At 73.3% G+C, this 54891-nt stretch carries 59 protein-coding genes (1 of these 59 only partly in view); 30 read left to right on the top strand and 29 right to left on the bottom strand.

Features of this window, described 5'->3' with window-relative positions:
• The 5 genes from I003_RS0108925 to hemB all read left to right on the top strand — a co-directional run.
• Window positions 1-164: the final stretch of a redox-sensing transcriptional repressor Rex gene (locus tag I003_RS0108925; protein WP_037720403.1), read on the top strand. Its footprint begins 640 nt before the window's first position; the window shows 164 of its 804 coding nt (coding positions 641-804); its start codon lies off the left edge, out of view; its stop codon occupies window positions 162-164.
• Window positions 161-1594, top strand: coding sequence for a glutamyl-tRNA reductase (locus tag I003_RS0108920; RefSeq protein WP_027771215.1), 1434 nt, complete (start codon window positions 161-163; stop codon window positions 1592-1594). Before I003_RS0108925 ends, I003_RS0108920 begins: the two co-directional genes overlap by 4 nt.
• Window positions 1591-2637 carry a hydroxymethylbilane synthase gene (gene hemC / locus I003_RS0108915; RefSeq protein ID WP_051368147.1) on the top strand — a complete coding sequence of 349 codons (1047 nt, stop codon included), beginning with the start codon at window positions 1591-1593 and terminating at the stop codon, window positions 2635-2637. Before I003_RS0108920 ends, hemC begins: the two co-directional genes overlap by 4 nt.
• A gap of 98 nt (window positions 2638-2735) precedes the next feature.
• Window positions 2736-4367 (top strand): bifunctional uroporphyrinogen-III C-methyltransferase/uroporphyrinogen-III synthase, encoded by a 1632-nt coding sequence (locus I003_RS0108910; RefSeq protein ID WP_051368150.1) that lies wholly within the window; start codon window positions 2736-2738, stop codon window positions 4365-4367.
• A gap of 146 nt (window positions 4368-4513) precedes the next feature.
• Window positions 4514-5530, top strand: a complete 1017-nt coding sequence (gene hemB / locus I003_RS0108905; RefSeq protein WP_051368146.1) for a porphobilinogen synthase — start codon at window positions 4514-4516, stop codon at window positions 5528-5530.
• A 65-nt stretch (window positions 5531-5595) separates the two neighbouring features.
• On the opposite strand, the gene I003_RS0108900 is transcribed toward hemB, so the two are convergent.
• Both I003_RS0108900 and I003_RS0108895 read right to left on the bottom strand, forming a co-directional pair.
• A complete protein-coding gene (locus I003_RS0108900; protein ID WP_027771211.1) occupies window positions 5596-6246 on the bottom strand; it encodes a class I SAM-dependent methyltransferase in 651 nt (216 codons plus the stop codon).
• Between the two features lie 29 nt (window positions 6247-6275).
• Window positions 6276-7325, bottom strand: coding sequence for an NAD(P)/FAD-dependent oxidoreductase (locus tag I003_RS0108895; protein WP_037720400.1), 1050 nt, complete (start codon window positions 7323-7325; stop codon window positions 6276-6278).
• Between the two features lie 55 nt (window positions 7326-7380).
• On the opposite strand from I003_RS0108895, the gene I003_RS0108890 reads away from it, so the two are divergent.
• Both I003_RS0108890 and I003_RS0108885 read left to right on the top strand, forming a co-directional pair.
• Window positions 7381-7995, top strand: coding sequence for a helix-turn-helix domain-containing protein (locus tag I003_RS0108890; protein WP_027771209.1), 615 nt, complete (start codon window positions 7381-7383; stop codon window positions 7993-7995).
• Between the two features lie 84 nt (window positions 7996-8079).
• Window positions 8080-9012: a DUF6924 domain-containing protein gene (locus tag I003_RS0108885; RefSeq protein ID WP_027771208.1), complete on the top strand. Its 933-nt coding sequence runs from the start codon at window positions 8080-8082 to the stop codon at window positions 9010-9012.
• Between the two features lie 24 nt (window positions 9013-9036).
• Here the strand turns inward: I003_RS0108885 and I003_RS0108880 are convergent, their stop codons facing one another.
• The gene (locus I003_RS0108880; protein WP_027771207.1) at window positions 9037-9879 is read right to left on the bottom strand and encodes an alpha/beta fold hydrolase; all 843 of its coding nucleotides are present in this window, start codon (window positions 9877-9879) and stop codon (window positions 9037-9039) included.
• 253 nt (window positions 9880-10132) lie between these two features.
• Window positions 10133-11914, bottom strand: coding sequence for an arginine--tRNA ligase (gene argS / locus I003_RS0108875; protein ID WP_027771206.1), 1782 nt, complete (start codon window positions 11912-11914; stop codon window positions 10133-10135).
• Between the two features lie 131 nt (window positions 11915-12045).
• Here argS and lysS point away from each other — a divergent pair, with 131 nt between their 5' ends.
• Window positions 12046-13767 (top strand): lysine--tRNA ligase, encoded by a 1722-nt coding sequence (gene lysS / locus I003_RS0108870; RefSeq protein WP_027771205.1) that lies wholly within the window; start codon window positions 12046-12048, stop codon window positions 13765-13767.
• A 57-nt stretch (window positions 13768-13824) separates the two neighbouring features.
• On the opposite strand, the gene I003_RS0108865 is transcribed toward lysS, so the two are convergent.
• The 6 genes from I003_RS0108865 to I003_RS0108840 form a co-directional block, all read right to left on the bottom strand.
• Window positions 13825-15303 carry a DUF2637 domain-containing protein gene (locus I003_RS0108865; protein WP_027771204.1) on the bottom strand — a complete coding sequence of 493 codons (1479 nt, stop codon included), beginning with the start codon at window positions 15301-15303 and terminating at the stop codon, window positions 13825-13827.
• 124 nt (window positions 15304-15427) lie between these two features.
• Window positions 15428-16111, bottom strand: coding sequence for a DUF3558 domain-containing protein (locus tag I003_RS0108860; RefSeq protein WP_027771203.1), 684 nt, complete (start codon window positions 16109-16111; stop codon window positions 15428-15430).
• Window positions 16112-16245: 134 nt separating this feature from the next.
• Window positions 16246-17160, bottom strand: coding sequence for a hypothetical protein (locus I003_RS0108855; RefSeq protein ID WP_027771202.1), 915 nt, complete (start codon window positions 17158-17160; stop codon window positions 16246-16248).
• A 164-nt stretch (window positions 17161-17324) separates the two neighbouring features.
• Complete coding sequence (locus I003_RS0108850) at window positions 17325-17936, bottom strand: histidine phosphatase family protein (RefSeq protein ID WP_027771201.1); 612 nt, start codon at window positions 17934-17936, stop codon at window positions 17325-17327.
• Complete coding sequence (locus I003_RS0108845) at window positions 17929-19848, bottom strand: glycoside hydrolase family 15 protein (protein ID WP_027771200.1); 1920 nt, start codon at window positions 19846-19848, stop codon at window positions 17929-17931. Before I003_RS0108845 ends, I003_RS0108850 begins: the two co-directional genes overlap by 8 nt.
• A 108-nt stretch (window positions 19849-19956) precedes the next feature.
• On the bottom strand, window positions 19957-20706 hold the full coding sequence (locus I003_RS0108840) for an SDR family NAD(P)-dependent oxidoreductase (RefSeq protein WP_027771199.1): 750 nt from the start codon (window positions 20704-20706) through the stop codon (window positions 19957-19959).
• Between the two features lie 310 nt (window positions 20707-21016).
• Here I003_RS0108840 and I003_RS0108835 point away from each other — a divergent pair, with 310 nt between their 5' ends.
• The 3 genes from I003_RS0108835 to I003_RS0108825 all read left to right on the top strand — a co-directional run bounded on the left by I003_RS0108835 (window position 21017) and on the right by I003_RS0108825 (window position 23600).
• Complete coding sequence (locus tag I003_RS0108835) at window positions 21017-21850, top strand: NAD(P)H-binding protein (protein WP_027771198.1); 834 nt, start codon at window positions 21017-21019, stop codon at window positions 21848-21850.
• 146 nt (window positions 21851-21996) lie between these two features.
• Entirely contained in the window at window positions 21997-23007 is a 1011-nt protein-coding gene (locus tag I003_RS0108830; RefSeq protein ID WP_027771197.1) for a sigma-70 family RNA polymerase sigma factor, read from the top strand.
• A complete protein-coding gene (locus I003_RS0108825; protein ID WP_027771196.1) occupies window positions 23004-23600 on the top strand; it encodes a TIGR03086 family metal-binding protein in 597 nt (198 codons plus the stop codon). The genes I003_RS0108830 and I003_RS0108825 overlap by 4 nt, the downstream gene beginning before the upstream one ends.
• Before the next feature lie 183 nt (window positions 23601-23783).
• Here the strand turns inward: I003_RS0108825 and I003_RS0108820 are convergent, their stop codons facing one another.
• Window positions 23784-24593: a helix-turn-helix domain-containing protein gene (locus I003_RS0108820; protein WP_027771195.1), complete on the bottom strand. Its 810-nt coding sequence runs from the start codon at window positions 24591-24593 to the stop codon at window positions 23784-23786.
• A 64-nt stretch (window positions 24594-24657) separates the two neighbouring features.
• On the opposite strand from I003_RS0108820, the gene I003_RS0108815 reads away from it, so the two are divergent.
• Window positions 24658-25269, top strand: a complete 612-nt coding sequence (locus I003_RS0108815) for a TIGR03086 family metal-binding protein (RefSeq protein ID WP_027771194.1) — start codon at window positions 24658-24660, stop codon at window positions 25267-25269.
• A 21-nt stretch (window positions 25270-25290) separates the two neighbouring features.
• On the opposite strand, the gene I003_RS0108810 is transcribed toward I003_RS0108815, so the two are convergent.
• Window positions 25291-25692: a cupin domain-containing protein gene (locus I003_RS0108810; RefSeq protein ID WP_027771193.1), complete on the bottom strand. Its 402-nt coding sequence runs from the start codon at window positions 25690-25692 to the stop codon at window positions 25291-25293.
• A 94-nt stretch (window positions 25693-25786) separates the two neighbouring features.
• Between I003_RS0108810 and I003_RS0108805 the strand changes: the two genes are divergently transcribed.
• Both I003_RS0108805 and thrS read left to right on the top strand, forming a co-directional pair.
• Entirely contained in the window at window positions 25787-26857 is a 1071-nt protein-coding gene (locus I003_RS0108805) for a helix-turn-helix domain-containing protein (RefSeq protein ID WP_486584142.1), read from the top strand.
• Between the two features lie 161 nt (window positions 26858-27018).
• Window positions 27019-28278 (top strand): threonine--tRNA ligase, encoded by a 1260-nt coding sequence (gene thrS, locus I003_RS0108800; protein WP_027771191.1) that lies wholly within the window; start codon window positions 27019-27021, stop codon window positions 28276-28278.
• Here thrS and I003_RS0108795 read toward each other — a convergent pair whose 3' ends face one another.
• The 9 genes from I003_RS0108795 to hemL form a co-directional block, all read right to left on the bottom strand.
• A complete protein-coding gene (locus tag I003_RS0108795) occupies window positions 28279-29070 on the bottom strand; it encodes a phytanoyl-CoA dioxygenase family protein (RefSeq protein ID WP_027771190.1) in 792 nt (263 codons plus the stop codon). It lies immediately after the preceding gene.
• A 118-nt stretch (window positions 29071-29188) separates the two neighbouring features.
• Window positions 29189-29482: a hypothetical protein gene (locus tag I003_RS0108790; protein WP_027771189.1), complete on the bottom strand. Its 294-nt coding sequence runs from the start codon at window positions 29480-29482 to the stop codon at window positions 29189-29191.
• Window positions 29483-29487: 5 nt separating this feature from the next.
• Window positions 29488-29847 (bottom strand): cupin domain-containing protein, encoded by a 360-nt coding sequence (locus I003_RS0108785; RefSeq protein ID WP_027771188.1) that lies wholly within the window; start codon window positions 29845-29847, stop codon window positions 29488-29490.
• Window positions 29848-29930: 83 nt separating this feature from the next.
• Window positions 29931-31028 (bottom strand): c-type cytochrome biogenesis protein CcsB, encoded by a 1098-nt coding sequence (gene ccsB / locus I003_RS0108780; RefSeq protein ID WP_027771187.1) that lies wholly within the window; start codon window positions 31026-31028, stop codon window positions 29931-29933.
• The gene (gene resB / locus I003_RS0108775) at window positions 31025-32986 is read right to left on the bottom strand and encodes a cytochrome c biogenesis protein ResB (protein ID WP_027771186.1); all 1962 of its coding nucleotides are present in this window, start codon (window positions 32984-32986) and stop codon (window positions 31025-31027) included. Before resB ends, ccsB begins: the two co-directional genes overlap by 4 nt.
• Window positions 32987-32989: 3 nt before the next feature.
• Window positions 32990-33745 carry a cytochrome c biogenesis protein CcdA gene (locus I003_RS0108770; protein ID WP_027771185.1) on the bottom strand — a complete coding sequence of 252 codons (756 nt, stop codon included), beginning with the start codon at window positions 33743-33745 and terminating at the stop codon, window positions 32990-32992.
• Between the two features lie 9 nt (window positions 33746-33754).
• Window positions 33755-34354: a TlpA disulfide reductase family protein gene (locus I003_RS0108765; RefSeq protein ID WP_027771184.1), complete on the bottom strand. Its 600-nt coding sequence runs from the start codon at window positions 34352-34354 to the stop codon at window positions 33755-33757.
• 217 nt (window positions 34355-34571) lie between these two features.
• The gene (locus I003_RS0108760; protein ID WP_037720397.1) at window positions 34572-35282 is read right to left on the bottom strand and encodes a histidine phosphatase family protein; all 711 of its coding nucleotides are present in this window, start codon (window positions 35280-35282) and stop codon (window positions 34572-34574) included.
• A 20-nt stretch (window positions 35283-35302) separates the two neighbouring features.
• The gene (hemL, locus tag I003_RS0108755) at window positions 35303-36643 is read right to left on the bottom strand and encodes a glutamate-1-semialdehyde 2,1-aminomutase (protein WP_078563831.1); all 1341 of its coding nucleotides are present in this window, start codon (window positions 36641-36643) and stop codon (window positions 35303-35305) included.
• A gap of 126 nt (window positions 36644-36769) precedes the next feature.
• Between hemL and I003_RS0108750 the strand changes: the two genes are divergently transcribed.
• Window positions 36770-37330 (top strand): hypothetical protein, encoded by a 561-nt coding sequence (locus tag I003_RS0108750; protein WP_199784250.1) that lies wholly within the window; start codon window positions 36770-36772, stop codon window positions 37328-37330.
• A gap of 131 nt (window positions 37331-37461) precedes the next feature.
• Here the strand turns inward: I003_RS0108750 and I003_RS0108745 are convergent, their stop codons facing one another.
• Window positions 37462-38160, bottom strand: a complete 699-nt coding sequence (locus tag I003_RS0108745) for a hypothetical protein (protein WP_027771181.1) — start codon at window positions 38158-38160, stop codon at window positions 37462-37464.
• A 226-nt stretch (window positions 38161-38386) separates the two neighbouring features.
• On the opposite strand from I003_RS0108745, the gene I003_RS0108740 reads away from it, so the two are divergent.
• From I003_RS0108740 to amaP, 5 genes are all read left to right on the top strand, one after another.
• Window positions 38387-38869 (top strand): Asp23/Gls24 family envelope stress response protein, encoded by a 483-nt coding sequence (locus I003_RS0108740; protein WP_027771180.1) that lies wholly within the window; start codon window positions 38387-38389, stop codon window positions 38867-38869.
• 42 nt (window positions 38870-38911) lie between these two features.
• Window positions 38912-39115 carry a hypothetical protein gene (locus tag I003_RS0108735; protein ID WP_027771179.1) on the top strand — a complete coding sequence of 68 codons (204 nt, stop codon included), beginning with the start codon at window positions 38912-38914 and terminating at the stop codon, window positions 39113-39115.
• Window positions 39116-39122: 7 nt separating this feature from the next.
• A complete protein-coding gene (locus tag I003_RS34610) occupies window positions 39123-39521 on the top strand; it encodes an Asp23/Gls24 family envelope stress response protein (protein ID WP_078563827.1) in 399 nt (132 codons plus the stop codon).
• Window positions 39522-39640: 119 nt separating this feature from the next.
• On the top strand, window positions 39641-40237 hold the full coding sequence (locus I003_RS0108730; protein ID WP_051368145.1) for a DUF6286 domain-containing protein: 597 nt from the start codon (window positions 39641-39643) through the stop codon (window positions 40235-40237).
• Between the two features lie 6 nt (window positions 40238-40243).
• Complete coding sequence (gene amaP, locus I003_RS0108725; protein WP_027771177.1) at window positions 40244-40843, top strand: alkaline shock response membrane anchor protein AmaP; 600 nt, start codon at window positions 40244-40246, stop codon at window positions 40841-40843.
• A 164-nt stretch (window positions 40844-41007) separates the two neighbouring features.
• Here amaP and I003_RS0108720 read toward each other — a convergent pair whose 3' ends face one another.
• Complete coding sequence (locus tag I003_RS0108720; protein WP_027771176.1) at window positions 41008-42465, bottom strand: DEAD/DEAH box helicase; 1458 nt, start codon at window positions 42463-42465, stop codon at window positions 41008-41010.
• Between the two features lie 191 nt (window positions 42466-42656).
• Window positions 42657-42860: a cold shock domain-containing protein gene (locus tag I003_RS0108715; protein WP_027771175.1), complete on the bottom strand. Its 204-nt coding sequence runs from the start codon at window positions 42858-42860 to the stop codon at window positions 42657-42659.
• A gap of 487 nt (window positions 42861-43347) precedes the next feature.
• Between I003_RS0108715 and I003_RS35955 the strand changes: the two genes are divergently transcribed.
• Both I003_RS35955 and I003_RS0108705 read left to right on the top strand, forming a co-directional pair.
• Window positions 43348-43512 (top strand): hypothetical protein, encoded by a 165-nt coding sequence (locus tag I003_RS35955; protein ID WP_158688949.1) that lies wholly within the window; start codon window positions 43348-43350, stop codon window positions 43510-43512.
• Window positions 43513-44013: 501 nt separating this feature from the next.
• Complete coding sequence (locus I003_RS0108705) at window positions 44014-44796, top strand: DUF5995 family protein (protein ID WP_486584141.1); 783 nt, start codon at window positions 44014-44016, stop codon at window positions 44794-44796.
• A gap of 52 nt (window positions 44797-44848) precedes the next feature.
• Here I003_RS0108705 and I003_RS0108700 read toward each other — a convergent pair whose 3' ends face one another.
• The 4 genes from I003_RS0108700 to I003_RS31740 form a co-directional block, all read right to left on the bottom strand.
• The gene (locus I003_RS0108700) at window positions 44849-45262 is read right to left on the bottom strand and encodes a MerR family transcriptional regulator (RefSeq protein ID WP_027771173.1); all 414 of its coding nucleotides are present in this window, start codon (window positions 45260-45262) and stop codon (window positions 44849-44851) included.
• Between the two features lie 23 nt (window positions 45263-45285).
• Window positions 45286-45630, bottom strand: a complete 345-nt coding sequence (locus I003_RS0108695) for a hypothetical protein (protein WP_027771172.1) — start codon at window positions 45628-45630, stop codon at window positions 45286-45288.
• Window positions 45631-45768: 138 nt separating this feature from the next.
• Window positions 45769-46152 (bottom strand): PLD nuclease N-terminal domain-containing protein, encoded by a 384-nt coding sequence (locus I003_RS0108690; RefSeq protein ID WP_027771171.1) that lies wholly within the window; start codon window positions 46150-46152, stop codon window positions 45769-45771.
• A gap of 72 nt (window positions 46153-46224) precedes the next feature.
• Complete coding sequence (locus I003_RS31740; protein WP_106966263.1) at window positions 46225-46671, bottom strand: PLD nuclease N-terminal domain-containing protein; 447 nt, start codon at window positions 46669-46671, stop codon at window positions 46225-46227.
• 217 nt (window positions 46672-46888) lie between these two features.
• Between I003_RS31740 and I003_RS0108680 the strand changes: the two genes are divergently transcribed.
• Window positions 46889-48334 carry a menaquinone biosynthesis decarboxylase gene (locus I003_RS0108680; protein WP_027771170.1) on the top strand — a complete coding sequence of 482 codons (1446 nt, stop codon included), beginning with the start codon at window positions 46889-46891 and terminating at the stop codon, window positions 48332-48334.
• The gene (gene mqnP / locus I003_RS0108675; RefSeq protein WP_027771169.1) at window positions 48331-49251 is read left to right on the top strand and encodes a menaquinone biosynthesis prenyltransferase MqnP; all 921 of its coding nucleotides are present in this window, start codon (window positions 48331-48333) and stop codon (window positions 49249-49251) included. Before I003_RS0108680 ends, mqnP begins: the two co-directional genes overlap by 4 nt.
• 75 nt (window positions 49252-49326) lie before the next feature.
• On the opposite strand, the gene I003_RS0108670 is transcribed toward mqnP, so the two are convergent.
• Complete coding sequence (locus tag I003_RS0108670; protein ID WP_486584143.1) at window positions 49327-49878, bottom strand: rhomboid family intramembrane serine protease; 552 nt, start codon at window positions 49876-49878, stop codon at window positions 49327-49329.
• A gap of 198 nt (window positions 49879-50076) precedes the next feature.
• Here I003_RS0108670 and I003_RS0108665 point away from each other — a divergent pair, with 198 nt between their 5' ends.
• From I003_RS0108665 to I003_RS0108640, 6 genes are all read left to right on the top strand, one after another.
• Window positions 50077-50814, top strand: a complete 738-nt coding sequence (locus tag I003_RS0108665; RefSeq protein ID WP_027771167.1) for a UbiX family flavin prenyltransferase — start codon at window positions 50077-50079, stop codon at window positions 50812-50814.
• A gap of 57 nt (window positions 50815-50871) precedes the next feature.
• Window positions 50872-51324: an Lrp/AsnC family transcriptional regulator gene (locus I003_RS0108660; protein WP_027771166.1), complete on the top strand. Its 453-nt coding sequence runs from the start codon at window positions 50872-50874 to the stop codon at window positions 51322-51324.
• Window positions 51325-51391: 67 nt separating this feature from the next.
• Window positions 51392-52009: a hypothetical protein gene (locus I003_RS0108655; protein WP_027771165.1), complete on the top strand. Its 618-nt coding sequence runs from the start codon at window positions 51392-51394 to the stop codon at window positions 52007-52009.
• 7 nt (window positions 52010-52016) lie between these two features.
• Complete coding sequence (locus tag I003_RS0108650) at window positions 52017-52544, top strand: GNAT family N-acetyltransferase (RefSeq protein ID WP_027771164.1); 528 nt, start codon at window positions 52017-52019, stop codon at window positions 52542-52544.
• Between the two features lie 136 nt (window positions 52545-52680).
• Window positions 52681-52992, top strand: a complete 312-nt coding sequence (locus tag I003_RS0108645) for a DUF4229 domain-containing protein (RefSeq protein WP_027771163.1) — start codon at window positions 52681-52683, stop codon at window positions 52990-52992.
• A 291-nt stretch (window positions 52993-53283) separates the two neighbouring features.
• Window positions 53284-54645: a dicarboxylate/amino acid:cation symporter gene (locus tag I003_RS0108640; RefSeq protein WP_027771162.1), complete on the top strand. Its 1362-nt coding sequence runs from the start codon at window positions 53284-53286 to the stop codon at window positions 54643-54645.
• The last annotated feature ends 246 nt before the right edge of the window (window positions 54646-54891 follow it).

Here is a 54891-nt window from a genome sequence, read left to right as displayed (position 1 = left end):
ACGAGCAGCGCAAGGCCGGCGAGGAGGCCGAGCTGCGCGAGGCCGAAGCGGCGGCGCAGGGCGGTACGCCCGCGGTGGAGACGGCGGCGCGCCCCGCCCCCGCCGCGAAGAAGCGCACCGGTCAGGGGCCCGACGGGGACGTACCCGCCGTGATGCCCGCATGAGTGTCCTCGTCGTCGGCCTCAGCCACCGCAGCGCGCCGGTGAGCGTGCTGGAGCGGGCCTCGCTCGCGCCGGACGCGCGCGCGAAGCTGCTCACGGACGCGGTGGCGGCGGCTCCGGTCACGGAGGCGGTGGCGCTGGCCACGTGCAACCGGATCGAGCTGTATGCGGCGGTGGACAAGTTCCACGCGGGCGTCGCCGAGCTGTCGACGCTGCTGGCGCAGCACGCGGGCGTGAGCCTGGAGGAGCTGACGCCGCACCTGTACGTGCACTACGAGGACCGCGCCGTGCACCACCTCTTCACGGTGGGCTGCGGGCTGGACTCCATGGTCGTCGGCGAGGGGCAGATCCTCGGGCAGATCAAGGAGTCCCTGGCGCTCGGGCAGCGGACGCACACCGCGGGCCGGACCCTGAACGACCTTTTCCAGCAGGCGCTGCGGGTCGGCAAGCGGGCGCACAGCGAGACGGGGATCGACAAGGCGGGCCAGTCCCTGGTGTCGTTCGGGCTGGCACAGCTCGCGGCCGGGGCGCCGGTGGCCGAGTGGGTGGCGGGCCGCCGCGCGCTGGTGATCGGCGCCGGGTCCATGTCGTCGCTGGCGGCGACGACGCTGGTGCGGGCCGGGGCGGCGGAGCTGGTGATCGCCAACCGCACGTACGCGCGCGCGGAGCGCCTGGCGGCGGGCCTGAACGCGGGGTCGCCGGCGGCGGGCGCCGCGGGCCTGATCCCGGCGCAGGCCGGGCCCGCGGGGGTTCCTCTCGCCCGTGCCGCGCGGGTCGAGGAGATCGCGGACGAGCTGGTGACGGCGGACGTGGTCATCTCGTGCACGGGTGCGACGGGCCTGGTGCTGACGGCGGCCGAGGTACGGGCTGCGCTGCGCCGCCGCGCCGGCGGAGCCGCCTCCGCCGGAGGCCCCCCGCTCGCGCTGCTCGATCTGGCGATGCCGCGTGATATCGATCACGCGCTGCATGAGGTGCCCGGGGTGCACTTCGTCGACATCGAGACCCTGGCCGGGGCCGCCGCCGACGCCCCCATGGCCGCCGACGTGGACCAGGTACGGGCCATCGTGGCCGAGGAGGTCGAGGTCTTCGGTGCCGCGCAGCGGGCCGCGAGCATCACGCCCACCGTCGTCGCGCTGCGGACCATGGCCCAGGACGTCGTCGCGGGCGAGATCGCCCGTTTGGAGGGTAGGCTGCCCGGGCTCGACGAACGTCAGCGGGCCGAGGTGGCGCAGACCGTGCGCCGCGTCGTGGACAAGCTGCTGCACGCGCCGACCGTACGGGTCAAGGAGCTGGCCGCCACCCCCGGCGGAGCGGGGTATGCGGACGCCCTGCGGGAGCTCTTCGACCTCGACCCGGCCACCGTCGACGCCGTCAGCCGCGCGGACTCCGGCCGCGCGGCGGCCAGCGCACGCAGTGAACGGGAGCCGTCATGACCGCAGCCAAGCCGACGCAGGCGAAGGGGGCCGGGGCGCAGGGAGCCTCGCGCTTCCAGCGCCCGTTGCGCCTGGGCACGCGGCGCAGCAAGCTCGCGTTCGCGCAGTCCGAGCTGGTTGCCGAATCGGTACGCCGGCTGACCGGGCGCGCCGTCGAGCTGGTCGCGATCACCACGTACGGGGACGTGTCCCGCCGGCACCTGTCCGAGATCGGCGGCCAGGGCGTCTTCGTCGCCGCCCTGCGCGAGGCCGTGATGCACGGCGAGGTGGACCTCGCGGTGCACTCGCTGAAGGATCTGCCGACCGCGCAGTCCGAGGAGCTGGTCATCGCCGCCGTGCCGCCCCGCGAGGACCCGCGCGACGTGCTCGTCGCCCGCGACGGCCTCGGCTTCGAGCAGGTGCTCGCCGCCGGCGGCCGGCCCCGGATCGGCACCGGCTCGGCGCGCCGCGCCGGCCAGTTGCACGCCTGGGCCCGCTCCCTCGGCGGCGCCATAGAGACCGTCCCGGTCCGCGGGAACGTCGACACCCGCATCGGGTACGTACACCAGGGCGAGCTCGACGCCGTCGTGCTCGCCGCCGCGGGGCTCAGCCGCCTCGGCCGGCTGGCCGAGGCCACCGAGCTGATACCCCTCGACGCAGTCTTGCCCGCCCCCGGCCAGGGGGCCCTGGCGATCGAGTGCGCCTCGTCGAGCGCGCACCTGACCGCCCAGCTCGCGGAGCTGGACGACCCGCTGACGCGGGTCGCCGTCACCGCCGAGCGGACGCTGCTCGCCGCCCTGGAGGCCGGCTGCAGCGCGCCCGTGGGCGCGCTCGCCGACCTGCACGCGGAGGGTCCCTCCGGGGCCGACTTGGGCACAGCGTCCACTGTCACCGAGATGCGCCTGCGCGGCGTCGTCGGCACCCCCGACGGCTCCGCTCTGGTGCAGATGTCCGCCACCGGCCCCGTGCCGGCGTCGTACGGCGACGCCGTGGCGCTCGGAAGCGAGCTCGCAGAAGAGATGCTCGCCAAGGGCGCGGCCGGTCTGATGGGGGAGCGACTTTGAGCCCCACGCCTTCGACCCGTAAGTCCAGCGCGTCGGCGCGTACAGCGACCGGCGCGGCCCGACCGCCCGGTCCCGCCGCCCGCGGGCACGTCACGTTCCTGGGCGCAGGACCCGGCGATCCCGGACTGCTCACGCTGCGCGCCGTGGAAGCGCTGTCTGCCGCGGACGTCCTGATCGCCGATCCGAAGGTCCTCGCCGTCGTACGCGCCCACGCGCGTGCCGGCGCGGTCACGCCGCACACGTCGGCGACGCCTGCGCCCGCGGCGCATACGTCGGCGGCCGCGGGGGACGACGAACCGCCAACGGCCGCTGACGCAGGCCATCTTGTCATGGAGGCCGCCCGCGCCGGCAGGCGGGTCGTGCATGCCGTGGCGGGCGACCCGGGCCTCGACGGCGGCGCCGCGCACGCGATGCGCGCCTGCGCGGCCGAGGGCATCGCCTTCGAGGTGGTGCCCGGTGTCGCGACCGCCGTGGGTGTGCCCGCGTACGCCGGTGTGCCGCTGCACGACCCGGAGGGCACGGACGTACGCGTCGTGGACGCCGCGACCGCTTCCGAGCAGATCTGGGGCGAGGTGGGCACCAGCGACTGCACCCTGGTGGTGCAGACGTCCCTGGAGGCCACCGCGGCGACGGCGCGCGAGCTGGTCGCCGCCGGCCGCAAGCCGGACACCCCGATGACGGTCACGCTCGCGGGCACGACGACGCGGCAGCGGACGTTCAGCGCCACGCTCGGCAGCGTCGCGCAGGTGCTGAAGTCGGCGAAGGTGCTGCCGTCGCCGGACGCCGGGCAGGCGGTCATAGCCGTCGTCGGCGAGCAGAGCGCGCCGGCCCGCCGCGAGCAGTTGGCCTGGTTCGAGTCCAAGCCGCTCTTCGGCTGGCACGTGCTCGTGCCGCGGACGAAGGAGCAGGCGGCGTCGCTGTCCGAGCAACTGCGCTCGTACGGTGCCGTGCCGCACGAGGTGCCGACCATCGCCGTCGAGCCGCCGCGTACCCCGCAGCAGATGGAGCGGGCGGTCAAGGGCCTGGTGACCGGCCGGTACGAGTGGATCGCCTTCACGTCCGTCAACGCCGTCAAGGCGGTGCGGGAGAAGTTCGAGGAGTACGGGCTCGACGCCCGCGCCTTCGCCGGGATCAAGGTCGCCGCGGTCGGCGAGCAGACGGCGGCGGCGCTGGTGGAGTTCGGCGTCCGGCCCGACCTGCAGCCCAGCGGCGAGCAGTCCTCGCACGGGCTGCTGGAGGACTGGCCGCCGTACGACCCGGTCTTCGACCCGATCGACCGGGTCTTCCTGCCGCGCGCCGACATCGCGACCGAGACGCTGGTGGCCGGGCTGAAGGACCTCGGCTGGGAGGTCGACGACATCACCGCCTACCGCACGGTGCGCGCGTCGCCGCCGCCGGCCGAGACCCGCGAGGCGATCAAGGGCGGCGGGTTCGACGCCGTGCTGTTCACCTCCTCCTCGACGGTACGGAACCTCGTCGGCATCGCCGGCAAGCCGCACAACGTCACGGTCATCGCCTGTATCGGCCCGGCCACGGCGAAGACCGCGGAGGAGCACGGGCTGCGCGTCGACGTCATGGCGCCGGAGCCGTCCGTGCACCGGCTGGCCGAGGCGCTGGCGGAGTTCGGCGCGCGGCGCCGGGCGGCGGCGGTCGAGGCCGGGGAGCACGTCACCCGGCCCAGCGAGCGCAGGCCGCGGCGGCGGGCGCGGACGACGACGACCACGAGCTGACGGGGCCCGCGGGGAGTGTCACCGCCGGGGCGTACGGTGGAAGCCGTCCGGCTCCCCGCCGCCCGGCGGGAGGCGCGCGGGTACGTGCCCTCCCTCGCCGGCGCCGGGAGACCGGCCGCCCCGGAGCACCACGGAGGTAAGCACACGTGTCTGGCACCGACGCCCCGCAGCCCGGCCCCGTCGCCGGTCCCGTCATCCGCCCGCGGCGGTTGCGCACCACGCCCGCGCTGCGGCGGATGGTCGCCGAGACCCGGCTGCACCCGGCGGAGCTGATCCTGCCCGCGTTCATCCGCGAGGGCCTTCAGGAGCCGCAGCCGATCGCCTCCATGCCGGGCGTCGTGCAGCACACCCGCGACACCCTGAAGAAGGCCGCCGCCGAGGCGGTCGCCGCGGGCATCGGCGGAATCATGCTCTTCGGCGTCCCGGAGGAGCACAAGAAGGACGCGATCGGCTCCGCCGGCACCGACCCCGACGGCATCCTGCAGGTCGCCCTGCGCGACGTGCGGGCCGAGGTCGGGGACGACCTGGTGATCATGTCCGACGTGTGCCTGGACGAGACCACCGACCACGGTCACTGCGGGGTCCTGGACGCCGCCGGCCGCGTCGACAACGACGCGACGCTGGCGCGGTACGCGGAGATGGCCGTGGTGCAGGCGGACGCCGGGGCGCACGTGCTGGGGCCGAGCGGCATGATGGACGGCCAGATCGCGGTGATCCGCGAAGCCCTGGACCGGGCGGGACACCAGGACACCGGGGTCCTCGCGTACACCGTGAAGTACTCCTCCGCCTTCTTCGGACCGTTCCGCGAGGCGATCAACTCGTCGCTGAAGGGTGACCGGAGGACCTACCAGCAGGACCCGCCGAACGGCCGCGAGGCGCTGCGCGAGCTGGCCCTCGACCTCGCCGAGGGCGCCGACATGGTGATGGTCAAGCCGGCCGGGCCGTATCTCGACGTGCTGCGCCGGGTCGCCGACGAGGCGGACGTGCCGGTGGCGGCGTACCAGATCTCGGGGGAGCTCGCGATGGTCGAAGCGGCGGCGGAGCGCGGCTGGGTCGACCGGGACGCGGCGATGATGGAGACGCTGACGGGGATCAGGCGGGCCGGGGCGCAGATGATCCTCACGTACTGGGCGATCGAGGCGGCCCAGAAGCTGCGCGGCTGACGCTCTGCGGGGCGGCGGCTGCGCCGGGGCCGCCGAGGGCGGCCCCGGGCCCGTACGACACCGTGTCAGCGCCTGCGCGCGCGCAGGACGGCGTCGTGGTGGTCGGCGGGCTCGCCGCCGTCATGGGGCTCGTGGCCCACGGGTGCCCGCCGCGTCCGGACCTCCGCCACGACGATCTCCCAGTCCGCCGGTGCCAGGTCCGCGGCCACGTCCTCCGCGGTGAAGTGCACCCCCGGGTGGGCCTCGGCGATGTGTGCCGCGCGGGGGTCCGTCTCGTGGTGGCCGACGACGAGCAGGGTGCCGCCCGCCGCCACCGCTCCCGCGAGGCGGCCGAAGAGTGCCGCGCGGGAGGCCGTCGTGTGCACGTAGTGCGTGGTGACGAGGTCGAAGGGGGCGCCGTCCGGCGTGGAGTCGGTCAGGTCGGCCCGCACCCACGTGATGCGGCCGGCGACCTCCGCGCCGCGCGTCTCGGCGTGCGCGCGGGCCCGGTCCAGCGCGGTGGCGGAGATGTCCACCGCCGTCACCCGCCAGCCGCGTTCGGCGAGCCAGAGGGCGTCGCCGCCCTCGCCGCAGCCGGCCTCCAGGGCGGTGCCCGGCGGCAGGCCGGCGATCTCGGTCACGAGCTGGGGGTTGGGCCGGCCGCTCCAGATCGCGTCCCGGCCGCGGTACTTCTCCTCCCAGTACGCCTCGCCGAACTCTTCCGTCGCGTTCGTCATCCTCGTATTCCTCTCGGTCGGTACGTACCTCACACGCCGACCCGGCGGGCGGCTACCGCCCGGCGGGCGTCCTCGGCGGCGAGGTCGGCGTTGATCTGCGCGCCGGCCATGGCGCCGGCCGACGAGGCGGCGTGGACCTGGGCGGTCACGTCGGTGACGTTGCCGGCGACCCACACGCCGGGCACGCCGGTGCGGCCGGTGGCGTCGGCGGGGATGTGCTCACCCATGCCGGACGGGTGCGCGACGGGGCGCAGCCCCAGGCCGTCCAGGAACCCGCCGCGGGCCACCATGCGGGAGGCCACCGCGAGGGCCTGGCGGGGCACCACCGTGCCGTCCGCGAGACGGACGCCCGCGAGCCGGTCCCCGGTGACCTCCAGGCCCGCGACCTCGCCGGTGACGACGCGCACGCCGAGGGCGTCCAACTGCGCGGCGTCCTCGCCGGCCGGAGGCTCCGTGGTGTGCGCGAAGTACGTGACATCGGCGCTCAACTGCCGGAACAGCAGCGCTTGGTGCAGGGCCATGGGCCCGGTCGCCAGCACGCCGATGGCCTGGTCGCGGACCTCCCAGCCGTGGCAGTAGGGGCAGTGCAGTACGTCCCGGCCCCAGCGCTCACGCAGGCCGTCGACCGCGGGCAGCTCGTCGACGAGTCCGGTGGTGACGAGCAGCCGCCGGACCCGTACGGACCGGCCGCCGGCGAGGGCGAGGACGAACCCGGGCCCGTCCTCGGTGTCCGGGGATCCGGGGCCGTCCTCCGCCTCCCGGGCGACCCCGGTGACCTCGCCGGTCACCACGTGGCCCCCGTACCCGCGCACCTCCGCGCGCCCGCGCGCCAGCAGCTCGCCCGGCGGCATGCCCTCGCGGCCCAGCAGCACGTGCACGCCGTCGGCCGGGGCGTTGCGCGGCGCACCCGCGTCGATCACCACCACGGAGCGGCGGGAGCGGGCCAGCATCAGCGCCCCGCTCAGCCCCGCGGCACCGCCGCCGATAACCGCCACCTCGTAGCTCTCCGCCGGCCCGGCACCCGTCCCGGCTCGTTCGGCCCTGTCGGTCACGTCGCCCACCTCCCTGCCGGCGACCATGCGGCCGGCCCGGTCGGAACCGCAAATCTTGTTGCCGTTATGGCAAACTGTGCGCATGGCCGACACCGACAGCGCCCCCGACCCGGACGCGGAACTCGACACCGCTCTCAACGCCGTCGGCCCTCGCCTGCGCGAGCTGCGCCGCCGCCGTGAGTCGACGCTGGCCGAGCTCTCCGCGGCCACCGGGATCTCGGTGAGCACCCTGTCGCGGCTGGAGTCCGGCACCCGCCGCCCCACGCTGGAGCTGCTGCTGCCGCTGGCCCGTGCGCACGGCGTCACCCTCGACGAACTCGTCGACGCCCCGCCCACCGGCGACCCCCGCATCCACCTGCGGCCGGTCACCCGCAACGGCATGACGATGCTGCCGCTGTCCCGCCGGGCAGCCGGCATCCAGGCGTTCAAGCTGATCCTGCCCGCGGGCAGCGGGCGCCGGGAGCCGGACCTGCGCACCCACGAGGGCTACGAGTGGATGTACGTGATGAGCGGCCGGCTCCGCGTCGTGCTCGGCGAGCACGACCTGATCCTCGAACCCGGCGAGGCGGCCGAGTTCGACACCCGCGTGCCGCACTGGTTCGGCGCGGCCGACGACGAGGCGGTGGAGTTCCTCAGCCTCTTCGGCGGCCAGGGCGAGCGCGCGCACCTGCGCGCCCGCCCGAAGTCGGCGTCCTAGCACGCGGGTCGGCCGGGCCGGCCGCTGTCAGTCCTGCGCGATAGTTTTCGGGGCATCCCGCGGCGATCTCGCGAAAGGGGAGTCATGCCCTGCCCGGAGCTACCCCGGACCACGTCCGGTGACGTGCTGGCGGTCTGTACCTACTACGAGAACGGCGAGCCCTGCTGGGGCGGGCTGGTCGACCGGGCCGGGCGGGCAACGGTGGACGTGCCCGAGGGCGGCCCGGTGCGGCTGCGCCCCGTCGCCGACCCCGGGTGGGACCACGTGCACGGCGGGAACGTGCCCGCGCTCCTCCCCGACGGCGGATCGGCAGCCCCCGTCGTCGTCCTCGTGGACCTCGCCGCGGTGTACGGCGGTGAGCCGCTGCTGGTGGACCTGGTGGCGATACCCGGGCGCGGGGTCCGGGTCGCGCCGGAGCGGCTCGGCGAGGTCCTGGCCGCCCTGTTCGACGGGGCGCTCGTCTTCGACGACCTGATCCGCGAGACGGACCTGCGCGGCACCTACCGGGGCCCCGCCGGCCGCCGGGCCTTCCCCCTGCCGACGACACGACCCCGGCGGGACTTCCCCGCGCTGCCCGCCACCGACGGCGCCCTGCTGGTCCGCACCTCGTTCGAGGACGACGAGGGCTGGCGCGCTCTGCTCGACGAGCTGGGCGGCACCGACGAGGAGGGCTGGGTCGGTGCCGACATCGACCCGGACGACATCGATCCGGACCGCTACCCTCTGACGGCCCTGGTCGTGGACGACCCCGTCTACGAGGACCTGCCGCCCGGCAGCGTCCCCGCGCTGGTACCCCCCGAGGAGCACGCCGTGCTCGTCGCGCTCGCCGACGCCGGGACCTTCGCCGGGGCGGACCGGCCGCTGGCCGCCGTCGACCTCTACGACACCCCCGGCAACGTCGCCGTCCTGCCGTGCCACGTGGCCGGGTCGATGGTCTGCAACCTGGAGATCGCCAACATGGACTTCCACGATTTCGTCTCCGTGGCGGGCGTGCGGCCGTGGTGGGAGGAGGCGTAGACGCCCGCGGGAGCCGGGCCGGCGCTAGGACTGCTCGGTGAGGAACGTCTGCAGAACGGCCGTCAGTTCGGCCGGTGCGTCTTCCTGGACGAGGTGCCCCGCGCCCTCGAACAGCTCCAGTCGTGCGCCGGGCACGAGACCGGCCAGCTCGTGCGCCTTGGCGACGGGGATCCAGGTGTCGTCCGTGCCCCAGCAGACGAGCGTGGGCAGGTCGATCCCGCCGTAGTGGGGCTGGATCTCGTCGGTGTAGCGCTGGTCGGCCTGGGCGATCTGGCGGTAGAAAGCGGGCCGTCCGGCGTCGTCCGTCCACGGTGCGACGAGCGCGTCGAGGACGGCCGGGTGGAGTCCGGGGCCGCCGGTGGTGCCGATGTACGCGCGGACCAGCGCGGTGTGCAGCGCGGCCGGGAGCTGCTCGAAGACGGGCGCGTTGTCCCGTACGAGCCGGAAGAACGGCGATCCCCAGGGGGCGAGGGCGACGGGGTCGACCAGGGCCAGCGCCCGGTAGGCGGCGCCGTGCAGCAGGTGCGCGCGCAGCGCGACGGCCCCGCCGAAGTCGTGCGCGACGACCAGCGGCTCGTCCAGCCGCCAGTGATCGAGCAGGTGGACGAAGGTCCGCCCCTGCGCGTCGAGTGAGACGTCCTGCCCGTCGCGCTTCTCCGACTGCCCGTAGCCGGGCATGTCCCAGGCGTAGACCGCGCGCCCGCGGGCGAGCGCGCGGGCGACGGCGCGCCAGGTGTACGACGACCACGGCGTGCCGTGCAGCAGCACCACGGGCCGCGCACCGCCGCTCCCGTCCGGACCGAGCCGGTCCCAGCGGACCTCTCCGGCGGGACCGGCGAAGGTCCGCGTCAACTCCCAGGCGCTCATGACGATCAGCGTACGCGAGCGGTTCCCCGGCCACCGCAGGCCGGCTCGCCGTGTGCTCGGCTCGTTGCTTCAGCCGCCGGCCCGGCCGAGGTGGAAGACGGCGATCTCCACCACCTCGTCCTAGCTCTCGTACCAGACGCGGTAACGGCCCACGCGGAGCCGGTGCAGGTTCTCGCCGGTGTGTGTCACTGACATGCGCCTAGTCTGCACTCACCTGCTGCTTTCAGCGGGTTCGTCGCGCCTTCGGCCCCCGTCAGAGGCGTTCGGGGGTGCGGATGCCGAGGAGGGCCATGCCCGTGTGCAGGGTCCGGGCCGTCAGATCGGAGAGGAGCAGGCGGTTCTCCACCTGGGCGGGGCTGTCCGCCTTCAGGACCGGGCAGTGCTCGTAGAAGGTCGTGAAGAGGGACGCGAGCTGGTAGAGGTACGCCGCGATCTTGTGCGGTGCGTACTCCTCCGCCGCCTCCGCGACCACCGCCGCGAAGCCGTCCACGTGCAGCCCCAGCGCCCGCTCCGCCGCCTCCAGCGACAGCTCCGGGTGGGCCGCCGGGTGGGCGGTGTCGCCGGCGCGGCGGAGAATGGAGCGGATGCGGGCGTACGCGTACTGGAGGTAGACCGAGGTGTCGCCGTGCAGGGACACCATCTGGTCCAGGTCGAACTTGTAGTCGCGGGCCGCCGAGGTGGACAGGTCGGCGTACTTGACCGCGCCGATGCCCACCTGCGCCCCGCGCTCCGCGATCTCCTCCTCCGTCAGCGGCGGCACCGCCGTGTCGGCCTTCTCCCGGACGACCGACGACGCCCGGTCGATGGCCTCGTCGAGCAGGTCCTCCAGCCGTACGGTCGTGCCGGCCCGGGTCTTGAACGGCTTGCCGTCCTTGCCCAGGACCGTGCCGAAGGCGAGCTGCATCGCCGTCACGCGGCCGTCGATCCAGCCCATCCGGCGGGCCGTCTCGAAGACCATCCGGAAGTGCAGCGACTGCCGGTGGTCCACGACGTAGATCAGCGTCTGCGCCTTGAGGTTGAACACCCGGTCGCGGATCGCGGACAGGTCGGTGGCCGCGTAGCCGTAGCCGCCGTCGGACTTGCGCACGATCAGTGGGACCGGCTGGCCGTCCTGGCCCTTGATGTCGTCGAAGAAGACGCACAGCGCGCCCTCGGATTCGACCGCGACGCCGGCCTCCGCCAGCATGGCGCAGGTCTCGTCCAGCATGTCGTTGTAGCCGGACTCGCCGACGATGTCGGCGTCCCTGATCTCCATGTCGAGCTTGTCGAAGACGGAGAAGAAGTACAGCTTCGACTCGTCGACGAACCGCTGCCACAGCGCCCGCGTCTCCGGGTCGCCCGACTGCAGCGCGACGACCCGGCGCCGGGCCCGCTCCTTGAAGCCGTCGTCGGTGTCGAAGACGGCGCGGGCGGCCTTGTAGAGCCTGTTGAGGTTCGAGGCGGCCTCTTCGCCGGAGGCGGCGGCGCCGTCCGCGCCGTCGTGGTCCAGCTCGTGCGGGTGCTCGTCGAGATACTGGATGAGCATGCCGAACTGCGTGCCCCAGTCGCCGATGTGGTGGCGCCGGATCACGTTCTCGCCGGTGAATTCCAGCATGCGGACGAGGGAGTCGCCGATGACCGCCGAGCGCAGATGCCCGACGTGCATCTCCTTCGCGACGTTCGGCTGGGCGTAGTCGATGACGGTGGTGCCGGGGTCGTCCGCGTACGGCACGCCGAGGCGGTCGTCCGCGGCGCGGGCGGCGAGGTTCGAGGTGATCGCCGCGTCCGTCACGGTGATGTTGAGGAAGCCGGGGCCGGAGACCTCGATCTCCGTGAGCACGTCGCCCGTGTCGACCCGCGTGGCGACCTGGCCGGCCAGGTCCCGCGGGTTGGTCTTCAGCCGCTTGGCCAGCGCCAGCATCCCGTTGGCCTGGAAGTCCGCCCGGTCGCTGCGTCGCAGCAGGGGATCCGCGGCGGCCTCCTGCGGCAGTGCCGCCGCAAGGGCGTCCGTGACGCGCTGCCGGACCTGGGTGGCGAGGGACGGGACTGAGGCCATGGTCGTGATCGCCGCTTCCTGACGGAGGACTGGGAGGAGCCCTCAGTATCCCATGCAGGGCCAAGCGAATTTCTTTGGGAGAATGGCCGCGCAAGCGCCGCTGAGACGCGCAGAGAGAGGAAGTCTGGACTGTGGGTGCCACCGCCGAGGCCGCCGACTGGGTCTCCCGTTTCGCCGACGAGGTCATCGCCGAGGCGGAGCGTCGTGCCCCCGGCAAACCGGTGGTCTGCGCCTCCGGCCTGTCCCCCTCCGGCCCGATCCACCTGGGCAACCTGCGCGAGGTGATGACCCCGCACCTGGTGGCCGACGAGATCCGCCGCCGCGGTGTCCCCTGCGAGCACCTGATCTCCTGGGACGACTACGACCGCTTCCGCAAGGTGCCCTTCGGCGTCGAGGGCGTCGACGACTCCTGGGCGGAGCACATCGGCAAGCCGCTGACCTCCGTGCCCGCGCCCAAGGGCAGCCCGCACCCCCACTGGGCCGCGCACTTCAGGGCGGCGATGGAGGGCGCCCTCGCCGAGCTGGGCGTGACGTACCGCGGCATCAGCCAGACGGAGATGTACACCTCGGGCGCGTACCGCGAGCAGATCCTCTTCGCGATGCGGCACCGCCGCGACATCGACGCGGTCCTCGCCGAGTTCCGCACGAAGCCCAAGCCGCAGAAGAAGCAGCAGAAGCCGGTGGACGAGGCGGAGCTGGCCGCGGCCGAGGGCTCCGGTGCCGCCGACGAGGACGACGGCCTGACGGCCGGCGGCGAGTACTACCCGTACAAGCCGTACTGCGCGGTCTGCGGGCGCGACCTGACGACGGTCACCGCGTACGACGACGAGAGCACCGAGCTGACCTACACCTGCGCCTGCGGCCACTCCGAGACCGTGCGGCTCGCGGAGTTCGACCGCGGCAAGCTGGTGTGGAAGGTCGACTGGCCGATGCGCTGGGCGTACGAGGGCGTGGTCTTCGAGCCCTCCGGCGTCGACCACCACTCGCCCGGCTCGTCCTGGAACGTCGGCGGCAAGCTCGTCGGCATCTTCGGCTGGCAGCGGCCCATCGGCCCGATGTACGCGTTCGTGGGCATCAGCGGCATGGCGAAGATGTCGTCGTCCAAGGGCGGCGTGCCGACGCCCGCCGATGCGCTGGAGATCATGGAGCCGATGGTGCTGCGCTGGCTGTACGCGCGGCGGCGGCCGAACCAGTCGTTCAAGGTCGCCTTCGACCAGGAGATCCAGCGGACGTACGACGAGTGGGACGCCCTCGTCCGCAAGGTCGGGGCCGGCACGGCGCAGCCGGGGGACGTCGCGGGGTACGAGCGCGCCGCGAGCACCGCCGCCGGCCCGCTGCCGGCGACGCCGCGTCCGCTGCCGTACCGCATGCTCGCCTCCGTGACCGACGTCACCGCCGGCGACGACGAGCAGACGCTGCGGATCCTCGCCGAGGCCGACCCGGAGCGCCCGCTGACCTCGCTCGACGAGGTACGGCCGCGGCTGGACAAGGCGGAGCGGTGGATCACCACGCAGGTCCCGGCCGACCAGCGCACCCAGGTACGCAAGGACCCGGACGCGGAACTGCTGGCGTCGCTGGACGCGGACGAGCGGGAGCTGCTGCGGCTGCTGCTGGCCGGGCTCGACGAGCACTGGTCGCTGGACGGGCTGACGACGCTGCTCTACGGGGTGCCGAAGCTGCGCGCCGGGCTGCCCGCGGACGCGAAGCCGACGCCGGAGCTGAAGGCGGAGCAGCGCGCGTTCTTCGCGCTGCTGTACCGGCTGCTGGTGGGCCGGGACACGGGGCCGCGGCTGCCCACGCTGCTGCTGGCGGTGGGGCAGGAGCGGGTGCGGGAGCTGCTGGGCGGGGCCTGAGCGCCCCCCTGCGGCCGGGGACGGAACGCGCCGCGGCCGGCCCGCGGCGCGGGCCGGTCAGGCGGTGCCCATGCCCTGGTTGTAGCGCTCGCGCAGCTCGGGGAGGTACGTGCGCAGGTAGCGCTCGCTGAGCGCCCTGCCGTCGGCGTACTGCACGCCGTGGACGTCGCGCAGATAGCGGCCGAACGAGCGCGGGGCGGGGAAGCGGCCCTCGTCCAGCACGAACTGGCGGTAGAAGCCGAAGAGCGCGTCGTCGTAGGGCACGCCTTCCGGCAGCCCGACGACCTCGGAGAGGTCGTCGTCGGCGACGGGCTGGGGCGCCGGTTCGGGCTCGGGCTCCGGCTCTTGGGCCGGCGGGGCGACGAAGGACGGCGGCTGCGGCGCGGACCGCTGGTGGCCGTTGACGGCGACGGGGGCGCGCAGGTCGCGGCGGGGCGCGGGGCCCGGGATCGTCGCGGCCGGCTCGGGGGCGGGCAGCGGCCCGGCCTCCGGTACGGGGGCGGGGACGGGCGGCGCCGGCTCGGCCTGCGGGGCGGCGGCTGCCGCGGCCGGGTACGCGGCCTGGGCGTGCGGCGCGGCCTGCGGGTGCGGGGCGGCCTGCGCGGCCTGCGCGCTCTGTGCGTTCTGCCCGGCAGGTACCTCCTGCGCGGCCGGCACCGTCTGTGCGGCCGGCACCGTCTGTGCGGCCGGCACCGTCTGCGCGGCCGGCACTGTCTGTGCGGTCTGCACGGTGTGTGCCGCGCCCGCGGACTGCGCGACCGGTACGGGCCCCGTCCCGGCGCCCGCCGCCCCGTCCGCGTACTCCCGCAGCGCCGTCCGCCCCGGCGCCAGCTCGCCCTTCGCCGTCTGCGGGCGCAGCGGGGCGTCGATGCCCGCCGCCGCAAGGCCCGCGTGTGCCGTCTCGGCCAGCGGCACCCCGTACTTCGCCAGCTTCAGCGGCATGACCGCCTCCACGGGCGCCTTCCGCCGCCAGGCGCGGCCGTAGCGGGCGCGCAGCCGGGCGCGGTAGACCATGCGGTCCTGTTCGAGGCGGATGACCTCGTCGTACGACCGCAGCTCCCAGAGCTTCATCCGCCGCCAGAGCCGGAACGTGGAGGGGAAGGCCAGCAGCCAGCGCGAGACGCGCACGCCCTCCATGTACTTGTCGGCGGTGATGTCCGCGATCCGGCCGATCGCGTGCCGCGCGGCCTCCACCGCCACCACGAACAGCACCGGGATGATCGCGTGCATCCCGACACCCAGCGGGTCGGGCCACGCCGCCGCGCCGTTGAACGCGATCGTCGCCGCCGTCAGCAGCCACGCCGCCTGCCGCAGCAGCGGGAACGGGATGCGGATCCAGGTCAGCAGCAGGTCGAGGGCGAGCAGGACCACGATGCCGGCGTCGATGCCGATGGGGAAGAAGACCGCGAAGTCGCCGAAGCCCTTCTTCTCGGCGAGGTCGCGCACGGCCGCGTAGGACCCGGCGAAGCCGATCGCCGCGATCAGCACCGCGCCGAGGACGACGACGGTGATGAGTATGCGGTGCGTCCGGTTCATGCGTATCGCAGGAGCCCTGTCCACGCGCCGTTCCCTCTCCGCTGGCGATCACCGGCCGCCCCGGGCCCGGCCCGGAGCCACGCTAGCCTCGCACGGTTGTACGGGGCTGCGTATGCAGGTTCGCTCACTTGACCGCGGCGAGGGCCTCCTTGGTCGCCTTCTTCGCGTCCTTCAGCAGGTCGGCGGCCTTCGGCTGTTTCGAGCCCTGGAAGCCGGCGCCGTGGTAGTTGACGGTGACGACGACGTTTTCGTGCAGAGAGACGACCGTCTGCTTGCGGTAGTCCTCCTTGTCCTCGGTCGTCTCGTACGTGAACTCCATGGCCTTCTGGCCCAGTCCGGACGCCGCGGAGGACTGCATGCCCTTGGCGTCCTCGGTGGCCTCGGTGGCGGCGACCTGCTTGCCGTAGTACTCCGCGGCGCGGTCGGCGCCGCTGCCGACGGCGGGATCGGAGTCGTAGCGCTGGTAGGAGATGTCCAGCCAGCGCCACTGGTAGCCGTCGAGGCCCGTCCAGGAGCAACTGCTGCGCTGGGCGGTGTCGGCGGACTTGCCCGCCGTGCCGGAGGTGCTCTTCGCGCCCGGCACCAGGTCCTTGACGGTGTCCTTCGCGACGGCGTCGCAGGGGTCGGGCAGATCGGCGAACTTCGCCGGCTCGATCTTCGGCTCGCTGCTCTCCGCGGACGGTGAGGCGCCGCCCGGCTTGCCGCTGTCGCCGCCGTCGTCGCCGGAGGAACAGCCGGCGGTGACGAGTATCACGGGCACGGCCACGGCGGCCAGGGCTCGGGGGATGCGGGTCGTAGAGCGGTGCATGGGTCCTTCATCACTCGGTCGTCGGGCGTCGCGTGGTGGGGGCACGACGCCCCGGGCCAGGCGCCTCGCGGGCGCCGGTTTGCGAGCGTACCCGCCGCCGACGACGGCGTACGGGCGACCGGAGGGCCCGGGCGTCAGTCCGTGAGCTGGTCGGCGAGCTGGTCGGCCACCTGCTGGGCGCGCTGTTGCAGCTCAGCGCTGTCCGGCGGCTCGCTCCCCGCGGTGTGCCACTGGTCATACGTGACGGTCACCACGACGTTCGACGTGCGGAACACCACGGTCACCTCGCGCTGCACGCCCGCGCCGGCGCCGCCGGTCCTGTCGTCGAGGAACGACTCGTCGCCGATGTCGTCGAGGGGGCGGGGGGCGATGGTCTCGGACGGGCTGGAGCCGTCGTCGGGGGAGTCGGAGCCGGAGTCCGTGCCGCCGTCGGGACCGCCGTCGGCGCCGGTGTTCTCGTCCGTGCCGCCCTTCGCGGGGCGCCCGGAGCTCTTGCCGCCCTTCTCCGAGCCGTCCGTCCCGCCGGCGTTCTGCGGGCTGCTCTCCCCCGTGCCGTTGCCGGTGTCCGTCTTGTCGGGCAGGTCCGGCCGGTCGCTGCTCACGTCGACGTCGTGCTCCTCTGCCCGTTCCGCGTAGATCTGCGCGGCCTGCTGGTCGTCGCTGATCTCGTCGTCGTACGACACGATCCGCTCGAACTGCAGCTCCAGCTTGTGGCCGCCCTCCGTGGTCTCCCGCTCCCAGCGGCAGCCCACCTGCCGGTCGGCGTCGTACGTGAGGTCCGGCCGGCCCGTAAGGGCCTCCTCGGCGTCCTCGTCGCTCTCCTCGTCCACCGTGCCCGGCAGCAGCTCTCCCAGCTTGCCGGTGCTCAGTGCCGTGCACGGCTCGGGCAGCGAGCTGTACTTCCCCGACGGCACCGGCAGGGAGGCGTCGGCCCCGCCGGACTGGCTCTCGACCGCGCCGCTGCCCTCGTCGGAGCCGGTGCAGCCGGCCAGCGCGACCGCGAGCACGGCGGCCGTCGCGACGGCCTGCGCGAATGCCCATCGCTGCACGGGAGAAGGCTCCTTCCGACTTCAGGACATGGGGCCGCCCGCGCGTGGCGGACGACCATCATTCTTATCGCACGTCCTGCCGGTGCGCCCGGTCGGGTGACCGCCGTAAGACGGTTGACCCGCTTATCTTGTCGCATCGGCGCGGGCGGTGGCACAGGTGTGCGTCATCCGGCGCTGCCGGCAGGGATGTTCCAGCCCAGAAGTACGGGCCGGCCGTGCTCCGTGCCGAGGACCGACAGCGTGGCCGTCTCCAGCCGGTACAGCGCGCCGGCGGCCGGGTGCTGGCCCAGCCGGCGGGCGGTGAGGACCCGCAGGACGTGCCCGTGGGCGACGAGCAGCACGTCGCCGTCCGTGTCGTTCCGCGCCGCGTCGGCGACGGCCAGCACCTCGTCGCAGCGGTGCCCCACGGCCGCCAGCGTCTCGCCGGGGTGGCCGGCGTCACCCGTCGGCACGCCGTCGTGCCACAGGTCCCAGCCGGGGCGCTGGGCGTGGATCTCCGGGGTGGTCAGGCCCTCGTAGCCGCCGTAGTCCCACTCCTGCAGCCGCGGCTCCAGCACCGTGCCGCGCCCGCCGGGCAGCGCCAGCTCCGCGGTGCGCACCGCGCGCCGGAGCGGGCTGCACAGCACCGCCGCGATGCGGCGCCGGGCGAGCAGGGGGGCCAGCGCGCGGGCCTGGTCCTCGCCGGTGCCGGTCAGCGGCAGGTCCGTACGGCCCGTGTGGCGGCCTTCGCGGCTCCACTCGGTCTCGCCGTGCCGTACGAGCAGCAGGTCACCCATGGGCGGCCGTGCCTCCTTCTCTCTCCGCGGCGTCCAGCGCCTCGTCCAGACTCAGCGCGGCCATGATGAGCGCGAGGTGGGTGAACGCCTGGGGGAAGTTGCCGAGTTGTTCGCCGGTGGGGCCGATCTCCTCGGCGAACAGGCCGACGTGGTTGGCGTATGTGAGCATCTTGTCGAAGGCGTAGCGGGCCCGGTCGACGTGCCCGGCGGTGGCGAGGGCGGAGACGTACAGGAAGCTGCACAGCGAGAACGTGCCCTCGCTGCCGCGCAGCCCGTCGGGGGAGGCGGACGGGTCGTAGCGGTGCACGAGGCTGTCGGTGACCAGTTCCTTCTCCATCGCCCGCAGCGTCGACAGCCAGCGCGGCTCGCGCGGGGCGACGAAGCCGACGTGCGGCATCAGCAGCAGCGAGGCGTCGAGCACCTCCTCGTCGTAGTGCTGGACGAACGCCCGCCGCCGCGGGCTGTAGCCGCGCTCCATCACCTGCTCGAAGACCGCGTCGCGCGCGGCGGTCCAGCGGGCGATGTCGCCGGGGCGGGCGAGGTCGGCGGCCATGCGGATGCCGCGCTCGAAGGCCACCCAGCACATCAGCCGGCTGTACGTGAAGTCCTTGCGTCCGCCGCGGGTCTCCCAGATGCCCTCGTCCGGGCGGTCCCAGTGGTCGGCGAGCCAGTCGAGGAGGGCGGCGAGGTAGCGCCAGGCGTCGTAGCCGGCGGGGCCCGCGGTGTGACTGGCCTGGGCGAGGGCGTAGACGGCCTCGCCGTAGATGTCGAGCTGGAGCTGGTCGGCGGCGGCGTTGCCGATGCGGACGGGGGCGGAGCCGCGGTAGCCCTCCCAGTGCGGCAGGGTCTCCTCGGGCAGGCGGAGGTCGCCGTCGACGCGGTACAGGGTCTGCAGCGGCTCGCCGGTGGCGGTGCGGCGGGGGGCGCCGCCCGCGGCGTCGGCGGCCTGCGCGGTGCCGGTGGCCGTGCGCGCGGTGTGGGCGGCCCTGAGCAGTTCGCTGAGCCAGTTCCGGTAGGACTCCGCCTCGGCGACGTAGCCGAGGTCGAGGAGGGCGCGTACGGACAGGGAGGCGTCGCGGATCCACGTGTAGCGGTAGTCCCAGTTGCGCTCGCCGCCGATCTGCTCGGGCAGCCCCGTGGTCGCGGCGGCCACGGGGGCACCGGTGGGGGCGTACGTGAGCAGCTTCAGCGTGATCGCCGACCGGGTGACCACCTCGCGCCAGCGGCCCCGGTAGGTGCTGAGGGCGGTCCAGCGGTGCCAGTAGCTCCGCACCCTGTTCAGCTCGCGGAGCACGTCCTGCTCGTACGTGGCCGGCGGCGGCCCGGCGCCGGGGGCGCACACGGTGAACACCACGGCGGCGAAGTGGCCCGGCGCCAGGTCCAGCACGGCGCTCACATCGTCGCCGTCGCGGGTCAGGTCCCCGGCCGGGCAGAGGAGCTGGAGATGGCCGTCGGCGGTGGCGGAGCGGAAGCGGGCGGTGCCGCCGTCGAGTTCGAGCCGGTGGGGGTCGCGGCCGTAGTCGAAGCGGGGGCTGCAGTCGAGCGTGAAGCGCATCCCGCCGCGCAGGGCCCGTACGATCCGGATCACCCGGTGGGTGCCGGTGGCCTTCTTCGGGTTTTCCACCGGCATGAAGTCCATCACCTCGCCGATGCCCTCGGGGGACAGGAAGCGGGTGACGAGGACGGCGGTACTCGACAGGTAGAGCTGCCGTGCGACGGCGTCGGGGGCGTCGGCGGTGATCGCGAAGCGCCCGCCGCGCCGGTCGTCGAGGAGTGCGCCGAAGACGCTGGGGGAGTCGAAGCGCGGCGCGCACAGCCAGTCGATCACGCCTTCGGCGGAGACCAGCGCGACGGTCTGCAGGTCTCCGATGATGCCGTGGTCCGCGATCGGCGGGTACGGGCCCGGGGTCACGACGGCACTTCCTTCCCCTGGCGGCGGCGATACGACGACTCTCCCGCCCCGCGCGCGCGGCTGCTGCCGCGGCGCGGCCATTCGGGTGCCGCGTGCCCCCGAAGGGGCTTACGGCTCCCGGTGCACCTTGTAGTTCGCCGCCTGGGCGCGGGGGCGCACGACCAGCAGGTCGACGTTCACGTGCGCCGGGCGGGTCACCGCCCAAGTGATCGTGTCCGCGACGTCCTCCGCGGTCAGCGGCTCCTTCACGCCCGCGTACACGGCGGCGGCCTTCTCCGTGTCGCCGCGCATCCGGGTCACCGCGAAGCCCTCGGTGCGGGTCATCCCGGGGGCGATCTCGATGACCCGCACGGGCCGGCCGTTCAGTTCCAGCCGCAGCGTGGCGGCGATGCTGTGCTCGGCGAACTTCGCGGCGACGTAGCCTCCGCCGCCCTCGTACACGGCGTGGCCGGCCGTCGAGGTGACGAGGACGACCGTGCCGTCCCCGGAGGCGACGAGGGCCGGCAGCAGCGCCTGGGTGAGGTGGAGCGTGCCGATGACGTTCACCTCGTACATCGCCCGCCAGTCGGCCGGGTCGCCGGCCTCGACCGGCTCGGTGCCCAGCGCGCCGCCGGCGTTGTTGACGAGCACGTCGCAGCTTTCGAGGGAGGCGGCGAAGGCGTCCACGGCGGCGCGGTCGGTGACGTCCAGGGCGTAGGCCGTGGCCGCGTGCCCTTCGGCGGTCAGCTCGGCGGCGAGCGCGTCGATGCGGTCCTTGCGGCGGGCGGTGAGGACGACGTGAAGACCTGCGGCGGCGAGCTGGCGGGCCGTGGCCGCGCCGATCCCGCTGCTCGCTCCGGTGACGACTGCGGTAGGCATACGGCCCAGGATAGGCAGGTCGGCGGGGGTGCGGGCGGGGCGGGGCCCCGGGCCGCGGTACGTCACCGCCCCGCCGGCGACGCCCGGCTCCGCGGCGCCTGACCCGCCGCCCGGCTCCGCGGCGCCGGTCCCCGCGGGCGGGTCCGGTGCGCCCGCCCGCTGCCTTCGCGCGCCCGCCGGTGCGCGGCGCGATCCCGTCCGTGCACCCGTCCATGGCGTGGGACAGGCTGCACAGCGGCGCCTCCGCCGTGCGAGGCTGTGACCCTGGGAACCGCGCGGTGCGCGGTCGACGGTCCGGAAGGAGCGCCGGATGTACCTCGTTGCGGGTGCGGGCGGCAACGTCGGGTCCGAGGTGGTCAGGGCGCTGGCCGAGCAGGGCGCCGAGGTCCGCGCGCTCAGCCGCGGCGGCCGGCTCTCCGGGCTGCCCCCGCGCGCCACCGCCGTGGCCGGCGACCTCGACGACCCCGGGTCCCTCGCCGGACCCCTCTCCGGCGTCGACGGCGTCTTCCTGCTGCCCGGCTACCGCGACATGCCCGGTCTCCTCGCCCAGGTCGTGCGCGCCGGGGTGACCCGCGTCGCGCTGCTCTCCGGACGGTCCGCCGCCAGCGGGGACCTGGGCAACGCCGTCACCGCCTACATGGTCCGCTCCGAGGAGGCCGTCCGCGCGGCGGGCATCCCGTGGACCGTCGTCCGGCCCAGCGCCTTCACCGCCAACGCCCTGCGCTGGCTGCCCCAGTTGCGCTCCGGCGACGTGGTGCGCGGCCCCTTCGCCGATGTGCCGGTCGCCTGCATCGACCCGTACGACGTGGGCGAGGTCGTCGCCGACACGCTCCTCGGCGACGGCCACGAGGGCAAGGTCTACGAGCTGTCCGGCCCCGAGCCGCTGCTGCCCGGCGAGCAGGTGGCCGTCCTCGGCGACGTGCTGGACCGGCCGCTGCGCTTCGAGCCGCTGGACGACGTGACCGCCCGCGCGGAGATGGCGGCGGCGATGCCGCGGGAGTATGTGGACGCCTTCTTCGACTTCTACCGCGGCGGCGCGCTGGACGAGTCGCCGGTGCTTCCGGCGGTGTACGACATCACCGGACGGGAGCCCCGTACGTTCGAGCAGTGGGCCCAGGCCCACGCCGACGCCTTCGCCGCCTGAGCACTCCCCTTCCGCCTCCCCGCGCGCCCACCGGCCCGTATGCGTACGCGTGACCTCCCGTGCGCGGACCGCGATGAGTTTTCGTGCCTCGCGCAGTCCGTACTCGCAGCGGGTCCGGCGGAAGCGACCAGAGAGGGCGGATCGCGATGGCTACGGCGAACAAGGCGGCCGAGGAGGACTTCCTCCGGCTGTCCGACCCCTACCGGCGCGAGCTGCTGGCGCACTGTTACCGCATGCTCGGCTCCGTCCACGACGCCGAGGACCTGGTGCAGGAGACGTACCTGCGCGCCTGGCGGTCGTACGGGAACTTCGAGGGCCGCTCCTCACTGCGCACCTGGCTGCACACCATCGCCACCCGCGCCTGCCTGACCGCCCTGGAGCGGCGGCAGCGCCGCCCCCTGCCCACCGGCCTGGGCGGGCCCGGGGACGATCCGGCCGGGCAGCTCACCGAGCGGCCCGAGGTGCCGTGGCTGGAGCCGGTGCCGGACGCGCTGGTCGAGACGGCGGGGGCGGACCCGGCGGCGGTCGTCGGGTCGCGGGAGTCCGTGCGGCTCGCGTTCGTCGCCGCCCTGCAGCACCTGCCGCCGCGGCAGCGCGCGGTGCTGCTGATGCGCGACGTGCTGCGCCTGAAGGCGGCGGAGGTCGCCGAGCTGCTGGGTACGTCGACGGCATCCGTGAACAGCGCGCTGCAGCGTGCCCGGGCACAGGTGGAGAAGGCCGCGCCGAGCGAGGAGTCGGTCGCCGAGCCGGCCGACGCGGCACAGCGCGAGCTGCTGGACCGCTACGTCGAGGCGTTCGTGACCAAGGACGTGCGGGAGATCGTGCGCCTCTTCACCGAGGACGTCATCTGGGAGATGCCGCCGGTGCCCGAGTGGTTCCGCGGCCCGGAGCAGGTGGCGACGCTCGTCACCGTGCAGTGCCCGTACGCGCCCGGGGACGCCCGGCTGCTGCCCGTCGGCCTCAACGGGCAGCCGGGCTACGCCTTCTACACCCGCGGCACGGACGGCGACCGGGACGTCTACCGGCCGTTCGCGCTGCACGTGCTGACCGTCGCGCCGGGCGGGCGCCGCATCTCGCACGTCGGCTGCTTCTTCGACACGTCGCTGTTCGCCACCGCCGGCCTGCCGGCGGTCCTGACCGGCGGGGGGCGCCGATGAGGCCCGACGGGAGCGCGCCCACGGCGCTGCTCGGCGGCGTGGCGCTGCTGGAGCGGTCGGTGACGTACGCCATGGGCGTACTGCACCGGGTCGGCCCCGGCGACCTCCGGCGGCCCACGCCGTGCGCCCAGTGGGACCTCGGGCAGCTCCTCGCGCACGTCGGCGACTCCATGGCCGCGCTCAACGAGGCCGCGGACACCGGCCACATCGCCCTCAAGCCGCAGGCCGCGTACAGCCTCGCCGATCCGGTCAGGGCGGTACGGGACCGGGCCCGGCGGCTGCTCGGCGCATGGGCCGTGGTGCGGCGGCGGGAGCAGGTGACGGTCGGCGGGCTGCCGCTGGCGGCGGCGGTGGTGACGTGCACGGGCGCGCTGGAGGTGGCCGTGCACGCCTGGGACCTGGCCCGCGCCAGCGGGCAGCGGGAGCAGTTGCCCGCGGCGCTGGCGGAGGAACTGCTGGAGCTGGCACCGCTGTTCGTGACGGCGGAGGACAGGCAGGTGCGGTTCGCGGCGGTGCAGTGGGTGCGGGAGGGGGCGGAGCCGGGGGAGCGGCTGGTGGCGTACCTGGGGCGCAGGCCGGACTGGACGGGCTGAGGGGCGTGCGGACGGGCGGCGGCCGGGGGCGTACGGCGCCGGACGCGGCGTGCTGCCCGGGGGCGGTGACGGGCCGGCGCGGGCGCGGCGTGCCGCCCGCGGGAGGGCGTCGGGCACGGACCCGGCGGGTCCGCCCGCCTCCGAGCGGGTGTCCGCCGGCGCGGCGGCCCGGGGCGGGCGGTTTCAGTCCGGCGTGCCCTGCGCGTACTGCGACGGCGGGGCGCCCACCGTCGCGGTGAAGTCCCGCGTCAGGTGCGCCTGGTCCGCGTAGCCGAGGTCCGCCGCCAGCGCCGCGAGGTCCAGCGGCGTGCCCGCGTCCGCCCGCGCCGCCGCCTCCTGCAGCCGGGCCCGCCGCAGCACCCACTTCGGGCTCGCCCCGACGTACTCCGTGAACAGCCGCTGCAGCCGCCGTACGGACATCCCCGCCCCCACGGCGACCTGGTCCACCCGCAGCAGCCCCGGCTCCGCCGTGATCCGGGCCACCGCGGCCTCCGCCTCCTCGGCGGCCGGCTCCGGCGCCTCCGGCAGCAGCGGGCGGAGAAAGTCCTCCGCGAGGGCACACATCGACTCCGCCCCGTCCGCCGCCAGCACCGCCCGGCTCACCTCCGCCACCCCGGGCCCGAACAGCTCCGTCGCGGGCACCCGCCGGTCCGCCAGCTCCGCGACCGGCCCCCGCGCCAGCGGCCGGAAGCCGCCGGGCCGGAACCGCACCCCGAGCACCTGCCCGGCGCCCGCCAGCCGGCGCACGAACAGATCGCGCTGCACCCCGTACACCAGCGGCTCCGGCTCCTCGAAGACCAGATGCACGGTCGGGTGCGTGAGCACCTTCGTGTCGTACGTCTCCGCCCCCGGCAGCCGCCAGCTCACGTGCCAGTACCACTCGACGAACGGCGCCAGCGCCGCGCCCGGCCCGCGCCGGTCGAGCGAGGCGAGCCGGGCGTGCTCGGCTGGGTGCAGGACACCGTGTGCGTCGTCGAATCCGGAGTCGTGCATACGCGCAGCGTAGCTGTCGCGTTTGTTCAAGACCGGGCCCGGCGCCCGCCGTACGTTCGCCCGTATGAGCAGCGAGAACAGCAAGAACAGCAAGAACGCAGACGTGTATGCGCTGATGAAGGAGTGCGCCGCCGAGGCGGCGCGCGTCGCCCGGGGCGTGCGGGCGGAGCAGTTGGCCGGCCCCACGCCCTGCGCGGACTGGGACGTACGCGCCCTCGTCAACCACTGGGTCTGCTTCACCTCCCACGGCCTGGAGCACCGGGCGCACCGCACCGGGCTCCCAGAGGAGCTGCCGAAGCGCGACTTCGCCGCGGACCCCGGGTGGGCCGAGGCGTACGCCGCGCAGCTCGACCGCGCCCTCGCCGCCTGGGCGGTGCCCGCGGCCTGGGAGGGCGATGTCGACCTGGGTTTCCTGGCGATGCCCGCGCCCGAGGTGGCGGCGGTGATCGTCAAGGAGATGGCGGTGCACGGCTGGGACGTGGCGCGGGCGACCGGGCAGGAGTTCCGCGCATCCGCGGGGGTGGCGGCGCTGGTGCTGCGGGTCGCGGAGGACCACGGCGAGATGTACCGGCAGTACGACGGCTTCGCCGACCCCGTGCCCGTACCGCCGGACGCCCCGGCCTTCGACCGCGCGCTGGCCGCGACGGGCCGCGACCCGCGGCGCCCGGCCGCCTGACCCCGGGGTGTCGGACAGGGTCTAGGCCAGTTCGAAGCCGGTCGTCGACGGGATGTGCGCCGGCACCGTCTCGTGGCGGTCGCCGACGTTCACCGTGCCGGCCGGCTCGAACATCATGATCGCCGTGCCGGGCGCGGCCACCGGGCGGTGCTCGACGCCGCGCGGCACGGTGAACACCGCCCCCCGGGGGAGCGTGACCGTGCGCTCGCCGCCGGCCTCGCGCAGACCGATGCGCAGCTCGCCCTCGACGACGAGGAAGAACTCGTCGGTGTGCTCGTGTACGTGCCACACGTGCTCGCCGTCGGCGTGGGCGAGCTTGACGTCGTAGTCGTTGACCCGCGCGACGACGTGCGGACTCCACGGCTCCCGGATGCGCTCCAGCGCGTCGCGGAGGGCCACGGGCTCGGCGGATTCACTGGTCACGGTTCACTCCTCCTCGCCACGGGACGAGGGCCGTCCCGATCACGGTCCCATCCTGCGCGTGACAGCCGTACGCCGGGAGTGCTACGAATCGCACATGCCGCAAGGATCCTCGCAGCCTCGCCCCGGGAGTACGGCCCGCGGTCCGCACCGGGTCGCCATGCTCGTGGACGCCGGCTCGAACCCCTTCGAAATGGGCATCGCCACCGAGCTGTTCGGGCTGCGCCGCCCCGAGCTGGACGTCGAGTGGTACGACTTCACGCTCTGCGCCCCCGCGCCCGGCGTGCGCATGCACGACGGCTTCTTCACGCTCTCCGGCGTCCCCGGCCTGGCCGCCGCCGACGCCGCGGACACCGTGATCGTCCCCAACCGCCCCGACAACACCCCGCCCACCGCCCCCGTCGTCGCCGCCATCCGCCGCGCCGCCGACCGCGGTGCCCGGCTCGTCAGCTTCTGCACCGGCGCGTACGCCCTGGCCGCCGCGGGCGTGCTCGACGGCCGGCCGGCGGCGATCCACTGGCGCTGGGCAGACCGGTTCGCCGCCCGCCACCCGGCGGTACGGGTCCGGCGCGACGTGCTCTTCGTCGACGACGGCGATGTGCTCACCGCCGCCGGCAGCGCCGCCGCCCTGGATCTGGGGCTGCACCTGATCCGCCGCGACCACGGCGCCGAGGTGGCCAACCACGTCAGCCGCCGGCTCGTCTTCGCCGCCCACCGCGACGGCGGACAGCGGCAGTTCATCGAGCGCCCGGTGCCGGCGGTGCCGGACGCCTCGCTCGCCCCGCTGCTCGCCTGGGCGGCCGAGCGGCTCGACCGGCCGCTGACCGTCGCCGACCTGGCCGGGTACGCCGCCGTCAGCCCCGCCACGCTGCACCGGCGCTTCGTCCGCGAGCTGGGCACCACGCCGCTGGCGTGGCTGACGGGGGAGCGGGTGGCGCTGGCGTGCCGGCTGATCGAGCGCGGGGAGCACCGGCTGGAGGTGGTGGCGCGGACGAGCGGGCTGGGCACGGCGGCGAACCTGCGGACGCAGGTGCGGCGGCGTACGGGGCTGAGCCCGTCGGCGTACCGGGCCCGCTTCGGCCCGGCGCCCGCCGCGCCCCCCGGCGCCGGCGACGGGCCCGTACCCGTACCCGAAAACGGGTCGGGGACCGCGCCCGGCCCCTGCTAGCCTCCTCCGCATGAAGCGCGCTGTGCAGACGACGACGCCGGACACCGTCCCGGCGCGCTGACCCACGACCCAGCCAAGCCCCGGGGCGATCGCCCCGGGGCTTCGGCGTGCACGACTCCCGCGGGCGGCCACCGCCCCGACCACCCGCGAGGAGCCCCACCGTGAAAGACCACCGCCGTCTCGGCCGCGAACTCGGCCTCTTCGGCACCGACCCCCTCATCGGCGCCGGACTCCCCTACTGGCTGCCCGCCGGCGCCGCCGTCCGGCAGGCTCTGGAGGAGTACGTCGCCGACGTCGAGCGCCGCGCCGGCTACCGGCGCGTCTACTCACCCGTGCTCGGCAAGCGCGAGCTGTACGAGCTGTCCGGCCACTGGGAGCACTACCGCGACGACATGTTCCCGCCCATGCGCCTCGGCGGCGGCCCCGACGGCCGCGCAGCCGGTGAGGAAGTCGTGCTCCGTCCCAGTCTCTGTCCCCACCACGCCCTCATCTACCGCTCCCGCGCACGCAGCTACCGCGAACTGCCGCTGCGCGTCGCCGAGCTGGGCGGCATGTACCGCGCCGAGCTGTCCGGCGTCCTCGGCGGCCTCACCCGCGTCCGCGCCACCCAGCTCAACGACGCGCACGTCTTCTGCACCCTGGAGCAGGTCGCCGGCGAGGCGCTGGCGGCGCTGCGGCTGATCCGCGAGGCGTACGCGGCGATGGGCCTGGACGCCGCCCGCCACCGGCTGGCGCTGCCGGGCGCCGGCGCCACGTACGTGCGCGACCCCGGGCTGTGGCGGCGCGCCGGGGCGCTGCTGGAGCAGGCGCTCGCCGCCGCGGGGATCGCGTACGAGGCGGAGGAGGGCGAGGCGGCGTTCTACGGGCCGAAGATCGACGTGCAGGTGCTCGACGCCGCGGGCCGCGAGGCGACCCTGTCCACCGTGCAGGTCGACTTCCACCAGCCGGCACGCTTCGGCCTCGCGTACGTGGGCGCGGACGGGGCGCGGCACACCCCCGTGATGGTGCACCGCTCGGTCGTCGGCAGCGCGGAGCGGGCGGTGGCGCAGCTCGTCGAGGTGCACCAGGGCGCGTTCCCGCCGTGGCTGGCGCCGGTGCAGGCGCTGGTGCTGCCGGTGGGCGAGGCCGAGGCGGCGCCGGCGGAGGCGCTGCTGCGTCGGTGTCTCGACGCGGGGCTGCGGGCGGAGCTCGCGGGGCCGGAGCGGGGCACCCTGGGCGCGCGGGTACGGGCCGGGCGGCTGGCCCCGTACCACCTGGTGGTCGGGAGGCGGGAGGCTTCCGGCGGTGCGGTGGCGGTGCGGCTGCGCGACGGAAGCCGGATCGGGCCGCTGCCGGCGGCGGAGGCGGTGACGCGGATGGCCGCCGCGGTGGCGGCGCGGCGCCCGGAGCTGTGGCCGGCCGGGGAACCGGCCGCGCGCTGATCAGAGCCCGTCGAGGTCGTGCCAGTGCTCCTGCCAGCGCCAGTCGATGGGCTGGTCGGCGCGCTGGTAGCGGATGTCGGTGGACAGCCGGTACGTGGCCGCGGTGTTGTCCAGTGACGCGTGCACCATGTGCGCCGAGTGCACGACCATGTCGCCGGCCCTGTAGTCCGCGAGGAGCCACCGCGCCTCGTACTCCTCGGCCAGCGCGGGCAGGTCGGCGGTGAGCGAGGCGGCCGGGCGCTTCAGCGTGCCCGCCGCCTCCTCCGCGAGGACCCGCACGTGACTGCGCTCCAGATACACCAGCCCGCCCAGCTCCACCGGGCAGTCGCCGAGGGGGATCCACGAGCTGAGCACCCGGTCCGTGCCTTCGCGGAGGTAGACGAGGTCGTAGTGCGCCTGCGTGGCGGTACCGACGCCGGCCTCGCCGGGCCGGGTGTGGCGCAGGATCCTGCGCCGGTGCAGAAACGTCTCGCCGCCGAGGAACCAGGCGTACCAGTCCCGTACCGCGGGCTGCGCGCAGAACGCCGCGTACTCCGGCCCCGGCACCACCTGCCCGAAGAGCGCCGCACGCTGCTCCCCGCGGGGCAGCTCGGGGTCGACGTGCGCGAAGTAGTAGCGGCGGAAGTCCCGTACTGCGTCGGGGGCGAGCGCCCCCCGCAGCCACAGATACCCCTCCCGCCGCAGCCGCTCCCACAGCGCCTCGCGGTCCTCCCGCTCGCTGTCCGGCACGGGGGACAGCTCACCGAGGCGGCGGGGGGACTCGTCCAGGACGTAGCCGTTGGAGGTGACCATCACCCCAGGATGACCGCGAGGGCAGCCCGGGACCAGAGGCCCGCCACCTTCCCCGCCGGACCCGCGGCCCGGCGCCGGTGCGGGCCGGGACCGGCTCATACGCCGGTGGGAGCGCGTGTCAGGTGCGCTCCTCCACGATCTCCAGGTCCACGAACCTGGGCTCGGTGCTGCACAGCTCACGGAACCGTTCCGCGCTGCGCTGCGTCTCCGGCAGGTCGTTGTTGATCATCGCCTGCTCATAGGACGGGAATTCGACGATGTCCACGTAGTGCCGGGTGTTTCCCCGGTCCTGTCCGTGAATTTCCCGCGACATCGTGCGCTTTCCCTCTGTCGCCTGCATCCATTCGTCCATCACGCGGCCCATTTCCTCGCCGCGATCCGTTTCGTACTCGATGAGCTGCACGAACGTCATCGTCCTCAGCTTCCCTTCGCGTACTCCGACGCCATCTGGCCGGCGAAGTCGTAGAGGATGACCGGTTCGTCACCCACGACCCAGGCGTCGTGTCCCGGCGGGCAGACGAAAGCCTCTCCGGCCTGCACCTCGGACTCCTGGCCGTCGTCCATGAGTATGTGCATGCGGCCCTGAACGACATAGCCGTTGTGGTGGACCATGCACGTGTCGGTACCCGCCAGGGGTTTCACCGACTCCGTCCAGCGCCAACCGGGCTCGAAAGTGGCGACCGCGAAATCCAGGCCGGTCATGTGCACCGCTTCGAGGTGACCGCGCGGGAAATCGCGTCGTTCGTCCGGCTTCTCGATCGTTTTCACTTCCAGCATCGCGAAACCTCCCTCCTTGGCCCTTCCAGTGTGCGCTCGGCGCAGCACGGGGCGCAAACAGAGGGAGGTTTCGCGTGCGGCTCTTAAATACCGGAGTACGAGTGCTTGCCGTCGACGAACATGTTGATGCCGTAGTAGTTGAAGATGAAGGTGAGGAACGCCAGGATCGCCAGGTACGCGGCCTTGCGGCCCTTCCACCCGGCCGTGGCGCGGGCGTGCAGGTAACAGGCGTACGCGACCCAGGTGATGAACGACCAGACCTCCTTGGGGTCCCAGCCCCAGTAGCGGCCCCAGGCGCTCTCCGCCCAGATGGCGCCCGCCACGATGGTGAAGGTCCAGAACGGGAAGACCGCCGCGTTCACCCGGTACGCGAACTTGTCCAGCGACGCCCCCGCCGGCAGCCGGCTCAGCACCGAGTGCGCGAACGAGCCGGGCTGCGGGCCCTTCGTGTCCAGAAGCTTCGCCTCGTAGCGGTCGCGGAAGAGGTAGAGGACCGTCGAGACGGCGCCCAGGTAGAACAGCGCACCGCAGGCGATGGCGAGCGACACGTGGATCCACAGCCAGTACGAGTCGAGCGCGGGCACCAACTGGTCGCTGTCGGTGTAGAGCACCGACACCGCCAGGCCGAGGTCGAGCAGGACCGTGGTGACCAGCGGCAGGCCCATCCAGCGGACGTTCTTGCGTGCCGCCAGGAAGCAGAGGTACGCGGCCACCGCCACCACGGAGAACGTGATGGAGAACTCGTACATGTTGCCCCACGGCGCCCGCCGCACCGACAGGGCGCGCGTCAGCACCCCGCCCGCGTGCATCACGAAGGCCAGCACCGTGAGGGAGACGGCGACGCGGCCGTAGAGGTCGCCCTGCTCGTCGCCGCCCGCGGCGCCGGGGCCGTCGGGCACGTCCGGGCTGCCGGAGGCACCGCGGGTGACGACCTTCGGGCGCTCCAGCACGGCGGTGCCGCCGCCGCGCTTCCTGACCGTGACGGACACGCCGGGCGCGTCCGCGCCGGACGCCTGCCGCGGGGTGAGCGCGGCGGCGGTCGTGGCCACCCGGCTACGGCTGCCGAAGACCCACTCCCCGACATGTGCGAAGAAGGCGAGGGCGTAGACGGCCATCGCGGAGTAGATGAGGACGTTGCTGATGTCCGCCAGGTTCTGGTTGGTCGCGGCAGCGATGTTCACGCGCGCGCTCCTTCATCGGGCTTGGCTTCGGGCCCTTCGGGCTCGTCGGGTTCTTCTGACTGGGACTCACCGGACCCGGATCCGGGCCCGTCGGACGCGGACGCCGGCCCGGCGGGCCCGGGCTCGCCGGATTCGGACTCCTGTGACGTGGCTTCGGACTCTACGGCCGCCGCGCCGGCCGCCGCGGACCCACCCCCGGCCGCGCCGGACTTCTCGCCGCCGGCCCGGTACTTCTCGCCGCCGGTGCCGGACTTCTCCCCGTCCGCCGCGGCTTCCGCGTCCTCGGTGTCCGCCACCGCGGGCGCCCCCTCCGTCTGCAGCGCCACCGCCAGGTCCGCCAGCTCCTCCGGCAGCCGGGCGCTCTCGCTGCGTCCCAGCCCCGCCAGCTCCACGACCGTACGGCCGTCCGCCCCCGTCGCCGTACGCAGCCACACGCGCCGGCGCTGGATGAACAGCGACGCGGCGAGACCGACCGTCGCGAGGAGGGAACCGGCCAGCGCCCAGTAGTTGCCGGGCTGCTGGGAGACCTGGAAGCTGGCCCACCGCTCCAGGCGGTCGAACGTCAGCGACCCCGCGCCGTCCGGCAGCGTGAACGTGTCACCGGGCCGCAGCGCCTTCTTCAGCGGCTCGCCCTTCGCGTCCTTGAACTGCTTCAGCCGCTCGGTGTCGAGCTGGTAGACGTTCTGCGGCACGCCGGCGTCCAGGCCGAGGTCGCCGCGGTAGGCGTTGAGGAACAGCGCGGGATACTCGGGCCCCGGGAACTGCGAGACCATGCCCTCCTTGCTGTACCCGCCGAAGGTCGGGGTGAAGAAGCCCTGGAAGGCGATCTGCGTCTTCTTGCCGTTCTCGTCCCGGTAGTCGGGGACCTTGATCGCGCCGGTGGAGGTGTGGTTGCCGTCCTGGGGCAGGAACGCGACCGGGCCGCTGAACGCCACGTCGCCCTGGCCGTCGCGGACCGTGACGACGGGTGCGTACCCGTGGCCGATGAGGAAGATCTTGGTGTCGTCGATCTGCAGCGGGTGGTTGACCTCGACCCGGGACGTGTGCCGCTCGCCGGAGGCGCCCTTCCACCAGGTGAGGTCGGCGTAGAACTCGCGCGCCGTGCCGCGCTGCGGCCCGTCCATCTCGAACGTCGCCGTGAAGTCGTCCAGCGTGAAGCCGAACGGGTCGAGGTCGGCGCCGAACGTGGAGTCCTGGAAGTCGTCGTACTGCGTGAGGGTGTTGGCGAATCCGTCGCCCTCGACGATCAGCTTGCCGCCCTCGACGCGGAAGAGGGTGCCGGAGGCGAAGGCGACGAGGAGGACGAAGAGCGCGATGTGGAACAGCAGGTTGCCGGCCTCGCGCAGGTAGCCCTTCTCGGCGGAGATCGCGCCCCCGTCGCCGGCCGGGGCCGCGGCGTACCGGAACCGGCGCCGCCGCAAGATCCGCTCCGCGGCCTCCTGCACCTCGGCGGCGTCGGCCTCGGTCTTCCAGGTGGTGTACGCGGGCAGTCGCGTCAGGTTGCGCGGTGCGCGCGGCGGGCGGGCGCGGAGCTGGCCGACGAACTGCCAGGAGCGCGGGATGATGCAGCCGGCGAGCGAGACGAACAGCAGGATGTAGATCGCCGAGAACCACACCGAGCTGTAGACGTCGAAGAGCTGGAGCTTGTCGTAGATCGGCGTCAGCGTCTCGTGCCGCTCGCGGAAGTCGTTCACGGCGATCTCGTCGACCGACGTCTGCGGAATGAGCGAGCCGGGAATGGAGCCGAGGGAGAGCAGGAAGAGCAGGAGCAGCGCCACGCGCATCGACGTGAGCTGCCGCCAGAACCAGCGCGCCCACGCCACCAGCTCGCGCCCGAACGAACCGCCCTGCGGCACCGGGCTCTGCGGCGCGTCCTCGACCGGCGCCGTGGACAACTGGGACGCGGCGGCCGTCAGCTCGCGCTCATCGGTCAGTTCGCGCTCGTCGGTCGTGGTCATGGCTCAGATCTCCACAGTGAAGTTCGACGACCAGACCTGCATCTCGTTGATGATGCGGTCCCAGACACCCGTGAGGAGCAGCATGCCGGTCAGGACGAGCATGCCGCCGCCGATGCGCATCACCCACACGTAGTGCCGTTTGACCCAGGAGAACGCCCCCAGCGCGCGGCGGAAGGCGATGGCGGCGACGATGAACGGCAGCCCCAGGCCCGTGCAGTACGCCACCGTCAGCAGCGCGCCGCGGCCGGCGCTGGCCTCGTTGGTGGAAAGCGCGAGCACCGAGATCAGCGTCGGCCCGATGCACGGCGTCCAGCCGATGCCGAAGACCATGCCGAGCATCGGCGCTCCGGCCAGCCCCACCGCGGGCCGCTTGTGGAGCCGGAACTCCCGCTGCGTGAACCCGCCGACCGTGCGGCCCAGTATCCCCATGAACGTCAGGCCGAGCAGGATGGTCAGGCCCCCGACGACCTTCGAGATCGTCTCGCGGTGCTCCAGCAGGTTGTTGCCGACGCCGCCGAAGAACGCGCCCGTCGAGACGAAGACCGCCGTGAAGCCGAGGACGAAGAGCCCGGCACCCGCGGCCATCCGGCCGCGGCGGGCGTTCTCCAGGTCGGTGCCGCTGACCCCGGTGACGTAGCTGAGATAGCCGGGGACGAGCGGCAGCACGCACGGGGAGAAGAAGGACACCAGGCCGCCGAGCACCGCGACCGGCAGGGCCAGCAGCAGGGCCCCGGTCAGCACGGTCTGGTTCGGCTCCATGGCGTCAGGTCACTTCTCCTCGATGACCGGTTCGAGCGCCTTGCGCAGCTCCTTCTCGGAGAGCGGCTTGAGGGCCCGTACGGCGATCTTCCCCTCCCGGTCCAGGATGAGCGTGGACGGGATGGCCTGCGGCGAGAGGCTGTTCTTCGGGAACTTCAGGATCAGCTTCCCGGACGGGTCGTACAGGCTCGGATACTCGATCTTGAAGGAGCGGTCGAACGCCCGGGCGTTGGCCACGTCGAGGTCGCGCGTGTTGATCCCGACGAACTGCACCCCGCGGTCCTCGGTGTCCTCGGCGACCTTGCGCAGGTTCGGCGCCTCGGCGCGGCAGGGCGCGCACCAGGAGCCCCACACGTTGAGGACGACGACCTTGCCGCGGTAGTCGGCGAGCGCGAGCTGCTCGCCGTCGGTGGTCTCGCCGGAGATGTCCGGCGCGGCGAGGCGTTCGCTCGCCTTGACCACGGTGAGCTGACCGGTGCCGCTGACGAACTGGGTGTTGCCGCCGGACGATGTCGCGTCCTCGCCGCACGCGGTCAGCACCAGCGCGCCGGCGGCGACCACGGCGGCGGCCGCGAGGGTCCGGCGGTGGAGCCTCCTCGCAAAAATCATGTGAAAAGTTTCGCATGTGCCGGAGAGGGATCTTCTCCACCCCCCTCTAGCGCCGCGGGGCGGGGAAGAGGGGCTGCTCAGGGCTGTGCGTACGGGCCGGAGCGAGCGCCGGGCGAGCGGCGGCCGGCGAGCCGGAAAAGGGCCTATCCGTCACGTAATGCCCACCCCCGGGGCCCGTGCCCGCGGGGCGTCCGGGGCACCGTGCCCGGGCCGGGGTCTACGGGCGCGGGGCGTTGGCGGCCGGGCCGCGGATGGCGCCGCGGCCGAACCTGCGCTGCGCCCCCGCGAGCAGATGCGGCGGCACGAGGTCACGGGCGGGCTCGCTGTAGCCGACCGAGACGATGTCGTCGCCCTCGAAGGTGAACGTCGTCACCGAGGCCAGCGTGCACTGCCGCGACCGCGGGTCGTGCCACAGCCGCCGCCCCTCGGCGAAGCTGCGCAGGATCCAGATGGGCAGTTGATGGCTGACGCAGACGGCCTCGTGGCCGCGAGCGGCCTCCCGCGCGGACTGCAGGGCACCCATCATGCGTACGACCTGCGCGATGTACGGCTCGCCCCAGGAGGGGCGGAAGGGGTTGACGAAGTACTTCCAGTTCGCCGGCTTGCGCAGCGCGCCGTCGCCGACGCCGAACGCCTTGCCCTCGAAGGCGTTCGCCGCCTCGATGAGCCGGGCGTCGGTGGCGACGTCCAGGCCGTGCGCCTTCGCGAGGGGCTCGGCGGTCTCCTGCGCACGCTCCAGCGGGGAGGAGACGACGTACCGGATGTCGCGCGCGGCGAGGTGCTCGGCCACGCGCTCGGCCATCCGCCGGCCGAGGTCGGAGAGGTGGTAGCCGGGGGCACGGCCGTAGAGGAGGCCGTCGGGGTTGTGGACCTCACCGTGGCGTACCACGTGCACGACGGTGCGATCCGTTGCATCTTTACCGCGCATGTCAGCCATTGTGGAACGTCCTACTCTCCCCTCCGTGACCCGCCCCCGGCTTCGGCCGCGGCGCGGGCCGCCACCGGCAGCGCGCGAGCGATCCGCTCCACCGCGTCCCCGTCCAGAGCCGTGGAGACGAACCAGCACTCGAAGGCGGACGGCGGCAGGTACACGCCCTCGGCGAGCATCGCGTGGAAGAAGGCCGTGAACTGCTCCGTGCGCTGCGCCTTCGCGCCCTCGTAGTCGGTGACGGGGGAGTCGGAGTCGGTGAAGAAGACGGAGAACATGGTGCTCGCCGTCTGCACCCGGTGTGCCACGCCCTCCTTGGCCAGCGCCTCCGAGACGAGCCCGCGGAGCTGCCGCGAGACGGCGTCCAGCTTCTCGTACGCCGCGTCGTCCAGGAGCCGGAGCTGCGTGAGCCCGGCGGCCGTGGCGACGGGGTTCCCGGAGAGCGTGCCCGCCTGGTACACGGGCCCGGCGGGCGCGAGCCGCTCCATGACATCGGCCCGGCCGCCGAAGGCGGCGGCGGGGAAGCCGCCTCCCATGACCTTGCCGAAGGTCATCAGGTCCGGCGTCACGCCGTCGACGCCGTACCAGCCGGCCCTGGACGTACGGAAGCCGGTCATCACCTCGTCGGAGACGTAGAGCGCGCCGTACTCGGCGCACAGGTCCTTCAGGCCCTGGTTGAACCCCGGCAGCGGCGGCACCGCACCCATGTTCCCCGGGGACGCCTCGGTGATCACGCAGGCGATGTCGCCGGGGTGTTGTTCGAACGCCGCGCGGACGGCAGCCAAATCGTTATACGGCAGTACGAGCGTTTCACCGGCCTGCGCGCCGGTGACCCCGGGCGTGTCCGGCAGCCCGAGCGTGGCCACCCCGGAGCCGGCCGCGGCGAGCAGCGCGTCGACGTGCCCGTGGTAGCAGCCGGCGAACTTCACGACCTTCGTCCGCCCGGTGAACCCGCGCGCCAGCCGGATCGCCGACATCGTCGCCTCGGTGCCCGAGGAGACGAGTCGTACCTGCTCAGCGGGGGTGACCCGGGAGACGATCTCCTCCGCGAGCGCCACCTCACCGGCACCCGGAGTGCCGAACGACGTGCCCCGCGCGACGGCCTCCTGCACCGCGGCGGTCACCTCGGGGTGCGCGTGGCCGAGGATCATCGGCCCCCACGAACAGACGAGGTCGACGTACTCCCGCCCATCGGCGTCCGTCAGGTACGGGCCCTTCCCCGACACCATGAACCGGGGCGTACCGCCCACGGCGCGGAACGCGCGCACCGGAGAGTTCACGCCGCCGGGGGTCACGGCGGCCGCACGGTCGAAGAGCTTCTGCGAGACTGGAGCCTGGTACGGATAAGTCACGCAAGCCATGGTCTCAGAGTCGCAAGGCGACCCGCGTCGGGGTGTTTCGCGGGCCCGATGCTGGGGATGTAGCTGAGACGATGATCGGGTTGCGCGGCGGGGGCAGTGCACATCTGAGAGCAGTCGGGTGGAGATATGCATCGCGGTGGCGAGCTGGGCGAGGGGACCGATGACCGAGGGCCCCGGCGCGCCAGGTCAGGGCGCCATCGCCGGGTGAACCACGGCGGCGAGGGCGTGAACAGGAACGACGGCCGATCGGGCGGCGTGACATACAAGTACTTCGGCGCGCCCGACGGCGCGACGGCCGCCCGCGTGCCGATCTCCATGCGCCCCGAGGAACTCGGCGGCGACGAACTCGGCCAGGGCGGCCTCTTCGCCAAAGTGAAGCCCGAGACGATGTCCGCGATGGTCCTCACCGGCATCGAGGGCATACCGCTCCACAAGGTCCCGCCCCTGGAGCTGGTCGTCCTCCACCCCGACTACGCGGTGGTCCGCCTCCCCATGACGGTCGTCGACCCCCTCCGCGGCATCGGCGAGGAAGAAGTCGGCGCCGCCGCCTTCATCTGGTCCACGGTCCCCGACCGCGGCGGCCCCCGTGACGCCTTCGACGTCTACCGGATGCTCCACGAATGGCAGGAGTTCGCCGACCGCCTCCACGAGGCCGGCCACCAGCCGTACTGCCTGGTGTGGCCCTGACCTGCGTATGTGCGGTTGCGTGAACCTGTAGGGCCGAGGCGGCATCGAGGAGCGTCGCTCGCATCGCGCGTACGCCGTAGCCCCGCGGTGACGCCCGCCGGCCACTGCCCGGCGTTGCCGTACGAGGCTCCTCACTCGATGTCGGTTACCAGCACCGCCACGGTCACGGGCCTTCCCGCGGCCTCCCGTGCAGCGTCACGCACGCGGCATGCGACATCCAGTGCGCGCGAGTCCGCGGACACCAGTACCTGCACCAGGAGGTGCTCCACGGTCTTCTCCGAGAGGAGGAGCCGGCACGGGTGAGGTTCGAGACGTGCCACGCCCGGTACCGCTCGGACAGCGCGCGACACGGCGTCGGTCGCCGCATCTCCGGCCGGCGCCTCGGCGCCAGGGTGCCTCCTGTGCCGCGGCGCAGGGTCCACGCGGGCGGGTCCGCCGGTGAATCCGGTGACGGTGACGTCCACCTCCGTCACGTGCAAGCCGAGGCGATCCTGCGACGCCTGCAGCAGGACGTCACGCAGGCGTTCGGCCAGAGCCGGGAGGGGGTGGTCTGCGGCGGCCAGGCATTGCACGCTGATCCGCAGCGGCCCCGGGGGCAGAGCGCTGGGCGGCGCCGGGGCGGCGGATGCGGGTGGCGCCGCGTCGGGCTCTGCCGGGTGCAGGCAGATCCGGCCCGTTCGGACTCCTGGCAGCGTGTCGGCCGATTCCCGCAGGGGGCGCACCGCGGCCCTCTCCGCGATCCACGCGCCGTCCGGTGCACCGCCCAGCGGGAGCAGCCGTCCGAGCGCGAGTTGCCGGCGCACTGTCCGTACGCACTGGTCCGTGTCCATGTGCCGTCGCCCTTCCAGCGCTGGGTGCGGGAACTCCCGGACCGCCCGGCCGGGATCGGCAGCCTCTGCCCTATAGCTCTCTACGCGCCCACGGGCAGCCGCTCACCGTCCAGGCGGGATAATCACCCTATTGCACTATAAAAATGAGGTTATGGTCTAAAAATCTCTCCTTGGGGAACACGGCTCGCAGGAGTCTGTTTTTGATCAAGTGAGAGGTGGGTTCGCGATGTCCCAGGGGACAGAACATGCGCAGTCTGCGCCTTCGGGCCATGAGGGCGGTTACGGGGGCAGGGCCGGCAGCCACGTCACGCAGGGTGATCGCGGCCGGACCATTTTCGCCGACGGGGTGGTGGAGAAGATCGCCGGGCTGGCCGCGAGGGACGTACCGGGCGTGCACGCCATGGGCGGCGGTATGGCGCGTACGCTCGGCGCCGTCCGTGACCGGGTTCCCGTCGGTGCGAGCGGCAGCTCGACCGTCACCCGCGGCGTGAAGGCCGAGGTCGGCGAGGTGCAGTGTGCCGTCGACCTCGATCTCGTGGTCGAGTACGGCTTCGCCATCGCGGAACTGGCCTCGGAGGTCAGGGAGAGCGTCATCGCCGCTGTGGAGCGGATGACGGGCCTGGAGGTCGTCGAGGTCAATATCGCGGTGGGCGACGTCAAACTCCCTGACGAAGAGGACGGAGAGGACGATGGCAGAAGGATCAGGTAGTCCGGCCATCTGCCGGAGCCGGTGCCGGGCAGGGAGCACATGATGAGCATGGCCGTGGTCGGCGTGGCAGCCGGGATGGCGGCGGGCTTCGCCGGGTACTTCGGCGGTTTCGGAGCCTTCGTCGTGGTGGTGGTGCTGGGCTTGGCCGGGTTCGTCCTCGGGCGGGTCGCCGACGGCGACCTGGACCTGGGCGACCTGTTCCGGACCCGCGGCAGGAGTGGCGACCGCTTCGACCGGCGCAGGTGAGGGCCCGATGACGACACGAGCGGCTTCACCCGTGAGGGCCGCAGCCCGGGGGGCTACCTATGTCGCGGACCCGGTGGTAGCCAAGATCGCAGTGCAGGGGGCACGGGAAGCGCTGCGCGCACGTGGCCCGGATCACGCCGGGAACCCGGCCGCGAGCCCCACGCCGGCGAACGCACGCGCCGAGGTAGCGGTACACCGCCAGGGCCAGAGCGGCCTCGGTCAGGCACAGGTACGGGTCAGCGTCGACCTGGACTACCCCACGCGGATCGGCGACCGGTGTGCCGACATCCGCCGGCGCGTGCGCGAACGTGTCGAAGATCTGACGGGCATGACCGTTGGCCAGGTCGCCGTACGGGTCGAACGGTTGCGCGGGCCGCAGTCGTCTGGCGGGGAGCGGGTGCGATGAACGAGGAGCGCCTCCCCGGTGACGAACCCCCTCGCGGACATCCGAGCGGCAAACCCGGTAGTGGTGGGACACGAGACGATCCCGCTCGAACGCAACGGCTGCCCACCCCGGATCAGTCCGTGCCCCCCAGGGCAGGTGAGCGGGCGGACGCCACCTCTTCCACCCCAGCGGGCGCCCGCCGGGCCCGGCGGTTCTGGTCGGCCCGCAGGGTGCCGGCGAGCATCGTCGCGCTCGTCGTGCTGGCCGCTTCCGGGGTGCTCCTCTACGACGTGACGTCGGTCCGCGCCGGGCAACCCGGTATGTACTGGCGCCGCTGGCTCGCCCACAAGCTGTCCACGGTCCACCTGGACAACACCTGGGTCCTGGCGAGCACCGCCGCGCTCGCCGCGATCGGATTGTGGCTCCTGGTCATGGCCCTGGCTCCCGGACTGCCCGGTCTGCTGCCGATGCAGCGCCCGTGCGCTGACATCCGTGCCGGCCTCGACCGCTCAGCGGCCGCCTTGATCCTTCGCGACCGTGCCATGGAAGTCCCCGGCGTCCAGTCGGCGAAGCTGCGCGTCGGGCGGCGACGGGCCAAGGCCCGCGCGGTCTCCCACTTCCGCAACCTGGACGACGTACGCAAGGAGCTGCACACCACCCTGGACCAGGAACTCCGCCGGCTGGCACTGGCTCGCCGGCCGAAACTGTCCGTCCGCGCCAAACGAGCCAAGGGGTGAGGTGAAGTGCGCCAGGCACGGCTGATCGTCAACCGGCTGCTCCTCGGAGCCTGCGGTCTGGTCCTCCTCGGCTTCGGCGGGACTGTTCTGCTGGGCGGACTGGGGCTGCTCCGCCGATGGCACTTCCCCCACGCGTGGCCCTGGGACCGGCCCCAACAGGTACTGCTCAGCGATGCCGACCGAACCCGGTGGCGCGACCAGGGATGGTGGTGGCCCGTCGTCATCGCCGCTCTGGCCGTCATCCTCCTGCTCGCCCTGTGGTGGTTGCTCGCCCAGGTGCGCCGGCGCCGACTGAGCCAGCTACTGGTGGACACCCAGGACGGTGAAACGGCGCAGGTGAAGGGCCGGGCCCTGGAGGACGCCCTGTCTGCCGAGGCCGGGTCTCTCCCCGGCGTCGACCGGGCCAGCACCCGCCTGATCGGCCGCCGCACCCACCCCGGCACCTGGCTCTCCCTGCGGCTGGCCCCGCACGCTGACCCCGCACGAACCATCGCACTCATCGCCGACGAAGCACTGACCCACGCCCGCGACGCCGTAGGGACGGACCAGCTACCGACGGAGATCCGGCTGCGGGCAACCGGACACCGCGCGGACCGTGTGCTGTGAAGGAATGCCGCACCTGGGCCGCGGAGTGAATCCCCCTCGGGCGGCGACGCCCTCATGGCACACGTTCCAGGTGCGCCATGCCGGCGTCACCGAACGGCACGGGTTCCGATGCTCGTGCTCCCGGTCGGTCCTCGGCGGCGTGGTGGCCGGGCTGAGCCGTGGCGCTAGGCGGCCGCTCTGCGCGGTGTCCTCTTTTCCGGGGAGCGGGTGCGGAAGGAGGCGCGCTGGGCCGGGACGCCGCCGCGGCGGTTGCCGCGGCTGCCGGGGTTCTTGCGCGTGGCGGGGGTCACGGCCGGTGCGGCGAGGGTGACGGGGACGCCTGAGGGGGTGCGGGCGCCGGTGATGCGGGCGAGTTCCGTGCCGCCGGGCTGGATCCGCGTGGTGTGTGCGGTGATGCCGGCGGTAGCGGTCAGACGGGTCATCTCGCGGCGCTGGTCGGGCAGGACGAGTGTCACCACCCTGCCGGACTCGCCGGCGCGTGCCGTGCGTCCGCTGCGGTGGAGGTAGTCCTTGTGGTCAGCGGGCGGGTCGACGTTGACGACCAGGTCGAGGTCGTCGATGTGGATGCCGCGGGCGGCGACGTTGGTGGCGACCAGTGCGGTGACGTCTCCGCGCTTGAACCGTTCGAGGGTGCGGGTGCGCTGGGACTGGGTCTTGCCGCCGTGCAGGGCGGCGGCCTTGACGCCGTTGGCCAGCAGGTGCCGGGTCAGCCGGTCGGCGCCGCGCTTGGTGTGCAGGAACAGCAGCACACGGCCGTCGCGGGCGGCGATGTGGGTGGCGGCCGTGCGCTTGTCGCCGTCCGCGACGTGCAGCACGTGGTGCTCCATCGTCGTCACGGTGGCGGCCGACGGGTCGACCGAGTGGACGACCGGGTCGGTGAGGAAGGTGCGCACCAGCCGGTCGACGTTGTGGTCCAGCGTCGCCGAGAACAGCATCCGCTGGCCGTCTGCCCGCACCTGCCGCAGCAGGGCGGTGACCTGGGGAAGGAACCCCATGTCGGCCATCTGGTCGGCTTCGTCGAGCACCGTGATGCGCACCTGGTCCAGGTGGCAGTCGCGGCGGTCGATCAGATCCCGCAGCCGTCCCGGGGTGGCCACGACCACCTCGGCGCCGTCGCGCAGCGCGGCGGACTGCCGTGCCAGGGACGTGCCGCCGACGACCGTGGCGAGCCGCAGATGCGCTGCCCTGGCGTAGGGGGAGAGGGCCTCGGTGACCTGCTGGGCCAGTTCGCGGGTGGGCACCAGGACGAGCGCCAGCGGGTGCCGGGAGGTCGCGCGCCGGCCGGCGGTACGGGCCAGCACGGCCAGGCCGAAGGCGAGGGTCTTGCCCGAGCCGGTACGGCCGCGGCCGAGGACGTCCCGGCCGGCCAGCGAGTCGGGGAGGGTGGCCGCCTGGATCGGGAACGGCACGCTCACACCCTGGTGGGTGAGCGTCGTCAGCAGAACGGGCGGCATGTCCAGGTCGGCGAACGACGCGGCCGGGGGGAGTGCGGGAGTGGCGTTCACCGGCAGGGCGAACTCACCCTGCGCGGCGGCCGGTTTCCTGCGAGCCGGCCGGCGCGGTGTCTGGCCGCGCGAACGGCGACGGGCCGGGTTGTCGGGGGTACGTGTACTGCGGTTCATGGGAACCTCCTCGTCACGGCGCGTGTCGAGGGGTTCCCGGCGGCGACGGGCCGCACGGAGACCGCAGGAACGGGCCGGGGAATGGGCGAACGGCGGCGCGGTCCGCAGAGCGCTCCGGCCGCGGGGCACGGGCCCGCGCCATGCGGCGCCGGCCCGTGCTCGTGACTTGCGCCACGTCCTCGGAACAGGGTTCAGATGATGGTGATGTTCTCCGCCTGCAGGCCCTTCTGCCCCTGGGTGGCGTCGAACTCCACCCGCTGGCCCTCGGTCAGCTCGCGGAAGCCCTGCGCGTTGATGTTGGAGTGATGGGCGAAGACGTCGGCGCCGCCGTCGTCCTGGGCGATGAAGCCGAAGCCCTTTTCACTGTTGAACCACTTCACAGTGCCGGTGGCCATGTTTTTCTCCTTTTTGGTGGCTGTGCCGGAGATCCGCACGGTGCGCGATCCCGCGTCGCCGTGATGATTACCAGGTCCGGAAAGCACCGAAAAAACAGAAATGCGCCTGAAGGTCAAAGCCAGCAGGCGCACACAAAGTACATGGGAACCACAACTGCAACTGTACTCAGCGTAGCACGGCGGCCCATGACGTCGTCGGACGGCGTGACCGGCGGGCGAGGAGTAGACTGAAGAAACCGAAAACAATTCGTGCGCAGACTTCCGTGCCCGCGCGGTTTTCGGCGCACAGAAGCCCGGGCCGAGGCGCGGCCCGCCCGGAGCGAGGTCGGCCTCATGGCCACGAGCGTTCTTCCCCGCCGGCGACCGGAGACCGGCTCACAGAGCCCGACGGGCGATCCGGGAGTGCGTAGGCGGACGTACCGCGCCCCGGCGTACGGCACACGGGCCGGCCCCCGCCGCCGGCCTCCGCAGAGCAGGGGTGAACCTCATGGAGACCCTCGTCACCGTTCTCATCATCCTCGGCGCGATCGCGCTGGGCGCGCTCATCCTCCACCTCGTCAACGTGCAGCGGGAGGAACGCATCGCCAGCCACCACTATCCTTCCTCCGGCCGCGGGAAGGACAGCGGCAGGCCGGGCCCGCCCGGGGGGTGAACGCGGCCACCGTCACCGCCGGGCCCGAAGGCGACGTTCCTGCCCAGCGCCACGCCGTGGCCGCCGACGAGGCTCACCGTGCCCGGTGCACCGACGTCCTCGTTCTCCACCCGACGTGCCCGACGTGCCGGCCCCGCCGGATTCCCGGCCGCGGGTGAAACAGCGCGAAGCGGTCTCCTCGGGGTCGAGGAGGCAGGATCCGGGGGCGGCCGCCGGCCGTCGGCTGTCATGCCTCGAATGCCGGCTCGTACGGCTCCGGTCGCGGTTCGTCTGCGCACACACCGGCGCAGGAGTGGGGTGCGACTGCCGCCGCGTACGCGACACCGCGTCACGAACGTGCAGACGTCCGGCGGGAGTTCGAGAAGCGGTGACGTGAACGGCACCCACGCGCGTGGTCCTGCGCCAAGCCCGCCGCGGGACCCGTGTTTCGGGGCCCCTCCCCGGCGGGTGGTGGTAGGACGGAGGCCGTCGGACGAGGGGTTCGGGAGAGAGGCGGGTGTGATGGCGGAGAACATCGACGAGGTGGTGGACGGCCTCGCCGCAATCGTGCGGGAGGCCCAGCAGGACGGCGACCGGATCGGGTACTTCGCGGCGTTGTACCGGCAGGTCACCGTCGAGGTGCGCAGGGCCATCCACGAAGGGCAGTTCGACGACGGGCCCCGTATGGACCGCTTCGACACGCTCTTCGGCAACCGGTACTTCGACGCCTACGACGCCTGGCGCCGCGACCGGAGCGGGCCGCGCTGCTGGCGCGAGACGTTCGGGCTGCTGGACGACGAGCGCACCATCATCGTCCAGCACCTGATCCTCGGGGTGAACGCGCACATCAACCTCGACCTCGCGGTCGCCGCCGCGCGGAGCTCCCCGGGCGAGGACATCCAGTCGCTCCGGCGGGACTTCCTCCTGATCAACGACATCCTCGGCCGGGTCGTTCTGGCCGTGCAGGACTCGGTCGGCGTGCTGTCGCCGCTGCTGTCGCTGCTGGACCAGGTCGGCGCCCGTACGGACGAGCAGATCCTCGACTTCTCCGTACGCCAGTCGCGGGAGGAGGCGTGGCACAACGCCGTCCTGCTCGCCGGTCAGAACGAGGAGGAGCGTGCGGCCACGATCGAGCGGCTCGACGTCCGCGCCGCCGTGCTCGCCCGGCTGATCGCCCGCCCGGGCGGCCTCGTCCAGCCCGCGCTGCAACTGATCCGGAGCACCGAGAGCGACGACGTACCGGCGGTCATCGCCCACCTGGACAAGGCGATGGAACAACCCGCCGCCCGGGAGCTGATGGCCTGACCGGCGGCCCAGGACGGCGAGTCGGCCCTTCCCCGCGCCGGGCCGGGGCAGGTCAGCCGCCCTCGGCGAGGGCGGTGAACGGCAGCGGGCAGCGGGGGTGGGAGGCGCAGGCGGTGAGGTCGTCGCAGCCTGCCGCGACGGCGGTGGCGAGGGTCGTGCGGATCGTGGTCAGATCGGCGATCTTCGCGTCGATCTCCGCGAGCTTGGCCGCGGCGCGGTCCGCGAGCCCGGCGACGGGCCTGCCGTGGCGGTACCGGCCGCTCTCCAGCAGCTTCGCCGCCTCGTCCAGGGTGAACCCGAGCCGTTGGGCGGCCTTGATCACGCGGAGCGCGGTCACGGCGTCCTCGCCGTAGAGCCGGTGCCCGCCGTTGCTGCGCGCGGGCGCGGGCAGCAGGCCGCGGCGCTCGTAGTAGCGCAGGGTCTGGACGTTCACGCCGGCCGCCGCGGCGACTTGTCCGCTGCGCAACTGCCCCCCGGGCGGTTCCCCGTTCACCGCTGTGCCCCGGCGCCGATCCGGGCGGCGAGGGCGTCAAGGACCGCCGCGTGCGCGGGGTCCACGGTGATGTCGAGCCACAGCCGGCCGCCGTGACGGTCCTCGTCGCGCCCGGTGGCGAAGGTGAAGAACGAGCAGCATCCGCTCTCCCGCTCCGTCAGCTCCCGCACCCGCTCCCCGACCCCGGGGCCGTCCGCCAGCACCACCCGCAGCCGCAACGCCTCCGGCCGGGACGGCGAGGCCCGCCGCTCGGCGAACAGCGCGTCCCACTCGGCGGCCCGCAGCGGCCGCTCCGCGGTGGGCAGCGTGCAGGACTGCGGCACCCAGGCAAGGTCACTCACGGCGCTCACTCCCGTCGTCGCGCCCCCGTGCGGGGACACCTTCGACGGTAAACCCGTACCCGGGTACCGGTGGCAAGCCCGGCGCCGGGTGCCCGTACGCGTCCTCACGCGCTCATCGCGCGTACCGGAAAGCGGGCGTCACTTCCGGCCCGGCCCGCCGTCCCGCCTGCCGTCGGCGTCGCCCTCGTCGTCACCGTCGCCCTCGGCGTTCCCGCCGTTCCCGTCCTTCGCGTTCTCCTCGCCCAGTTTCTTCAGGAACTCCGGGTTGTCGTCCGGCGCCACCCAGGTCGTGCGCCGCCCACCGCCGATGCTCCCGCCGCCTCCGCCGGCGGCCGGCGGGCGGCGGCGGTCGCGGCCCGCGAGCAGCCAGCCGATCGAACCCAGCAGCGGGAACAGGGCGATGAGGACGAGCCACGCGATCTTGGGGAGGTGCTGGGCGTCTTCCTTCTTCGTGGTCGCGCAGTCGATCAACGCGTAGATCACCACGCCGACGAGGACGATGACCGGCAGGTAGCGAAGCACGCGGCACACCCCCTGAATGTCGCGGGGCTACGGCCTCGGGCCCCCACTGCGTCTCCGCGTCAGGTGCGCGTCTCAGCGCCGGTCCTCGTCGGGTCCCTGGCGTCCTTCCGGGTCCTCTTCGCCCTGCTTCCGGCCGCCCTCGTCGCCCTGCTCCGGACCGCCCTCCGGGCCGCCCTCGGGCCCGTTCTCCGGCTCGCTCTCCTGCCGCGCGTCCTGGCGCCGGTCCTCCTCCAGCGAGCGGAGGAAGTCCGGGTTGTCGTCGGGCGCCACCCACCGGCCCCGTCCCGGCCGCCGCGCGCCTCCGCCCTGGCCTTCGCCGGCGATCACCGGGCGTCCGCGCGGCCGTCCGCCGAGGAACCACGCCAGCGGGCCGAACAGCACCGAGCCGAAGAGCACGATGATCGCCACCCAGACCAGCTTGGGCAGGTTCCGTACTTCCTTCTCCGGGGTGTTCAGACAGTCGATGAAGGCATAGATCCACACCGCCAGGACCAGGAGAAACGGCAGATACCTGAGCATGTGCGGGCCCTTCGACGTGCGGCGGCGCGGCGTGCGGCGGTCCTCCGCGCCGGGTTCGGTGCGGCTCCCGTACGGACCCCGCGGTCCGTCCAGGGTAATCCGTGGCGCAGCCACCCCGGCAGCATCACCCGCGCCGGACCCCGCGCCGTACCCCGTCCCGCGCCCCGCACCCACCCCTTCGCGGATCGCGCCCGGCGCCTGGCGGATACTGGGGCGCATGGCTTACGACGATCTCCGCTCGCTGCTGCGGGCCCTGGAGCGCGACGGCGACCTCAAGCGCATCAAGGCGGAGGTCGATCCGTACCTCGAAGTCGGCGAGATCACCGATCGCGTGAACAAGGCCGGCGGTCCCGCGCTGCTCTTCGAGAACGTCAAGGGCTCCGCCATGCCGCTGGCGATGAACGTCTACGGCACCGACCGCCGGCTCCTCAAGGCCCTCGGCCTCGGCTCGTACGCGGAGATCGGCGAGCGCATCGGCGGGCTGCTCAAGCCCGAACTGCCGCAGGGCTTCACGGGCGTACGCGAGGCGTTCGGCAAGCTCGGCTCCATGGCGCACGTGCCGCCGCGCAAGGCGAAGGACGGGCCCGTCCAGGAGGTCGTGCTCACCGGCGACGAGGTCGATCTCGACACGATCCCCGCGCTCTTCACCTGGCCGCAGGACGGCGGGTCCTTCTACAACCTCGGCCTCACCCACACCAAGGACCCCGAGACCGGCGTCCGCAACCTCGGCCTCTACCGCCTCCAGCGCCACGACCGCCGCACCATCGGCATGCACTGGCAGATCCACAAGGACAGCCGCAACCACTACCAGGTCGCCGCCCGCCGCGGCGAGAAGCTGCCGGTGGCCATCGCCTTCGGCTGCCCGCCGGCCGTGACGTACGCGGCGACCGCGCCGCTGCCCGGTGACATGGACGAGTACATGCTCGCCGGGTTCATCGGCGGCAAGCGGGTCGAGATGGTCGACTGCACGACCGTGCCGCTCCAGGTCCCCGCGCACGCCGAGGTGGTGCTCGAAGGCTGGCTGGAGCCCGGCGAGGAGCTGCCCGAGGGCCCGTTCGGCGACCACACCGGCTTCTACACTCCGCAGGAGCCGTTCCCCGCGCTGACCATCGACGCCGTCACGATGCGCCGCCGCCCGCTGCTGCAGTCCATCGTCGTCGGCCGCCCGCCGACCGAGGACGGGCCGCTGGGCCGGGCCACCGAGCGGTTCTTCCTGCCGCTGCTGAAGGTGATCGTGCCGGACATCGTCGACTACCACCTGCCGGAGGCGGGCGGCTTCCACAACTGCGCCATCGTCTCGATCGACAAGAAGTACCCGAAGCACGCGCAGAAGGTGATGTCCGCGATCTGGGGGGCGCACATGATGTCGCTGACCAAGCTGATCATCGTGGTCGACGCCGACTGCGACGTGCACGACCTGCACGAGGTCGCCTGGCGGGCGCTGGGCAACACCGACTACAGCCGCGACCTGTCCGTCGTCGAGGGCCCCGTCGACCATCTCGACCACGCCTCGTACCAGCAGTTCTGGGGCGGCAAGGCGGGTATCGACGCCACCGCGAAGCTGCCCGGGGAGGGCTACACGCGCGGCTGGCCGGAGATGGTCGTCTCCGATCCGGACACGGCGGCGAAGGTCGACGCGCGGTGGCGGGAGTACGGCCTGTGACGGCCGCGGGGAGCGTCGTCGGGCCGGGACCGGCCAGCTCGGGCAGCGGGGTACGGGCGTTTCTGCGGCTGGTGATGATCGAGCACTCGATCTTCGCGCTGCCCTTCGCGTACATCGCCGCGCTGACGGCCATGCTCGTCGACGGCGACGGGTCGGTGGAGTGGGGGACGCTGCTGCTCGTCACCGTCGCGATGGTGGCGCTGCGGACCTTCGCGATGGCCGCGAACCGGATCATCGACCGCGAGATCGACGGCCGCAACCCGCGCACCGCCCACCGTGAGCTGGTCACCGGCGCCGTCTCCGTCCGCTCGGCGTGGACGGGCGCGCTGATCGCGCTGGCGATCTTCCTCGGCGCCGCGGCGCTGCTGAACACGCTGTGCCTGGTGCTCGCGCCGGTCGCGGCGGTGCCGATGGTGGTCTACCCGTACGGCAAGAGGTTCACGACGTACCCGCACGCGATCCTCGGGCTGGCCCAGGCGATCGGCCCGATCGGCGCGTGGCTGGCGGTCACGGGGGAGTGGTCGTGGCCCGCCGTGCTGCTGGGGCTGGCGGTGGGGATCTGGATCGGCGGCTTCGACCTGATCTACGCCTGCCAGGACGTCGACACCGACCGCGCCCAGGGCATCCGCTCGGTCCCGGCCCGCTTCGGCATCGCGGGGGCGCTGTACGGGGCGCGGGCGGCGCACGTCGTGACGATGGGGCTGTTCGTCTGGTACGCCCTGGCGACGGACGCGGGCGCGCTGTTCTGGGTCGGCCTCGCGGTGGTGGCGGGGGTCTTCGTGTACGAGCACAGCATCGTGCGACCGACCGATCTGAGCCGGCTGAACAGGGCGTTCTTCACGCTGAACGGCGTGATCGGCATCGTGCTCTTCTGCTGTGCCGCGGCGGACCTCCTGGTACGCGACCTGAGCCTGTGACCCGCCCGTCGTGACCCTGGAGGTCGAGCACGGGCATCCTGCCGCCGCCGGTCCGGGAGACCGCCCGGTCCCGCCTCAGCCCGCCCGGAGCGCCATCCGCCTGCGGTCGCTGAAGTAGAACGCCGCCAGCACGCCGCCCAGGAGGCCGAAGAGGTGGCCCTGCCAGGAGATCGACTGCGCCACCACGTCGTCCGTCGGCAGCACGCCCCACAGCATCGAGCCGTACACCAGGGCGACCACGATGCCGACCAGCACGTCGGATATCCGCCGGTCGACGAAGCCGCGCACCACCACGTAGCCGAAGAGACCGAAGACGACACCGGACGCCCCCGCCGTGAACGACCCCGCGGGCGCGATCAGCCACACCCCGAGCCCGCTCACCAGCATGATCAGCGCGACCACGCCCGCGAACCGCCCGATCCCGCGCACCGCCGCTATGAAGCCCAGCACCAGCAGCGGCCCCGTGTTCGCCGACAGGTGGTCCCAGCCGAAGTGCATGAACGACGCGGGGATCACGTCCCGCAGCTCGCCGAACTCGCGCGGCGTGATCGCGTACGTGTCCAGCTTGTTGTCGCCGGCCTGGTCGACCGCCTCCAGCACCCACAGCAGGGCCACCCAGGCGAGCATCACCAGCGCGGCCCGCTTCACGTAGATGCGCCCGCGCGGCGTCCGCGCCGGCCGCGCCGCCCGTGCCGGATGCGCGGCGGGGGTGCCGCGTCCGTAAGGTTCGTACATCACCCGAGCCCCCTTCGGACCAGTGTGTCCTTCCTGGGGGAAACGCAGGCGGCCTGCGCCGCGGTTCCCGGCGCCGGATAGGCTCGCCGCGTGGAGCCGCCGCACCAGACGCCGTACGAGGACCCGCACGGGCAGCCGTACGAGGAGCCGCACGCCGACCGGCCCGGCCGGGGCCCGCGCCGGCCCTGGGTCGTCGGCGTCTCCGGCGCCTCCGGCACCCCGTACGCCGCCGCCGTGCTGCGCGCGCTGCTGGCGGCCGGGGAGGCCGTCGACCTCGTCGTCAGCCGGGCCGCGCGGCTGACGGTGCTGGACGAGACGGGGGGCCCGTTCCGCGACGCGCACTGGCGCGACGACCTGCGGCGCTGGCTCGCCGCCGGCGCCGACGGCCGGCCGGACGCCTTCGACCCGCCCGGGGACCTGGGAGACGTACGGCACTGGCCGGCCGGGGATCTGGCCGCCGGGCCGTCCTCCGGTTCGTACCCCGCCCAGGGCATGATCGTCGTGCCGGCGTCGACCGCCGCGGTCGCCGGTATCGCGCTCGGGCTCTCCAAGGACCTGCTGCAGCGCACGGCGAGCGTGACGCTGAAGGAGGGCCGGCCGCTGGTCGTCGTCGTACGGGAGACGCCGCTGCCCGGGCCGACGCTGCGGCAGATGGTCGCCCTGGACGAGGCCGGCGCCGTGGTGCTCCCGGCCGCGCCCGCCTTCTACGCGGGGGCGACCGGCATCCAGGACCTCGTGGACTTCGTCGCCGGCCGCGCCCTCGACTCCGCGGGCGTGGCGCACAAGCTCTATCGCAGATGGGAAGGGGAGCTGGGGCGCTCCCGCTGACACAGCCGACAACGCTGGTACAGCCGGCACAGCAGCACGGAAGGCTTGAGATCGCACATGGACGCCGTCGACAGACAGCTCATCCAGGCCCTGCGGGAGAACGGCCGGGCCTCGTACGCGGAGCTGGGCCGGCTCGTGGGGCTCTCCGGACCGAGCGTCACGGACCGGATCAACCGCCTGGAATCCGCCGGGGTGATCACCGGCTACCGCGCCACGGTCGACGCCGCCCTGCTGGGCCGGGGCGTCACCGCGCTCATCGGGATCTCGCTCGCCGAGGCCGTGGACCACGACGACGTCGCGGACCGGCTGCGGGACCTGCCGGAGATCGAGGACTGCTTCTTCATCGCCGGGGCGGACTCGTTCATGCTCAAGGTGCGGGCGCCGGACGTGGACGGGCTGGGGAAGACGGTCAGGCGGCTGTCGAGCATCAAGGGCGTCTCGCACACGGCGACGACGGTGGTGCTCTCCACGATGTGGGAGAGCAGGGTGGGGGAGATCGCCGAGGAGTAGGCCGCGTAGGCTCGGATGCGCGCAGATGCGCAGGAACGTGACTTACGGGCAGGCTGGGAGGCGGCGCGTGGACGCAGAGCTCAGGCGCGAGCTGGCGGAGAAGGCGCGCGGAGGCGCGCGGCTGAGCCGCGAGGACGGTGTCGCGCTGTACGGGAGCGGTGACCTGGCCTGGCTGGGCGGGCTCGCGCACGAGGCGCGGACGGGGCGGCACGGGGAGCGCGGGTACTTCGCGACGTCCGCGGCCCCCTCCGCAGCGGTGGCGACGGTGACGTACGGCGAGGGGCCCGCGGAGCGGACCGTCGAGGCGCTCCTGGCCCTCCGCGACCGCCAGGACGCCGGCGCCGGCCTGCTGGCCGCCGTGCCGCTGGCGACGGGGCCCGTCACGGGCGCGGAGACGCTGAAGACGTTCGCGGTGGCGCGGCTGCTGCTGGACAACGTGCCGCACCTACGGGCCGCGTGGACCGCGTACGGCACGCAGACGGCGCAGCTCGCTCTGCAGCACGGCGCGGACGACTTCGCCCCGGCGCCGGGCGCCGGGGAGACGCTCCCGGCCGGTGAACTCGTCGAGCTGATCCAGGACGCGGGCCTGCGCCCGGTCGAGCGCGACGAGAACTACACCGCGGTCCGCGAGCACGACGGCCCGGACCCGGAGCGGCGCGAGACGCCGCAGCCGATGCGCTTCTGAGGACGCCATGACCTTGCGCTACGAGCTGGACCCGGCGCTCACCCCTGCCCTGCGGGACGGCATCTGCACGCTCTGGGCCGACGTCAGCAACGCGGGCGGCGCCGTGGGCTTCGTCCCCCCGGTGACGGCCGCCGACATCCGGCCGGAGCTGCTCAATCACCTCGCGGCCATGGCGGAGGGCCGCACCCACCTGATCGTCGGCTTCGACACCGCGGGACGCCCGGCCGCCACCGCGTTCCTGACGCTCAACACGCACCGCCTGATGCGGCACTGGTGCTGGCTCTACACCGTCATGGTCCACCCGGACCGCCAGGGCGCGGGCGAGGGCCGCCGGCTCATGGCCACCGCGGCGGAGGCGGTACGCGCGCTTCCGGGGATGCGGGGGATCCGGCTGACGTGCCGGGGCGGGACGGGGGCCGACACGTTCTACGCCTCCTGCGGCTACAAGGAAGTCGGCCGGGTGCCCGACGCGATACGCGTCGGTGACGACGACTACCGCGACGACATCACCATGTGGCTGCCGCTGCATACTTGAGACGAGCCGCGCGCACATGCACCGCACGCGTGCACGCCGTACCACCCCGCACGCCGTACCACCCCGCACGCCGTACCACCCCGCACGCCGTACCACCCCGACCGACGGAGCAGAGAGCAGAGAGAAGTTGTCAGCCGTGACCCCCAAGCCGAACCCCGCCGTCCGCTACACCGCCATGCGCCTCGGCGTCTTCGCCGCCTCGTTCGTGATCCTGGCCGTCCTGGTCCGGATCGGCGCGCTCCCGGCAGGTCTGGGCGACTCGAACTACCTGTGGGTCATGCTGCTGGCGCTCATCGTCTCCGCGCCGCTGAGCCTGGTCCTGCTGCGCAGGCAGCGGGAGGAGATGTCGGAGCAGATCGTGGACCGGGTGCAGAAGTCGAAGGAGCGGCTGGCGGCGAACCGCAGCCGCGAGGACGAGGCGGACGACGAGGCACGCGGCACCGCGTAGAGCGTGACGGCTCTCACCAAAGCCGCACTATGGGAATGCCAAAGTCGGAGTGTTAGTCTTCTCGTCATGACGACGACGGTGGCTGCGCTTCGCATGCCCACGAGCCCCCTGCTCGTGGCGCGCCTGCACGTCGATCTGTGCCGCTGCCTGTCCGCGGCATGTCAGGGCAGCTAGTCCCCGCGCTCTGACCGGTTCACGCACCACATTCCCCAAGTAGCAGCCGCGCGCCCGCTTTCCCCCGCCCCGCCCCCGTGCGGACGAGGCCGGACGCGCCCAGTCACGGAGACGCCCGTGTCCACATCCACCCCCGCCCCCACCGCGCAGCCGCGCAGCGGCTTCCGGATACCCACGGTGCCCTTCTGGGCCCAGATCCTCGCCGGCCTCGTCCTCGGTGTGCTCCTCGGCTGGGCCGCCCGCACCGGCGACGTCGCCTGGCTGAAGGACACCCTGGACCAGATCGGCACCATCTTCGTCCAACTGCTCAAGCTGGCGGTCGCCCCGCTGGTGTTCTTCGCCATCCTGGTGTCGATCACCAACCTGCGGAACGTCAACAACGCCGCCCGCCTCGCGACCCGTACCCTGCTGTGGTTCTTCGCCACCTCCCTGATCGCGGTCGCCATCGGCCTGGCCATCGGCCTGATCACCAACCCCGGCGCCGGCACGGACCTGTCCCCCAAGGACGGCGCGGCCCCCGAGGACAGCGGCTCGTGGATCGACTTCCTCACCGGAATCATCCCGACCGACATCATCACCCCCTTCACCGAACTGAACGTGCTGCAGATCGTCTTCATGGCCGCCGCCCTGGGCATCGCCGCGCTGAAGCTCGGCGAAAAGGCCCAGCCGGTCATCGCGCTCAGCGAAACGATTCTGGAGCTGCTGCAGAAGGCCCTGTGGTGGGTCATCCGCCTCGCCCCTCTCGGCACCGTGGGCCTCATCGGCTTCGCGATCGCCGACTACGGCTGGAACCTGATCAGCAAGTACGCGACCTTCACCGCCGACGTCTACATCGGCTGCGCCCTGGTCCTCTTCGGCGTCTACCCGCTCCTGCTGGCCACGGTCGCCAAGGTCAACCCCCTGCAGTTCTTCCGCGGCGCCTGGCCCGCGATCCAGCTCGCCTTCGTCTCCCGCTCCTCGGTCGGCACCATGCCGGTCACCAAGAAGGTCACCGAGCGCCTCGGCGTCCCGCAGGAGTACACCTCCTTCGCGGTCCCCTTCGGGGCGACGACGAAGATGGACGGCTGCGCCGCGATCTACCCGGCCCTGGCGGCCATCTTCATCGCCGAGATCTTCGACGTCAGCCTGGGCATCCAGGACTACATCCTGATCGCCTTCGTCTCCGTCATCGGCTCCGCCGCCACCGCGGGCCTCACGGGCGCCACGATCATGACCACCCTGACCCTCTCCACCCTGGGCCTCCCCCTGGAGGGCGTGGGCCTGCTGCTGGCGATCGACCCGATCCTCGACATGGTCCGCACGGCCACGAACGTTGCTGGACAATCAGTATGCACGTTGATAGTCGCCGCGCAGGAGGGAATCCTCGACCGCGACAAGTACAACTCGGCAACGAGCTTCGACATCAACGACGTTGACATCGACTCGCTGGACTCGCTCGACTCCGACGACCGGAAGGTCCCGGTCACAGCCGCCGTCTGACGCTCCTCGCAGGCCAGACGCCCGCCCTTGGGGGCGGGCGTCTGCGCGTGTGCGCCCTCGTGAGGCTCGTCGCGCCTCGCTGTGGCTGAAGTCGTGTTTGACGGGACAGGTGAAGGTAGCCTGATCCTGCTCCACATGGCACCAAGGCCCGCATGCCCATCTGGCTGGGATGCGGGCATTCGTCTCGCTGTCGCGCGCCCGCGAATCTGTTGTTCCCTGGGGCACTTGGAGTGACCGTTCCGCTCC

Source organism: Streptomyces sp. CNQ329, from assembly GCF_000482585.1.
This window is presented reverse-complemented; position numbering and strand designations above follow the sequence as displayed.

Bases quoted from the DNA above. Each gene is read 5' to 3' on its own strand.
- I003_RS0108920 (WP_027771215.1), top strand. From the start codon at position 161: ATGAGTGTCCTCGTCGTCGGCCTCAGCCACCGCAGCGCGCCGGTGAGC.
- hemC (WP_051368147.1), top strand. From the start codon at position 1,591: ATGACCGCAGCCAAGCCGACGCAGGCGAAGGGGGCCGGGGCGCAGGGA.
- I003_RS0108900 (WP_027771211.1), bottom strand. From the start codon at position 6,246: ATGACGAACGCGACGGAAGAGTTCGGCGAGGCGTACTGGGAGGAGAAG.
- I003_RS0108895 (WP_037720400.1), bottom strand. From the start codon at position 7,325: ATGGTCGCCGGCAGGGAGGTGGGCGACGTGACCGACAGGGCCGAACGA.
- I003_RS0108890 (WP_027771209.1), top strand. From the start codon at position 7,381: ATGGCCGACACCGACAGCGCCCCCGACCCGGACGCGGAACTCGACACC.
- I003_RS0108885 (WP_027771208.1), top strand. From the start codon at position 8,080: ATGCCCTGCCCGGAGCTACCCCGGACCACGTCCGGTGACGTGCTGGCG.
- I003_RS0108880 (WP_027771207.1), bottom strand. From the start codon at position 9,879: ATGAGCGCCTGGGAGTTGACGCGGACCTTCGCCGGTCCCGCCGGAGAG.
- argS (WP_027771206.1), bottom strand. From the start codon at position 11,914: ATGGCCTCAGTCCCGTCCCTCGCCACCCAGGTCCGGCAGCGCGTCACG.
- I003_RS0108865 (WP_027771204.1), bottom strand. From the start codon at position 15,303: ATGAACCGGACGCACCGCATACTCATCACCGTCGTCGTCCTCGGCGCG.
- I003_RS0108860 (WP_027771203.1), bottom strand. From the start codon at position 16,111: ATGCACCGCTCTACGACCCGCATCCCCCGAGCCCTGGCCGCCGTGGCC.
- I003_RS0108850 (WP_027771201.1), bottom strand. From the start codon at position 17,936: ATGGGTGACCTGCTGCTCGTACGGCACGGCGAGACCGAGTGGAGCCGC.
- I003_RS0108840 (WP_027771199.1), bottom strand. From the start codon at position 20,706: ATGCCTACCGCAGTCGTCACCGGAGCGAGCAGCGGGATCGGCGCGGCC.
- I003_RS0108835 (WP_027771198.1), top strand. From the start codon at position 21,017: ATGTACCTCGTTGCGGGTGCGGGCGGCAACGTCGGGTCCGAGGTGGTC.
- I003_RS0108830 (WP_027771197.1), top strand. From the start codon at position 21,997: ATGGCTACGGCGAACAAGGCGGCCGAGGAGGACTTCCTCCGGCTGTCC.
- I003_RS0108825 (WP_027771196.1), top strand. From the start codon at position 23,004: ATGAGGCCCGACGGGAGCGCGCCCACGGCGCTGCTCGGCGGCGTGGCG.
- I003_RS0108820 (WP_027771195.1), bottom strand. From the start codon at position 24,593: ATGCACGACTCCGGATTCGACGACGCACACGGTGTCCTGCACCCAGCC.
- I003_RS0108815 (WP_027771194.1), top strand. From the start codon at position 24,658: ATGAGCAGCGAGAACAGCAAGAACAGCAAGAACGCAGACGTGTATGCG.
- I003_RS0108805 (WP_486584142.1), top strand. From the start codon at position 25,787: ATGCCGCAAGGATCCTCGCAGCCTCGCCCCGGGAGTACGGCCCGCGGT.
- I003_RS0108795 (WP_027771190.1), bottom strand. From the start codon at position 29,070: ATGGTCACCTCCAACGGCTACGTCCTGGACGAGTCCCCCCGCCGCCTC.
- I003_RS0108790 (WP_027771189.1), bottom strand. From the start codon at position 29,482: ATGACGTTCGTGCAGCTCATCGAGTACGAAACGGATCGCGGCGAGGAA.
- I003_RS0108785 (WP_027771188.1), bottom strand. From the start codon at position 29,847: ATGCTGGAAGTGAAAACGATCGAGAAGCCGGACGAACGACGCGATTTC.
- resB (WP_027771186.1), bottom strand. From the start codon at position 32,986: ATGACCACGACCGACGAGCGCGAACTGACCGATGAGCGCGAGCTGACG.
- I003_RS0108770 (WP_027771185.1), bottom strand. From the start codon at position 33,745: ATGGAGCCGAACCAGACCGTGCTGACCGGGGCCCTGCTGCTGGCCCTG.
- I003_RS0108765 (WP_027771184.1), bottom strand. From the start codon at position 34,354: ATGATTTTTGCGAGGAGGCTCCACCGCCGGACCCTCGCGGCCGCCGCC.
- I003_RS0108760 (WP_037720397.1), bottom strand. From the start codon at position 35,282: ATGCGCGGTAAAGATGCAACGGATCGCACCGTCGTGCACGTGGTACGC.
- hemL (WP_078563831.1), bottom strand. From the start codon at position 36,643: ATGGCTTGCGTGACTTATCCGTACCAGGCTCCAGTCTCGCAGAAGCTC.
- I003_RS0108750 (WP_199784250.1), top strand. From the start codon at position 36,770: ATGCATCGCGGTGGCGAGCTGGGCGAGGGGACCGATGACCGAGGGCCC.
- I003_RS0108745 (WP_027771181.1), bottom strand. From the start codon at position 38,160: ATGGACACGGACCAGTGCGTACGGACAGTGCGCCGGCAACTCGCGCTC.
- I003_RS0108740 (WP_027771180.1), top strand. From the start codon at position 38,387: ATGTCCCAGGGGACAGAACATGCGCAGTCTGCGCCTTCGGGCCATGAG.
- I003_RS0108735 (WP_027771179.1), top strand. From the start codon at position 38,912: ATGAGCATGGCCGTGGTCGGCGTGGCAGCCGGGATGGCGGCGGGCTTC.
- I003_RS34610 (WP_078563827.1), top strand. From the start codon at position 39,123: ATGACGACACGAGCGGCTTCACCCGTGAGGGCCGCAGCCCGGGGGGCT.
- I003_RS0108720 (WP_027771176.1), bottom strand. From the start codon at position 42,465: ATGAACCGCAGTACACGTACCCCCGACAACCCGGCCCGTCGCCGTTCG.
- I003_RS0108715 (WP_027771175.1), bottom strand. From the start codon at position 42,860: ATGGCCACCGGCACTGTGAAGTGGTTCAACAGTGAAAAGGGCTTCGGC.
- I003_RS35955 (WP_158688949.1), top strand. From the start codon at position 43,348: ATGGAGACCCTCGTCACCGTTCTCATCATCCTCGGCGCGATCGCGCTG.
- I003_RS0108705 (WP_486584141.1), top strand. From the start codon at position 44,014: ATGGCGGAGAACATCGACGAGGTGGTGGACGGCCTCGCCGCAATCGTG.
- I003_RS31740 (WP_106966263.1), bottom strand. From the start codon at position 46,671: ATGCTCAGGTATCTGCCGTTTCTCCTGGTCCTGGCGGTGTGGATCTAT.
- I003_RS0108680 (WP_027771170.1), top strand. From the start codon at position 46,889: ATGGCTTACGACGATCTCCGCTCGCTGCTGCGGGCCCTGGAGCGCGAC.
- I003_RS0108670 (WP_486584143.1), bottom strand. From the start codon at position 49,878: ATGCTCGCCTGGGTGGCCCTGCTGTGGGTGCTGGAGGCGGTCGACCAG.
- I003_RS0108660 (WP_027771166.1), top strand. From the start codon at position 50,872: ATGGACGCCGTCGACAGACAGCTCATCCAGGCCCTGCGGGAGAACGGC.
- I003_RS0108650 (WP_027771164.1), top strand. From the start codon at position 52,017: ATGACCTTGCGCTACGAGCTGGACCCGGCGCTCACCCCTGCCCTGCGG.